Genomic DNA, 57,671 nt, shown 5'->3' with positions numbered 1-57,671 from the left:
TCTTTTCAAAAAGGCCTAATGTATTTGGATTTGTAAGCATCAGCGCTGCAACATTTTCATCGACCACTTCTCTAAGTGCTTTAGGGTCTACAAGTCCGTCGCTGCCCGATTTTAAGCTTATAACTTCAAAACCTGCTTGACTTGCAGAAGCTGGATTTGTGCCATGGGCCGAATCCGGCACAATAATTTTAGTCCGTTTCTGTCCACTGTGTTCAAAGTACTTCTTTATGATAAACATCCCGGTAAGTTCTCCGTGTGCACCTGCTGCAGGCTGGAGTGTAAAATAGTCCATGCCGGTAATTTCAGCAAGGAAATTTTGCATATGATACATAACTTCCAATGTTCCTTGACAAAGTTCCTGAGGTGCGTATGGATGAAGCTGGGTAAATTCAGGCATTAAAGCAATTTCTTCATTGATTTTAGGATTATATTTCATAGTGCAGGAGCCTAAAGGATAGAAACCGCTATCTACTCCAAAATTCATGGTGGAAAGCTTAGTATAGTGCCTTATAACATCTACTTCCGATACTTCCGGCAGGTCTAGGTCGCATCTTATTAGATCCTCATCAAATACTTGAGATATTTCTACTTGAGGAACGTCAGGGGCAGTTAAAACAAATCCTTCTTTTCCTTTTCTTGATTTTTCAAAAATCAACGGCACATCGCTCACTTAATCCACCCCCAGTATTTTCAAGAGCTCATCGATTTCATGTTTCGTCCTTTTTTCTGTAAATGCTACCAAAAGCTTGCCTGCCTGTTCCGGGAAAAATTTATCTAATTTAAGGCCGGGAAGAATCTTGGCATTTAAGGCTTTCTGGTATTTTTCTTCAAGATTATCTACTTCTACCGCAACTTCATTGAACACTTTTGAATTTATAATCCTTATACCCTGATATTTTTTTGCTTCATTAATAAAATACTGTGTATTTGCGATACAGTTATATGCCGCCGACTTTAGTCCTTCTTTTCCCAGATATGCAAGATATATAGTTGCTGCCAGGGCATTTAATGCTTCGTTTGAACAGATATTAGATGTAGCTTTCTCTCTTCGTATATGCTGCTCTCGTGCTTGAAGGGTTAATACAAAAGCCCTGTTTCCTTCTTTATCAATGGTTTCTCCTACAATCCTGCCAGGCATGCTGCGCAAATACTTTGCTTTCGCACTCATAAATCCAAGGTATGGTCCGCCAAAGTTTAAGGAATTCCCCAACGGCTGCCCTTCTCCCACAACAATATCGGCTCCATATTCTGAAGGTGGCTTTAAAAACGCAAGAGCGATTGGATTCGCTGCTACTATCAGCATAATATCTTTCTCTTGAGTAATTTTTTGGACCCTTCTTACATCTTCTATGACTCCGAAAAAGTTTGGTACGCTGACAACCAGCGCTGCCGTCTCACCGTCTATAAGGGTCTCGAGTTTGTCCCAGTCCGTTTCATATAAACAGTTGTATGGCGAGACTACAACCTTGATGCCGCTGCCAAAAGCATAGGTCTGCGCTGTTTCAATGTATTCCGGATGCAGGGTTTGAGAAATTACTACTTTATTTTTCTTTTTTATGCGGCAAGCCATTAATATAGCCTCTGCCAAGCTTGACGCTCCATCATAGACTGAAGCATTCGCAACATCCATTCCGGTAAGTTTTGCTATCATGGTTTGATACTCAAAAATTGCAGCTAAAGTCCCCTGACTGCGCTCCGCCTGATAAGGTGTATATGCAGTATAGAATTCAGAGCGGCTTAGCAAAGCTTTTACCGCTGCCGGCACATAGTGATCATACGCGCCGGCTCCTATGAAGTTTATGTAGTCCGCTGCTTTGTTCTTGCCGCTTAAAACCGCAAACTCTCTTTTAAGCTCAATTTCATTTAAAGGTAGTGGCAAGTCAAGATCTCTGTCTAATTTCACTTTATCGGGGACATCACTGAATAAAGCCGTTACGTCGGAAATTTCCAGCTCTTTGAGCATTTCATCGATTTGATACGGGGCATGGCTTATATACTTCACATTACTCGCCCTCCACTAAACTTTTATATTCTGCCGGTGTCAAAAGGTCGTCCAGCTCGCTTTCATCCTCCACCTCCACAACTATCATCCATCCGTCATCATAGGGGCTTTCGTTTACAAGTTCCGGGGAATCATCCAGGGATTCATTTACCTGAACCACTGTTCCTGACACAGGAGCCATAAGATCAGATGCAGCCTTGACAGATTCTACAGAACCAAAAGGCTCTCCTTTTATTATCTTGTCGCCAACCTCCGGAAGCTCTACATATACAATATCCCCCAGCTCCTCTTGAGCATGATCTGTTATACCGATTTTACCATGGTTCCCTTCAACTGCAATCCACTCATGATCCTGAGTATACTTTAAAGTTAACGGAATATTACTCATTTAACGTCACCTCTTATAATTTTTTAAAAAATTTGTAGATGTTTTTTCTGCTTTATGTTTTTTCTTGTGAATTTCTATTTCAAATAAATCACCGGCTATATCTTTTGATGGAAGTTTTACAAGAGCCATAGCCAGATACTCTTTCACATATGGCGCAAAACCGCCGGATGTTACTTTTCCCACTTCTTTTCCATCATAGTAGACTGCATAGCCATGCCTGGGCACTCCTTTTTCTAGAAGCCTAAGCCCTATAAGACGTCTCCTGTCTTCTTGCCCTTTTTGAGCAAGAAGGGCATCTTTACCTACAAAAGGCTTGTCAAAATCGATAAATTTAGAAAGTCCTGCTTCAACCGGGGTAATATCTGGCCCTAATTCATTGCCATACAGCGGCAGACCAGCCTCAAAGCGCAGCGTGTCTCTGGCCCCAAGTCCACAGGGAATCGCTCCAAAATCAATCGCCTCAAGGAACAGCTTTCTTATAGGTTCAGCCATTCCATATATTTCGTAACCGTCACTGCCAGTATAACCCGTCCGGGATAAGATCAGTCGTTCCCCTTCAAATTCAACAATTTGGAAATAAAATGGTTTAAGCTTTACTTCACCAAAAATATTTTCTATAAAATTGATGCTTTCAGGTCCCTGGATAGCAATTAGGCAACACTCATTACTTATATCTTCAATTTTTATATCAGCTATTGCAAAATTTTTAATATATTCTACGTCCTTATCCTTATTTGCCGCATTTACTACAAGCAGATATTTTGCCGGCGTAAGCTTGTAGACCATCAAATCATCTACTGTTCCGCCATTTTCGTAAGTCAGCAATGTGTACTGCGCCTGACCTTCACTAATTTTATTTATGTTGTTCGTAAGCATACCGTTTAGGAACTCTGCCGCATTCTCGCCTGTAACAAGAACTTCCCCCATATGTGAAATATCAAAAACGCCCATCTTTGTCCTGACAGCCATATGTTCCTCAATAATTGAAGAGTATTGAATCGGCATTTCGTAACCTGCAAAATCTACCATTTTTGCTCCAAGATTCAGATGCTGTTCATACAGTGGTGTTCTTTTAAGCATATAATCCCTCCCTTTCCTTTAATCAATTTTGAATTTTTAGTTATTTTAAGCACAAAAAAATGTTCTAAGTACAAACAAAAAACATTTATACTTAGAACCTCTGTCCTTTTGCCTGAAAGATCTACCTCGTCGGCGCAAGAAGCTCTCCAGAGGGCGGTCCAAAGATGATCCTTTTGCCTGAGAGTTTCACCTGGCTCGGTTTACCCCTTCGGCGCCTTTTTAAAGGTCTCTCTCATCTTTTTCATACCTGTTTTGCATTGTTATCATCATAATAGCAGGTTCTTGGAAAATTTACAAGCCCTGGATAAAAGAAAAGTCTCCCTGTGCCTTTTTTCCTTTTGTTCCTTGCTATAGAAAACTTTCCTTCAATAGTTGATACTCTGCTACCATTGTAATGTTTTTCTAAGTAATGTCTATTAATGACAGCAATATATTCTGAGTGCAAAGAAGAATCTTGCTTGTTCTTACAATGATCTTTCACTACGTCAGGATGACAGATTGCTCCAACCTCTAAAAAACATCTTATCTTAACCTACATGAAATTATCTCGAATATAGATGGCATGCAACCATATGCCCATTAAAATCCTTAAGCTCGGGTTCTTCTATGCTGCATTGTTTCATAGCGTTTGGACATCTTGTATGAAATCTGCACCCTGCCGGTGGATTTACGGGACTTGGCACATCCCCTTGTAAAATAACTCTTTTGCTCTCTCTTAGCCTTGGGTTGACTTTTGGAACAGCTGAGATTAAAAATCTGGTATATGGATGAAGAGGTTCGTCATATATGTCTTTAGCATTGCCCGCCTCTACTATTTTTCCTAAGAACATTACATATACTTTATCTGACACATATTTTACTATTCTAAGATCATGAGATATGAATATATAAGTCAATTGAAACTGCTGCTGAAGATCCTTTAAAAGATTTAGAACTTGAGCTTGAATAGAGACGTCTAAGGCAGAAACCGGCTCATCACATATAATGAGCTCAGGATTTAGGGCAAGCGCTCTGGCGATTCCTATACGTTGGCGCTGTCCGCCGCTGAACTGGTGAGGGTATCGTTTCATATGATAAGATCTTAAACCTACTTCTCTCATAAGTTCATATACCATCTTTTCCTTTTCTTTTCCGAAAGCTACTCCATGAGTTTCAAGGGGTTCGCCGATTATTTCGCTTATGGGCATGCGGGGATTTAGCGAGGCATAAGGGTCTTGAAAAATTATCTGCATCTTTTTACGCAGTTTTCTAAGTTCTTCGCCGTTCATATCATATATGTTTTGACCTTTAAAAAGCACTTTGCCGGAAGTAGGTTCCAAAAGGCGTAAAATCAAACGGCCTAATGTGCTTTTCCCACAGCCGGATTCACCCACAAGGCCTAAGGTTTCGCCTTTTGCCACTTTCAAATTTATGCCGTCCACTGCATGTACCGCTTTCTTTTTCTTGCTAAACAAACCTTCGCCGCCTACTATAAAATGCTTTTTTAGATCTACTGTTTCAACTAAGACTTCATTACTATTCATCACTGCTCACCTCTTTGCAGTACTTCCAGCATTTAACCATATGGCCTTGCTTTGCTTCGCCTATCAAAGGGTCTTTTTTCTTGCAAATATCCATCGCATCAACGCAGCGAGGCCAGAAGCGGCAACCTTTTGGAAGCTTGGTCAAGTTCGGAACAACACCTGGTATATTGAAAAGTTTTTGATTTTTTTCCTGTTCAAATTTTGGTATTGAATTGTAAAGACCGATAGTATATGGGTGAAGGGGTTCTTCAAAAATCGAGTACACATCAGAATATTCCACTACTGTTCCTGCATACATAACACACACTTCGTCTGAGACTTCTGATATTACACCTAAATCGTGTGTTATCATCAAAATCGACATATTATTTTGTTTTTGTATATTTTTCATCAGCTCCAAAATCTGAGCTTGAATAGTAACATCCAAGGCTGTCGTCGGCTCATCGGCAATTAAAAGCTTTGGGTTGCACGCAAGTGCCATTGCAATCATAACTCGCTGCCTTAAGCCGCCTGATAGTTGATGAGGATAGCTAGAAAGTCTTTCCTCCGGGTCAGGTATACCTACAAGGTTAAATAGTTCTACAGTCCTTTTTAAGGCCTCCTGTTGGTCTGCATGCTTATGAATCTTCAATACCTCCATAACTTGGCTTCCCACTGTGTAAACCGGATTCAGCGATGTCATGGGCTCCTGAAAAATCATGGAAATTTCATTTCCGCGAATTTCGCACATCTCATCATAGGTTTTTTTCGAAAGGTCTATGCCTTCAAAAAAGATTTGACCGCCGACAATTTTTCCCGGAGGTGACGGGATTAATTTTAATATAGAAAGAGCCGATACGCTTTTTCCACAGCCGGATTCGCCCACAAGACCCAGTGTCTTGCCTTTTTTTATTGAAAAGCTCACATCATCAACAGCCGGAACCACTCCTTCATCGCTATAGAAATAGGTCTTAAGGCCTTGCACTTTCAGTATTTCATCATTATCCAAACTCCCCACCTCCGATTATTGTTTCATATACGGATCCAGCGCATCTCGAAGGCCGTCTCCTAAAAAGTTGAAAGCTAAAACGACAATTAATATGGCAAAACCGGGAGATATTGCAACCCATGGCGCAGAAAATAAATATTCTTTGCCGTTAGAAATCATAAGGCCCCAGCTGGGCGTTGGAGGCTGTGCGCCAACACCTAGAAAGCTGAGACTTGCCTCAGACATGATAGCTTCAGGTATGCCCATTGTAAGTAATACCAAAAGAGGCGCCATACAGTTTGGAAATATATGTCTTATCATTATAATGCTATTTTTTACTCCAATGGCCTTAGCTGCTTCTATAAATTCCTTTTCCTTTATGGATAGTGTTTGGGCTCTTACCACTCTGGCAGTGCCTGCCCATCCGACGATACTCAGTGCTATAAATATATTGTAAATGCTTGCGCCTAATGTGTACATAACTACCATGGCAAGCAGGAGAGATGGAAATGCCATAACCATATCTGCAATTCTCATTATAACAGTGTCTATTTTGCCGCCATAATATCCTGATACGATTCCTAAAACTGATCCTATTGTCATGGATATCAATGTCGGAATAAGACCTATGATAAGAGAAATACGAGTACCGTAAATAATACGGCTTAGCATATCCCGACCATATATATCAGTCCCTAAAATATGCTGACTGCTTGGCGGCTGAAATTGTTTTAACAAATCTACTGCGTAAGGATCGTACGGAGAAATCCATTTTGCAAAAATAGCTACAAAAACCATTATTATTACAGTCGCGGCGCCGATCATCGCCATTCTATTTTTTCTAAAACGATACCATACTTCTTTTATAAAAGTGGTACCGTAAATTTCCATTTCTTCGTCATACTCTTCTTTTACAAAATCATCTTTTTTATTTTCCATCATGGCCGGCACCTCTCAATCATACCTTATTCTTGGATCAAGGTAAGAATATGCAATATCTGCTACCAGGTTCCCTATTATAACAAGGCCTACCGTAAATATTACAGAGCCTTGCAACAGAGGCATATCTCTGTTTTGTATGGCATTGACACAAACCCTGCCAATGCCCGGGATTCCAAAGACGCTTTCTGTTATCACAGCACCTGAAAGCAAACCTGCGACTTGGATTGCCATTACGGTCACAACCGGCAGCATTGCATTTTTAAGTGCATGATAAAACACGACTTGTCTTTCTTTTAGTCCTTTTGCTCGAGCTGTTCTTATATAATCAGTTCTTATTACTTCCAGCAAACTTGACCTTGTCAGGCGTGCTATAGATGCCGCAGAGCTCCATCCTAATACGATTGCAGGCAAGATTACATATTGCGGTCCGCTAAAACCTGAAATCGGCAGCAAATTTAATTTAAGGCCAAAAATATATTGCATGATAAGTGCTGACCAAAATATTGGCATTGACACTCCTAATAGTGTAAAACCCATAAAAAAATTATCTATAAAAGAGTACTGTTTTATTGCAGAAATTATCCCGGCAGGTATACCGATTCCCCATGCAATTATTATAGCTGCAATAGAAAGAACAACGGTATTGGGAAATGCCTCTAAAAGTAGATCTGTTACGTTTCTATTTAGTTTATATGACCTGCCTAAATTTCCATGCAGCAAATCTCCCATAAATTTAAAATAGCGGATATAGACAGGATCATTTAAATGCATTTCATTTTTAACACGTTCCAACACATCCGGGCTTATGTGTTCTTTCATCATTAATACCACAGGGTCGCCCGGAACTACATTCAATAGGTAGAATGTAATAATGGTTATGCCGATAATTATCGGAATTGAAATCAATATTCTTTTAAATATGTACTTGCCCATTTGATTACCTCCCGTGATATTTGATGTCTTACAGAAATGGGCTCAGAAGTATTGGTTAGAGGAGCCTTATCGGCCCCTCTATATTTTATTCTTCTACTTTTACTTCATAATAAGGCATATCGCTCCAGCCATTCCATGAAACTTTAAAATTCTTAACTCTGGGCTGCACAACGAATAAATGATCTAAATGGAATAATGGAATCCATGCAGCATCATCATAAACTATTATTTTTTCAAGTTCATTGTATAAAGCAATTCTTTCGTTCTGATCAGTCATTGCTCTTGCTTTTTCAAGCCCTTCCTGAACATACTCATTGTTGTAATTGAAAGATCTTACTTTTGAGTTTTGCTTAGAAAAGAATGTATACATAAAGTTGTCCGGATCATTGAAATCTGCAGACCAGTCACTTGTGTACATTGGAAGTTTACCTTCTCGTCTGGTTCCAAACCATGCAGCTTCATCCATTTGCACTATCTCTGCTTTTACGCTTATATCATTGAGCATGGCCTGGACAGCTTCATTTAGCTTTAAGGTATTTGGAGAATCAACAGTTTGCGAAATTTGCATTTGAAAACCATTCGGATAGCCTGCTTCTGTCAACAGCGACTTTGCCGCTTCTATATCATATGGTATGCCCGGCAGATTTGGATTATATCCTATAAGGCCCGGCGGCAGAATGCCTTTAGCAACTGTGCCTGTGCCATTATAAAGCGTATCTAGAAGAAGCTGCTTGTTGATTGCCCGCTGCATAGCTTTTCTAACTTTGACATCATCAAAAGGTTCTATTGCCTGATTGATGTTATAGTAATAGACGCCCACCCTGGGGCCGCTGACTATCTGGTTTTTCCACTTTTCGCTGTTTTTAAAATAGGGAATCTGAGAACGTGCATTGTCGCAGTCAAATACATCAATTTCACCTTTTTCAAACATCATTCTTTGTGTTTCTGCATCCGGAACTATTTTAGCTATAATTTTGTCTAAATCAGCTTTACCTTTAAAATAATTTGGATTAGCTGCTAAAACAATTTGGTCATTATAAGACCAACTACTCAGCACAAAGGGTCCTGTTCCTACTGTAGCTTCGGCTTTTACTCCAAAATCCTGTCCTGCGGCTTCAGTGGCTTTTCGATTATATATTGATCCTGCCGGAGTTGAAAGACAGGCTATAAATGGCGCAAAAGGCTGCGCAAGTGTAATTTGAATTGTATAATCATCTATAACTTTAAGACCTCTTGTAGAATCAGCGGTGCCATCCATTCTTTCCTGAGCGCCATCTATCATATTAAGAAAATCCGTATTTAATGCCTTTGTCTTAGGATCTAACATACGATCAAAAGTGTAGAGGACGTCATCTGCCTTGAGTTCTTCTCCATTGTGAAACTTTACACCCTTTCTTAGATGAAATGTGTAAACAAGGCCGTCTTCTGATACATCCCACTTTTCTGCAAGTCCCGGTTGAAGTTCGGATTTCCCCGGTTCTATCGTAACAGCTTCAACTAAGCGATCATAAATGTTCAAAGGTATGAAGTATTCTTCAGTAGTAAGTTGAACATCGGCTGTTCCGGGATCTGACGTTTTAGCTATAGTTATAACTTTTTCTTTTTGCTGGGCAGGAGGAGCTGAGCTTGAGGAACATCCCGTAAGTTGAGATAATATCAATAATAGTATTACAAAAGATACTAACCATTTTTTTCTTACTGGCATTAGAAAACCCCCTCATATTTTTTAATTTTTTAAACTAATAGCTCCATTTACACTTTACTTATAATTTTTTCCGAATCATCTCCTTCTTTTAAAAACTCTTCTACGCTCTAATAGCGCAGCCAAGGCGTCTGTTTATTATTTTGCCTTGGGCTAAAGCCATTCTGCCGCCTATAAGCACATAATCTATGCCATCAGGTGGCAATGTCGGGTTTTCAAATGTGGCTGTGTCTCTGATTTTTTCAATATCAAAAACAGTAATATCTGCATCGGCGCCTATGGAAAGAGTACCTTTATCTATGCCGAATCTTTCAGCGGGAATATAGGTCATCTTGGCTATTGCTTCATTTAAAGATACAAGTTTCTTGTTTATAACATATTCTCGTATAAATCTTGGAAAAGTTCCGGCGGCTCTTGGGTGTCCGTTGCCATTGTTTAGTATTCCGTCACTTGCAACAATGGTTTTTGGGTGAGATAAGGCTTTATCTACTTCCGAATCCCTCATAACATGGGCTACAACCAAATAGTCTGGGTGATTTTCTCTTTCTTTTTTAAAACTGGCTTCATTTAGTCTTTGCCCTTTATATTCTCCTTGAGTTATCTCTAATGCCGAATAGTCTATGCCATATCTTTCTAGAAAACCATCATCGAAAGTAGTTGAGCCAATAGATGTGCAAAAAGCATTATACGGGTAGCAGTCTATACCTATATTGATACCGGTGCCGCTATGGTAGTCTATAATCTGAAGAGCTTGCTCCATTTGGCCATAAGCCGCCATACTGCCTATGTGGGATACCTGCACTTTTATGCCGGTATCTTTTGCAATATTGATAAGTTCCATAATAGATGGCGCAACTTTATCTGCATCGTCTCTTATATGTGCGGCCACAATTCTGTCATATTTTTTAACTGTTTGGCTCAAAGCCGCCATCTCATCGCTGCTTACTCCTGGAATATAACGTATGCCAAAAGACAAACCTAGCGTTCCGGATTCCAGCTCGAATTCAAGTCTTTCGCTCATTTTATAAATAACATCTTTGCCTACGCCTTTATACTTGTCAAAATTTCCAAAATCACTTCTTAAATTTCCGTGAGCTGAAAGCAAGCCTATATTTATCGGATACCCGAGCCTATCAGCTTCATTTAAGTATTTTTCGGGATGCTTAGGGCCCGATCCGCAATTGCCTCCTACAGCACTTGTAACGCCCATTTTAAGCATGCAGTCGGCTATGTCAAAACTAAAATCTTTTTTCTTTTCATCATATGAATCTTCATGCATATGAATATCAACAAAGCCCGGAGAAATAGTAAGGTCGGAACAATCAATGTTGTTTTCTCCTTCTATTTCGTCGATTGTCAATGCTGCTATTTTTCCATCTTTTATTCCTATATTTAATTTACTTGCAATTTTGTTTTTAGGATCAACCACATATCCGTTAAGAAGTGCATAATCAAACATAAGGTGTACCTTCTTTATATTAAATTTTAAACAAATCGCTTGATAAGGGACATTCTTTCGCCGTAAATGCAATCAATTGGAGGAATTTCAATCAAGGTGTAGCAGCCCGGATTTTGTTTCAAGCTTGCCCTTGCAGCAGAAACCATAACTTGAGCTGTAGCGGCAGGATTCGTAAGGGACATCGTAAAATCCATTTTCTGATTATGAGTAATTCCTGACACGCCTTTTCTTTCTATATGAACTCCGTGGCCCATATCTATGAGGTTTTTCACATTGTCCACGCAAAATACATATGTTTCGTCTTGGTTAAAATAGGAATCATCTTTTATCGCTTTTGAAACCTCGTTAAAATCATAGCCATCTTCAAGTTCAATATAAACTAACCTTTTGTGAAGCCCCATGCCCTTGGGCACCGTCATTGATATGGCATCTTTTACTCCCGGTGTGGCTTTTACTGCTACTGTATGGCCCATGCTCATGCCCGGTCCGAAGTTCACGGTAGTTAGGCCTTTGGGTGCTATCATTTCCAGAACTGCTCTTATAATAGAGTCTGTGCCGGGATCCCATCCGGAGGCCATTATCGAGACTGTGTTCTTTTCTTTTGAGATCTTGTCAAGACTTTCTTTTAATTCTATCATAGAATCTCCATGAATGTCATAGGCATCCACTGTATTTATTCCCATATTGAGATATATAGGCGCAGTGTTTGGTACATGCCTGCTGTCTATGGCAAGTATTGCAACATCCACTTTCCCGAGTTTTTCAATATTGTCTACTACAGGAACGTTTGGAATATTGACTTTTAGTTTTTCTATAAGGTGGGCAAGCTCTACAATACCCGCCGTTTCCATGTCAGGACTTTCTTCTACGGCTTCATATACTTTTTTACCCACATTTCCAAATCCTACTATGGCAATTTTTATCTTTTCCAATTTTGCTACCTCCCATTATCAGCCGGTTCCTATACGATAAATATTTAAAAATAGATAATTTTTTATCGTATCGGACAGTCTTATATATTCAAAGTTGAGCAATAATCGTGCCAATTATTCTATTGCCGCAATGCCTTAAAACAAAAGACTCCTGGGCATTTTATAAAATTAAAAAATCCAGTTTCCCGGAAAATTTTTATCAGTTAATATCAATTCGCACAGCTTAATATATGTATTTGCTGGTATTTCCGAAAAACTGGACTTAAGTTCTGATATATGAACTTATTTGATTAAAGCAGTATGTTAAATCTATTTATAATTATATTATTTTATAGATAGTTACTCAATGACTTTTATTAAAAAATTTTTAAGGTATAAAGGGCTCTAGAAGAGCTCCTCTATACCTTTATATGTTTCCACTTTCCCAAGTTATATCTAATGTATATAAAAACCGAACGAAATATCTGGTCAAGGGCCTGTGCTGTCCATGCGCCGAAAAGGCCAAAACCCATATTAATAAATATCTTTGCAAATAAAACTCGAATTCCCCATATGCCTACAACTGTTGCAAAAAGAGGTCCTCTGGTATCGCCAGCTCCTCTCAGCGCCCCTGCCAAAATAAATTGCGTAGATTGCATTGGCTGCATAAGGGCTATTATTTTAAAGCATCCTGCCGCAAGGGCAATTACTTGGGCATCTCTGTTATAAATAGATGCTATTGGCTTACCGAAAAAGAAAAATGTAGAAGCTATTGCAATGGCGACGTACATGCCTATGCGCCGTGTTTCAAGACCGTATTTTTCAGCAAGATCCGGTCTTCCAGCACCAAGGCTTTGACCTACCAGAGTAGTTGCCGCCATTCCAAAAGCTTGGCTTGGAGAAAAGGAGAGTCCGAAGACATTAAGCGCTATCTGGTGAGCTGCAAATACTGTAGTGCCGAGTCCTGCAACAGTCCTTGCGAATTCTACCTGGCCAAGTCGAAGGACAAACTGTTCTATTCCTGAAGGTATTCCAATCTTTAGTATTCGTTCTATTACGTTAAAATCAAAGTAAATTCCCTTTTTCTCTGAAAGTGTAAGTATAGAATTAGGATGGTATATAGCCATAAGAGCCATAATCATCCCTACAAGGCGCGAAAGCGTCGTAGCTATAGCTGCACCTGCAACACCCATTGCCGGAAAACCTAGTTTTCCATAGATTAACACATAATTCATACCAACATTTAAAAGATTTGAAATCAGATTATATCTCATGGGCGTCACGGTATCTCCTGCGCCTCTTAATGCCGCACCTATTCCCATACTGATAGAAATAAATATGCCCCCTAGTGCAATAATTTGTAAATATGTTACTGCAAGAGGGTACACATCGGGTTCTGCCCCCATAAAGTTTATAACACTTCCGGCAAAAACGTATCCCAGTATACTCACTAAGGTTCCGATAATAAACGTCAAAATAAGCGTTTGTTTTACAATAGAACTTGCAGATTCGGTATCATCTGTGCCAACATAACGCGCTATAAGAGCAGTGCTGCCTACATTAAGAGCTTGAAATACTGAAAGCGCAAGCATTGTAGGTTGATTTGTGATGCCTACGGCTGCAAGCGATTCCTTGTTTACTTGTCCCACCATGACCATATCAACCATACCGAACAATGTACCAAGGAGTAATTCTATAAGGGAAGGCATTGCGAGCTGCATTATGCGCTTGCGAAGTATGCCTCTGTCACTGGCTTCATCAATAATTTCTTCCTCTTGAATTTCTTCGTAAAAATTAGGTTCTTCACTACTTGCCTGATTTTGTTTAATATTTTTTTGTTCATGTTCCATTTATATTTACCACCTCATTAACCTGTTTTATCACAGCCGAAGTCATAAATCACCTCCACTTGTTACGGCCAAAATAGTTATAATAGTTGTATTAATACCTTGCAAACAAATAATAATATTTCTTGATATAAATATTATATCATTTTTTGCAAGCTGTAAGATATTAGCGAACTTCTTAGGTATCGCCAATACTTTTACTAAAAAAAGACCCCTGCTTTCAGGGTCAACCGTGAAAGAAAGGGGGCATAAAAAATAAGGGTAAATCATTTAAGTAAGAAATAGGGTCTATATAAATTATAACATTATACAGTCTAATTTACCATACTTAAATTAAGCTAAATTTCCAATTTTTTATAAGTAATTCAAAACTTATATTAAGCGATGCAAAAGTGATTCCTTATCTCCATAAAGAAAATCAATAATAGGAATTTCAAGAGTGCTGTAGCATCCCGGTTTCTGTTTAAGACTTGCGCGTGCAGCTGCCGCCATAATTTGGCCTGTTGCCGCCGGATTGCATATAGACATACTAAATTCTATTCTTTGATTGCTGGTTACCCCCGAAACTCCCTTCCTTTCCATATGGACTCCGTGCCCCTTGTCGATAAGGCTCTTTACGTCATCTACCTTATAAACATGAGTCTCATCATGAATGAAATAAGGATCGTTTTTAATTGCTTGAGAGATTTTTTCAAAATCATAACCATCTTTTATTTTTACATATACCATTCTTCTATGAATACCTGTGCCTTCAGGTATAGTCATTGATAGGGCATCTTCTACCCCTTCAATCGATTTTGCTACCACTGTATGACCCATGCTCATGCCCGGTCCAAAGTCAGTATATGTTATTCCCCTGGGTGCAATTACCTCCATCAAAGTTCTTACAATTGAATCTGAGCCCGGGTCCCAACCGCACGAAATAATCGAGACTGCATTATTTGCTTTTGCAAGACTATCAAGATTTCTTCTAAGCTCGATTATAGAATCTCCGTGAATATCAAAGCTGTCTATAGTATTAATTCCCTGCTTTAAATACATAGGCGCAACCTCGGGAACCGAACGGCTGGGTATACTCAGTATAGCTGCGTCTACCTTTCCTAATTCAGCAACATCAGTTACAACCGGCACTTCTCCTACAAGCTTTTTTACTGAATCAACTTTTTTAGGATTTCTCAAAACTATGCCCGCTACTTCCATATCCGAGCTTTCTTCTACAGCAGGCAAAACCTCTTTACCTACATTGCCAAAACCTACTATTGCAACTCTTATCTTCTTTGTGCTTACATCTGTTGTCATTTTACTTCCTCCCTCTTGATTTAAAATTAAGAGGTCTTGCAAAAAACAAAAACAACCGGGTATACTTGCCGGTTGTTTCACTCTTGGCAAATACCTCTCTCCTGAAGTAGCTCTCCACCGAATTGCTCCGGTGACAGTCCTATACTTATTCAGCATAGGCCCAGCATGGTCTTTGGGAAAAACCACACTTCGGCAGTGTTCCCTTTCGGCTTGCTTAATCAGCTTCCCCCGCCTCTGCAAGCTTACTCTTGATACACCGCGCCTCTACCTCAACTCTTAGCGAGATGAGGCATATTCAATTCTTTATAACTATATCACAATTTGTTCGTTCTGTCAATTTTTCTCAAAATCAGGGATCGCGAAAATTTCCTTTATTATTGCTGAGGCAGCGCCGGGGGAAAATAAAAAACAACTACTTTATTTTGCACAAAGTAGTTGTTTTTTACTAAAACCAGGTTAAACACCTTTTTCTTTACTTGCGGGTTTGCATAAAATCTGCGAAATCCAAGTGTCAAAAATCGCAGAGGCGTGTGCCGGTCTTATGATAATCGCGGTATCGGCTCCTTCGGAAGTGCCGCCTACAGCTATTATGTCTTCCCCGTAAGGGATAAGTCCTGCGTCAAGAGCCATAACAGCCGTTTCCACACAAACTTTGGTACCCTGTCCTAACATCCGCAAAGTTTGGGCTATGATTTCAACAGGATATGCACCGCCAAATTTGCGGCTAATTCCTCTTTCAGCGCCTGAAAGCGCATGAGTAGTTGTAAGGACTTTCACTCCGGCATCTGTAAGCTCTTTTCTTACATTTTCGCTCATTTCCTGCTGGCCAGGTTTTTCAAAACCTGTTACATGTGTTACGCAAACAAGATTTACTCCAAGATTTGCATCTTTAAAAAGTTTTGCTGTATAGCCTTTGCATGATGCTATTACAACATGTTTTATATCATATTTTTTTATAGCATCCCTTACAACTTCAAGGGTCTTTTCAGTATTTTGTTTCCCAGCTTTTTCAAAATACATTTTCCTTACCTCCAACTTATTTTGCTAACTAATTTGCTGTTCATAATCTTGAATAATGGTGATTCCCGAGCTTGTTCCTATTCGTGTAGCTCCTGCCTCAATCATGGCAAGTGCTGTTTTGGCATCCCTTATACCGCCGGAAGCTTTTACTTCCATTGCATTTCCTACTATTTTTTTCATTAGCTTTACATCATCCACAGTAGCCCCTCCCGCTCCAAAACCTGTAGATGTTTTTACAAAATCCGCTTGGGCTGCTTTAGCCAACTGGCAGGCAGACACCTTTTCATTTTCATCAAGGTATCCTGTCTCAAGAATTACTTTTACTTTCGCCTCTGGTCTAATTGATTTTGCCGCTTTTACCACTTCAGCGATGTCTTCTTGAACACCGTAAAAATCGCCGCTTTTTAGCAGTCCCACATTCATCACCATATCTATTTCTGCGGCTCCTGCTTTTACAGCTTCTGCTGCTTCAAAGGCTTTTGAGGCAGTCAGCATAGCTCCCAGTGGAAAACCTACGGTAGAACCTACTTTAACATCAGAATCCTTTAAAATGCTTGCTGCATGTTTTACATAACATGAATTTACGCATACAGCATAAAACCCGTATTCTTTTGCTTCCAAACACAATAATTCAATATCGGCAAATGTAGCCGTAGGTTTGAGCAGTGTGTGATCTATGTACTTAGCAAGCTCGTTTTTTGTAAGCATAAAAATCACCTAACTTTCTATTTTATTTTAAATAAAAACATTACTGGCTAATATCAATCCACTTTCCCAAGGTTAACTCTTCCAGCTCCTGCACGGACAATTTTACAGCCGCATTAAATTCCCCTGCCGCAGGATATACAGTATCATATTCTTTTAGAGAAATATCAAGATAAATATCAATGGGATTTCTAAGGGCAAAGGGGCAGACCCCGCCTACCGGGTGACCTGTTATTTCCATCACTTCCTCCGGCTCCGGCATTTTAGGCTTGCAAGCAAAAATATTTTTAAATTTACGGTTGCTGATTCGCTTGTCCCCTGCCATCAAAACCATTATGTATTTCTCCTTTACTTTTAAAAGCAAAGACTTTACTATTTCTCCTTCTGTAACATTTAATGCTTTAGCAGCTTTTTCAACTGTGCTGGTATCTTCGAAAACTTTTATGTTTGCATCGATATTCTTCTCTTTAAAGTAATTCTTTACAGCCTCTACCGACAACGACTTCCACCTCGCGAATACATAATGACATAATCTGTCTCAATTATACATGGCACACTTTAAATGTGCAACTTTGCCAAGATAAAGAATGAAAATGCAAAAAGCGCCGAAACTAAATGCTTCGGCGCACCATAAGATCTTACTTTACGCGTAAAGTCCTGATTGAGTTCATTACAGCAAGAAGAGCCACACCAACATCTGCAAAAACCGCTTCCCACATATTAGCAATGCCCAATGCTCCCATAGCTAGGAAAATGAGTTTTACGCCTAGCGCTCCTGTAATATTTTGCATAATTATCTTTTTGGTATATCTTGCCATTTTTACAGCTTGAGGAATTTTAGAGAGGGCATCTTCCATAATAACTATATCAGCGGCTTCAATAGCAGCATCAGAGCCTAAGCCTCCCATTGCAATTCCCACATCTGCGCAAGCAAGTACCGGCGCATCGTTTATTCCGTCTCCAATAAAAGCCGTATTATTTCTTGAACCATTATAGTATTTAAGTTCTTCTAATTTCTCTACTTTTTCTTCAGGCAAAAGCTCTGCATAATATTCATCAATTCCAAGCTCTTTTGCTACATTTTCAGCTGTTTCTTTTGCATCGCCTGTAAGCATTACGACTTTCTTTATTCCCAAATTTTTAAGCTCTTTAATTGTTTTTGCTGCATCTTGCCGGATTTTATCAGTAATTAGGATATATCCCGCATATCTATCGTCAATTGCTATATGAACTACTGTTCCAACTATACCTTTATTATCTAAATTTGCTTCTATTTCCTCGCTTTTTAAAAGCTTTTCATTGCCGGCAAGTATTTGTTTATCCTTAACTTTTGCCATTACACCCCGCCCTGCTATTTCTTTATATTCCTTTATCTCGGAATCATTTATAGGTTTACCGTAAGCCTCTATTATGGATCTTGATATAGGGTGGTTGGAATAAGCTTCGGCATATGCTGCAAATCGCAGCAGCTCTTCTTGTGTAAATCCGTTTACAGGCACTATCCGGCTCACTTTAAAAACACCTTCTGTAAGTGTGCCCGTCTTGTCAAATACCGCTATATCAAGATCGGCTAAAATATCTATGAAGTTTGCGCCTTTAACAAGAATTCCCTTTCGTGAAGCTCCTCCGATTCCTCCGAAATATCCAAGGGGCACCGAAATCACCAGGGCGCAGGGGCAAGAAATTACCAACATCGTCAATGCTCTATATATCCACTTGCTAAAGCTCTCTGCCGGTATAATCACAGGGGGGATAAGAGCAATTGCTGCTGCTGCCAGCACCACTAAAGGCGTATAGTATCTTGCAAATTTTGTAATTATCTGTTCTGTTTTTGCTTTGCGAGAAGATGCATTCTGGACTAACTCAAGTATTTTCGAAACAGAAGAGTCTTCAAAGGTTTTCTCTACTTTTACCTTTAATGTCCCTTCCATATTAATCATTCCGGCCATTATTTTATCTCCGGTTTCCACACTGCGGGGGACTGATTCTCCTGTAAGGGTTGATGTGTCAAGATATGAAGCACCTTCTACGACTTCGCCATCAAGGGGGATCTTTTCTCCCGGTCGAATAAATATCGTGTCACCTATGTTGACAGTTTCAGGCAAAACTCTGATTATGCCTTTGTCTGTCACTAGATTTGCATAATCAGGCCTAATATCCATAAGATCTCCGATAGACTTGCGGCTTCTGTTTACAGCAAGGGACTGAAGGTACTCGCCTATACAGTAAAACAGCATTACGCTTGCAGCTTCAGGCAGCTGGTGTATCGCAAATGCTCCTAAGGTAGCAATAGTCATTAGAAAGTTTTCATCAAATATTTGTCCGCGAAATATATTGGAAAATGCAGACTTTAGAACATTCTTTACGGCTAGTATATAGGATATAACAAATAGACTGTATTCTATAATCTCAAATCTTCCATGAAGCTTAGGGGATAATATTATTCCGGCTATTAAGAAAAGAAATGAAAAAATTATGCGAAAAAGTTTCGTGCGAAATGTATCCCTTTCTTCGTCTTCATCATTAGTATGATGACTAAATGAGGAAGATTTCTTTGAAATTAATTTGATATTGGGATCTACTTTTTTAATAGCTTCCTCAGCTTTTTCTTCAAGGTCTTCATTTATTCGGACGGTCTTACTGGCAAAGTTTACTGTCGCATCAGACAAGCCGTCGATTTTCTTTAATTCGTCTTCGATTTTCGCCGCGCAATGGGGACAATCTAGGTTTTTTAGCTCATATATCATTTTAAGGCCCCCTTATATCATTTTTATACTTGAACAATCATTCAATTGTATTCCTAAAATTATTCTAACACAAGGGAGCTAAAAATACAATATTTAAGATGGTTGAAGGCATAATAAAATCACATAAATATAACTCCGGTTAATGGCATCAGGCAAATGCCGGCAAAAGATGACAAAAGCGCCAGCCTGCTGTAGCCATACTGTCTTGAAGTGGGAATAAGCTCCTCAAAGCTTATATAAATCATAATACCTGCTACTACTGCAAAGGTTGCTCCCAGTAAAAAATCATTAATGAACGGTCTTAATGCAAGAAATGTTAAAATTGCGCCAATAGGTTCGGCAATGCCTGATAAAAAAGTATATTTTAAAGCAGTGGCTTTGCTTTGTGTCGCAAAATAAATGGGCATAGCCACTGAGATACCTTCAGGTATATTGTGAAAAGCAATCGCAATACCTATCGATGCTCCAAGAACCGGATCATTATAGCCAGCCATAAAGGTTGCGACTCCCTCCGGAAAATTATGTAATGTAATAGCCAACATCGAAACAAAGCCTACTCGGTATAGGTTTTTATGTGGCTTATCATTTTTTTCTGTATCAAATTCTTCATGGGGAACGAAGTAATCAATTGATAAAGCAGCCAGCAGACCCAATGCCATAAATATCACCGAAAAAACTACCGCCCGGCTTTCTCCGGTATAGATTCCTATAGCTCGTTGAGCTTGCGGCAGTAAATCGGAAAACGATACCGAAATCATTACTCCTGCTGCAAATCCCAATGAGCACGAAACTATTTTTTCACTTTTTGATTTTGCAAAAAATATTAAAACAGAGCCCAGCATTGTTGACATGCCGGCTAAGATAGAAATTGCCAATGCCGTTAAAGCTCGTTGATCCAAGCATCCCACCTCCAATATTCAAAACTGTAAGAAAATAATTATTGCAAAAAACCCGGAAGAGGCAATTACAGCCCTTCCGGAATCATTTGCTCGTTTTTTGACCTGATTAGTTATTGTTTAATATTTCTCCAATTTCCCGACCGAATTCTATACATTTCTGTTTGCCTTCCTTGTCAGGGTTCCACATTAGCTTAATTCCATCATTTATTATTTCAAAACCGGCTTTTTGGAGTTCTTCTGTAATTATTTTGACTCCTTCTCCGCTCCAACCGTAAGTTCCAAAAGCCGCAGCTTTTTTATTTTTAAGCCCCAGACCTTTCAATACTCCAAGTAAGCCTCCCGTCGAGTGGAGCACAAAGCGGTTTACAGTAGGAGAACCTACTAAAATAGCTTTTGATTTAAAGATTTCGGTAATGATGTCGTTATTGTCAGATCGGGCACTGTTGAACAGTTTTATTGTAATGCCTTGATTTGTCTGTCTTATCCCCTCTGCTATGGCCTCTGCCATTCTTCTTGTCTCATTCCACATAGTATCATAAATTATTGTTATCTGGTTTTCTTGGTAGGCATTGGCCCATTCCTGGTATATCTTTACAATCTGTAAGGGATCTTTTCTCCATATCACACCGTGGCTTGGGCATATCATATCTATTTTAAGATTTAGATTTAAAACTTCGGTAATTTTTTTATCCACAAGTTTGCTAAAAGGGGCTAATATGTTTGCATAATATTTTAAGGCTTCTCCATAAAGTTCGCTTTGGTCTACAAGGTCATTATACATATGCTCTGATGCATAATGCTGGCCAAAAGCGTCATTGCTGAATAAAATATTGTCTTCTGTAAGGTAAGAAAACATGGTGTCCGGCCAGTGAAGCATCGGAGCTTCTATAAAGATAATTTCCTTCTTTCCTAGACTTAATCGATCGCCGGTTTTTACCGGAATAAAATTCCAATCTTCATGGTATTGTCCCTTTAAAGATTTTATACCATTGTTAGTGCAATATATAGGTGTTCCTGGAATTTCCCTCATCAGTGCCGGCAGCGCGCCGCTATGGTCAATTTCGCCATGGTTTGCAATTATATAATCGATTTTTTTCAAATCGACCTCTTTTTTTAGCTGCTCGATAAATTCATCTGCAAAGGGTTCCCATACTGTATCAATAAGCACCGTCTTTTCATCTTGCACAAGGTAAGAATTGTAGCTGGAACCGCGGTGTGTCGACAAATCTTCTCCATGAAACTTCCTAAGTTCCCAATCAATCTTTCCTACCCATTTAACATTATCGTTAATTTTAAAACTCATTTTTATCCCTCCATTCTATTACGTCTACTTATATTTAACAGATTTATATGGTCTTTGTCAAACAACCGCAAGCTCTTTTGTAACAAGTTTGTATTTTTCTTATTAGGGAATATCTGATATAATGTTGTTAAATCAAAAGGATTAGAGGTGGCAGTAAATGAAAAAAATTTTAGCAATACTCATCGCGCTAAGTCTTTTGGTAATAACGCCCGCCTGCTCGATAAACCAGAAAACGGCATCAATTAATTTGTATTATACAAATAATGACAACAGCCAAGTTTTAACCGAAACCAGAGAAATCAAATATACCAAAGATGAAGAAATTCCAAAACTTGCCTTGGAAGAACTTTTAAAAGGACCCAAGACTCAAGGTTTAAAATCCACCATTCCGGAAGGAACAAAGCTTTTAGATCTTAATTTAAAGGATAAAATTGCTACTGTAAATTTGTCAAAGGATTTTACGGGATTTCCGGGCATGATGGCTGAAAGTTTGGCGCTAATTTCTATCGTAAATACATTAACAGATATAGACGGTATCGAAAAAGTTGAAATACTTGTCGATGGTAAAGAGTTTATAGGACCGAGCGGCAACCCTTACGGTCTTTTGACTCGCTATGACATTGATCAAATCAATAATGATTTAAGTGGAAAAAAGGAAACTGTTACGCTTTATTTCCCTGATGAGCAAGCAATGTATGTTGTTCCCGAAAAGCGTGAAATTACAGTAAAGGACGATAAGTCTATAGCACAAATTGTGATTGAAGAATTGATGAAGGGTCCAACTGTGCCGGGCCTTACAGCAACTTCTATTCCAAAAGACGCAAAATTGCTGTCAGCAGAAGTAAAGGATGGCATTGCATATGTAAACTTTTCCAAAGAGCTTATCGAAAACCATGTAGGTGGTTCTACAGGCGAAATGATGACCATCGTCCCTATAGTAAATTCCCTTACGGAACTTCCCGGAATAAATAAAGTTCAGTTTCTTGTAGAAGGTAAAAAAGAACAGACCTTAGCGGGTCATGTTATCTTCGATGAACCTTTTGAAAGAATGGAAGAGTGGATAAAAAAATAGAATACTTACTGTTTGATATAGGTTTTTCAAAAGTGATTATCTAAAGTTCTTTAAAAGTGGGGCGGTTTCTGGCCGCCCTTTTTTGTGTTCAATAAACAATGCAGCTGTTAGAGGTTATGCACAGATAACATTTTCAGCTATTTTTGCTTATTAACTTCCTGGCATATTCACTTTTAGGATTATCAAATACTTTCCGGGCCGGACCTGTTTCCACTATTTCACCCTTATGCATTATATACAGTTTGTCGGCGATTTTTCTTGCAATATCTAGGTCGTGGGTAATATAAATCATGGCAAATCCTAATGCGTTCTGAAGACCCTTTAAAAGCCGCAAGATATTAGCTTGGGTGGAAGGATCCAGCATAGAGCTAATCTCATCGGCGATGAGAAGTCGCGGCTTTAAAACAAGGCTGCGGGCGATAGCAACCCGCTGCCGTTGCCCACCGCTTAACGTAAAGCATCTCCTGTTTAAAAAAGTATTATCACATGCAAGTTCCACATCTGCGAGAGCTTGTTTTACCATTGCTGTTCGTTCATCTGTATTATAGAGCTTTAATATGTCCAGAGGTTCCTTTACAGCTTGCAGTACTGTAAATTGCTCGTTTATGGATGAAAATGGGTCTTGAAACACCATTTGGATACCTCTTAGCTGGCTGGTAAATTCATGCTGTTTTATTGTTTGACCTAAGAATTCAATATTCCCGCTTTCAGGTTCCAAATAACCTGAAAGAATACTTGCCAGAGTAGTTTTACCTGATCCGGATTGTCCTATCAATGCTATAATCTCGCCTGCGCGAATACTCATATGACAATCTTTGCATGCGCAAATCTTGTTGCCTTTAAAAGAGTAGGTTTTATTTATCCCCCGGGCTTTTAAAAGTGTTATAATCCCACCTTGATTGCAGGCAACTTTGCGCTCAAGGGATGCATATTTCAGTTTAGGTTTTTGACTTTTGCATATATCTTCTTTTTGATTGCACCGAGGATAAAAGGAGCAGCCCTCCTCGGTTGCCGCCTCACTTGCCCGGGGAATTCCCCATAGATCCTGATATGGATTTAAAGAAGGCGATGAATTTATGAGCCCGCGCGTATAAGGATGCAATGGGTTTTCAAGTATATCTCTTGTCAGTCCTTCTTCTAAGATATGCCCCCGGTACATCACACACATTTTATCGGTAAGTCGCGTAATTACCGAAAAATCATGGGATATTACAATCATAACAAACCGCTTTTGGTGTTGAAGGTAAGCTAAAAGCTCGATAATTTCTTCTTTGGATACGGCGTCTAAAGAAGATGTCGGCTCATCAACTATAAGCACTTTAGGATCACATGCCAATGCCATAGCAATAAGCACCTTCTGCCGCATACCTCCCGATAGCTGATGAGGTAAGCTATCTGCTACAGAGGTACCCAATCCCACTTGTCCAAGGAGTTCTTTTACTCGAGAATCCGCGTCATGACTTTTTATTTTCGTATGACGTATAATACACTCTTTTATCTGCTCATTTACGGTCATAAGCGGGTTTAATATGTCAAGACCGTTTTGAAATACCATAGCAATGTGTTTCCATCGATACATATCCAGCTGCCTTTGTGAAAGCTCTCTTAAATTGATTTTATTATATTCTATTGTCCCCGTAATCTTTGCAGTCGGTCTAAGTATACCCATTATAGCTAAGCCCAGTGTGGTTTTACCGCTTCCTGATTCTCCGATGATTCCCATGGATTGACCCTGTTCTAGGATAAAAGATACCTCGCTTACGGCATGGGTTTCTTGACCGTCCCCGCTATAGGTTACTGATAGATTTTCAACTTTTAACATGGCAATACCCCTGTTTAAAACATCCGATTTTGGTTTCTAAAATCTAATCAATTTTGGCATCTAATATTTTTTCAAACTCTCTGCCAACAGTGGCTGTAGCAAGAACCAACAATATTATACAAAGCAGCGGATATATAATCCACCATTTCCAATAATCGGTAAAATATATGCCGGGAAAATTTAATGCATAATTTAGTATAAGCCCCCAACTTTTACTTGTGGGGTCCCCTAGGCCTAAAAATGAAAGACTTGCCTCGGATACTATGGCTCTGCTTATAAGTTTTATAAAACTTATAAGCGAAATTGGAAAAATCTGCGGCAGAAAATGTCTGTAAGTTATGTAAAAAAATCCTGCTCCATAGCCCTCGGCTACTTTTATGTAAGTTTCCTGTTTGGCTGAAATAATCTTTGATCGTATAATCCGTGCGGGCACAGCCCAAGATAAAATAGATAATATTAATATAATGTTTTTTATGCTCGGGCCGAAAAAAGCCCCTGCCACAACCATTATGGGCAAACTTGGTATAGATGTAAGTATATCTATTAGAGCTGTAATTACAAGGTCGGCTACCCCTTGATAATATCCGGATACAACGCCCAGTAGTGTGCCAAGAAAACACGCAATTACTGCTGTGCCTATTCCCACTACAATGCTGTTTCGCGCCCCGTGGCATATTTGAGCCCACAAATCTATACCCAGATCATCAGTTCCTAGTATATGGGCTTTGCCGGGGGGCTCCAAAGAAGCGCCCGTCGGCTGATTCCAGGGGTATTTTGTAAGCATCGGGGCAAAAATGGCGATAAAACATACTAAGACTATGAAAACTAAGGAAAATTTACCTGCTATTGAAAACTGTTTCACGATTTTAGGCATTTTTATCACCATTAAGTTATTCTCGGGTCAAGCCTTTTATATAGAATATCAACTGCCGCATTCATGATAATTACAAAAAGCGTTACGGTTAGAAAAATGCCCTGTATCAGCGGGTAATCCCTGACCATTACGGCTTGTCGCATTAATGAACCGAGGCCCGGATATTTAAATACATTTTCTACCAATAATGTCCCTCCCACTGCTTGTCCCAAACTGTAAAAGGCTTGGGTTGCAATAGGCAAGGCAGCATTAGATAAGGCGTGGCGAAAGAGTATACGCCTTGTGCCAAGTCCCTTAGCTTTAGCTGTGATTATATAATCTTTCGACATTATTGTAATCATGCTGTTTCTGGCTATAAGGTAAAATCCGCTCATCTGCACAACAGAGAGTGTCAGGGTAGGTAAAAAACCGTGACGTGCTATATCTAAAAGCACATCAATCCAGGAGGCATAGTCCGCAAAGGGTTTTGCGCCACCTGAAAGAGGAAAAATTCCCTGCCGAGCCGCCAAATAAAACAGGAAAAATATGCCTATTAAAAACGCTGGAATCTCAGAAATTATCACCATGATACTATAGAGGAACTTATCCGAAGCATTTCCTCTGTACCATGCGGACAAGCAGCCCAACAGCGTGCCAACGCCACCCCCGATTATTACTGATAGCAGTACTAAGGAAACAGACCAAGGAATACGGTTCTTAATAATTGTCTTAACATCACTGCCGAAATATATGCTGTACCCCAAATTCCCTTTGATAATACCCTTCAGATAGCTGCTATATTGGGCAAGCATAGACTTATCCAGACCGTAGTATGCTTTAAACCGATCAATTTCTTCTTGAGAATAAGTTACAGCAACTTCTCCCTGTTCGCTTGATAAAAAATAGAAGGGGTCACCCGGCATAATTCGGGGCAAAAAGAAGTTCAATGTGATTATACAGAAAAACGTTGCAAAATATTTCAGGGCTTTTTGATATCTCATTTATCTTGTTCCAAGTATGATAATTTGTTGTGAGTTACTGCGTGATGGTCAAAAACATGAACCCATCCGTCGTACTTTTCCGGTTTAAAGACCGTATAATCAATTGTATTGTAGATGGGCAGTATTGGTATCTCGTCTGATATAAGCTTTTGAAGCTCCATTATCATCGATTTTCTTTTTTGTTCATCAAGTTCAGCAAGCTGCTCTTTGCAAAGTCGGTTTATACCGGGATTGCTGTAACCGCAAATTACATTGGATGTGGGAGCAGCATCGCAAGCTGCGGTTGCCGCATAAACTTCCCTGAGACAATCGGCATCTGCCCCCCAGCCGCCATGTCCGATTATGGCAAGTTCATAATCACAGTTTTTAACACAGCTGTCGCGGGTTTTCATGTCTACCGAACGAACATCGATATTGATTCCGGCTTTTGCGAAATTGATTTTAAGAAGTTCTGCGATTCTGGCTTCTTGTTGGCTGTCCGATATTAGCAGCGCCAGGTTTAATGATTTATTATTTAAAAGTTCTTTAGCTTTTTCTATATCAAAATCATATCGCGTAACATCGGGATTATACCATATATGATCAATCGGTAAATATCCGGGGCTTGCGGGAACCGCCGCGCCTCGTGCTACTTTTTCGATAAGTTCGTCAACATTTACTGCATGGGCAATTGCTTTTCTTACGTTTATATCCGCTAATTCCGGTTTTTTCTCCATATTAAATAAAAGTTTATAACCCCAGAAGGCCGGACTTTTAAGGATTTTAAATTCCTTATTGTTTCTATATCGATCAATTAAATCCGGCGGAACATCCAAAACATCGATTTCTCCGTTTTCGAAAGCCAGCACCGGATCGCTTACCGGGATAAATTCAATAACATCTACCCCAGGCTTCCGTCCCCAGTAATCTTTAAATGCTTGGAATCGGTATTTGCCCTGTTCTTGACTATAATCCGTAAGTATGTACGGTCCGCATCCTACTAATTTATCCAAATCCATTATTTTTTTGGGATCATCTATGTCCTTCCAGATATGCTCCGGAATTATCCTGACAATCCCCACTCTATCCAGTACTGTAGCGTTAGGCTCTTTTACCACTATTTTTACCCGGTCTTCATCAATAACCTCTATTTTTTCTATAAATGGTTTGCCATCAATTAATAAACTGTTTGACACCGGAGGATGTTTTGCGAAATACTCGAAAGAAAACTTCACATCTTGGGCGGTAAGCATCTTCCCATCATGCCATTTGACCTTAGAGTTTAAAAGAAAGGTATACTCCCTACCGTCCGATGAGATAGTCCATTCCTTCGCCAGCCATGGAATAAGACCGTCTTCTCCTTTTTCCAGAAGGCTGTCATAGATAAGACGCATTTTAGATGCTCCAGGTCCCCGAGAATAGTGAGCAAACGGGGAAGGAAGCCCCCAATCCCCGCCTTCCAGGCGTATTACCAATGAGCCGCTTTGACTTCCGGTGCTGCCTGTACTTTTTTCTGTGGTTTTTGCGCCGCAGCCTGCCATATTTAAAATCGCCATTATGAGTATCATTGCAGCAAGCAGTTTGGTTATTTTTGATTTTTTCACATCAAATCCCCTATCCGAATGTTTTGTTTTTTGTCAGTGTTGGCTAATTACTTTAAGGCTTACCAACCTCTAGAATAATCATCAAAACAGTCTAGGCACACAGGATTATTATTTACCATGCGTATTTTATGTTCGGGAGCACCTTCGCCGCATTTTGTACATTTTATTGTATTAAATATCCGAGCCTTTTTTGGCAAATCAAAACCGGGATTTTTAAATTCAAACAGTTCTTCAACGGGGCTTTCCAGGATAGCTTTCTTGTGCTCATCCTTTGAAAGTTTATCATTATCATCCCTGGGTTTTAATACTATACGCAATTTTTGTCCTGTGTCTCGTCGGAAGAAAGTAAAAGCCTGTTTGCCTGTGCCTCGGTATATTAAGTTTCCTTTACCTAATGTACACCCTGTAATAACCTGGACTGCGTCAACGCCGCACGCATCATTTTCTGTAACGCAAACTATTTCTTCATCTTTAGAAAAATTTACACCGAGTTTTTCCCGCGCCGCTTCGCATACTTTAAATCCGATAGCAAGACCCGGGCACTCATGACCGTGAAATTCCACACATTTTTGCCAAAGCTGCTCATCCATAAAAAATCTCTCCTTGTGATTTAGTATAAAGCGATACAAATAATGAGCCAAGACTCATAAATTTTAAGACTTCATGGCTCATTACAGTCTCTGCGACCTAATTACTTATTTTTTACCGATAACTATAAACATCTCTTCGCTGTCTATAGTAAAGAAAGGTTCAAGCCCTGCCTCTTTCATAAATCCCTCTATAACATCTGCTTCAGGCAGGTCATCGTTATTTACCGCATCAGAGCTTTTTGTATGGAGCTCATTTATAGCTTTTCTGCTCTGGGAGTGAGCTATTACAAGCCTACCGCCGGGCTTAAGAAGCCCTGCCATACGAGATACCACTTTTGGTTTATCTTGAAAGTGAGGAAAAACTGAGTAGCACATTATAACATCAAAATGGTTTTTAGGAAGATGCACATCGTAAATATCTCCCAGAACAAAACGAACATTGTTAAAAGGGTGCTTCTGCTTTGCAACCTCAAGCATCTTTTCCGCAAGGTCAATGGCTGTAATTTCTCCCTCATCACCTATCATTTCATGTATATAGGGAATCATAACACCTGTTCCTGTGCCTACATCTAAAACGCAATCACCTTGTGATATCCCTGCCGCTCTAGCTATATATCTAAGTTTTGCTTCATCATGGTTGCACATCTGGTCCCATTTATCCGCTACTTCATTAAAAAATTCTCTATGGTTCAAGGGTATCCCTCCCTGTTGCCCTTATTTGATATTTCTTAAGCAGCAAAACTACTGCAGGAATAAATATTAATTGAATTGCTATTCCTGGCAGCCCTTTTGTAATACTTGCAGCAATAAAGGCGAAGGGTGTGGGGAATTTGGCACCGAAAAATGTCGTGAGCATCCATACGGCAACACCGGATACAATGCGGCCTAAAATCATGCTGCAAACTAAGGATATATAAACATTTTTGTGAAGCTTTCTATACATAAAACTTGTCACATAACCATAAGCGGCAAGTTCAAAAACCATGTAAGGCATTACCGGAAAAGCAGGAGGCATGCCGGTAAAAATAGAACTTAAAATTGGTGTCAAGGCTCCTACCGCCGCTGCAGCAGGCGCATCCAAGAAAAATCCCGAAAGCAAAACCGGTATGTGCATCGGCAAAAAGGTTGAACCAAGTCCTAGCACATGAAACATCATCGGCAGGACAATTCCGAAAGCGGTAAAAACACCTGCAAGAGCTATCTGGTATAAATTATCATTTCTCAAATTTGGCACCCCTATCTGATTATTATTTAAGAGAAAATAAAAAAACCATGAATAAAGCCGTTTCATTCAGCTAAACAGCTTAACCTTCATGGTTTGTCTACTTTATGGCCTTCATGACCATTTGATAAAATTTTAACATTTGCTTCTCTTTTTGTCAACACAAAGTTTGTCGCGAGCAGATAAAACTAAATACAAAAAGGTGGGTTTCTTGAGCTGATCCTTGTCAAGTAGATAATCTAATTTTAATTAATTAGACTGTCCACTTTGAAAGTATCATACATATCTTTCTCCTACCTTTAATATATTGGATCTACTTAAAATATATAGCAATAAAGCCCAATACAACTGTTACTATTAACCCGAAAGCCCACTTTTGCAGTCCGCTAATTTCTTTATGGATATCATTGAATTTTTCATCTACTCTATCAAACCTTGCATCAGTTTCTTTTCTTATGGACTCAAGCCTAATATCTACTCTATCAAATCCAGAATCGGTTTTATCGGATAGGTCTTTGATCTCCTTATGAACTGTGTCAAACCTAGCATCGGTCTTATCTGACAGGTCTTTGATTTCCTTATGAATCGCCTCAAACTTAGTATCAGTTTTATCTGATAGGTCTTTAACTTCCTTACGAACTGCTTCAAACTTGCTCTCGGTCTTATCTGATAAGTCTTTAATTTCCTTATGAACCGCATCAAACCTGGCATCGGTTTTATCTGACAGGTCTTTGATCTCTTTATGAACTGTGTCAAACCTAGCATCGGTCTTATCTGATAGATCTTTGATTCCCTTATGAACTGCTTCAAACTTACTATCGGTCTTATCTGATAGATCTTTAATTTCCTTACGAATCGCCTCAAACTTAGTATCAGTTTTATCGGATAGGTCTTTGATCTCCTTATGAACTGTGTCAAACCTAGCATCGACCCTGTCAAATTTTGCATCCATGCGATCTCTTACATCGTTTATTTGTTGTGATAGATAAAAATATCCTGATTCATAAATCTTGGGTTCATGAGTTTCGTTTTGCCGTTGTTCACCATTACCGCCGGCAATTTCTTTTTCTGCCACGCTCATCACCCCTTCCTCCGCTTAAAACCATTATATCATTAATTACCGTAAGTTTCCATAAAGCCTTCCATTTCTCTGTTCTTTCAAACAGGCTTAAAGCTTATGTAAAAAAATCCGGCATAGCATATCAAAAGGCACCGGGAGTGATAAGGTAATGTTAGAGCTTTCAAATGTGAATGAATTAAAAAGGCGAATAATTCAGGTTCCTAATTATTCGCCAACTCTTTTTTATTTATCTCAGTTCTTCTTCTATCACTTGGGCAACAGATTTTGCTACTTTTTCGATTAAATCTTGCTGTTCACCTTCTACCATTACACGAATAAGGGGTTCTGTGCCTGAGGGGCGAACTAAAATTCTACCTCTGTCCCCTAACAAAGCTTCATTTTCTTTTATGACTTTTTGTATATGCTCATTTGTGTCATAGCCTGTCTTGTCTGCTACTCTTACATTTATCAGAACTTGGGGGTACACCTTCATTACTTGCCTTAGCTCGGAAAGCTTTTTGCCTTCATCTACCATTACATTTAGAAGATTTACGCCGCTTATCATTCCATCTCCTGTAGTATGATAGTTTAAGAAGATTACATGGCCCGATTGCTCTCCACCCAAAGTGTATCCGTTCTTTAGCATCTCTTCTAGAACATAGCGATCGCCGACTTTAGTGCGGACTAAATTTATACCTGCCTTCTTCAGTGCCACCTCAAGACCCATGTTGCTCATTACTGTAGCTACTACAGTATCTTTTTTTAAGAGTCCTTTATTTTTAAGATATATGCCACATATAGCTAAAACATGATCACCGTCGACTATCTCTCCCTTTTCGTCAACTGCAATCAGTCTATCCGCGTCTCCATCAAATGACAGCCCAACATCTGCTCCAATTTTTTTAACATACTCGCAAAGGCTTTCCGGATGGGTGGAACCGCAATTAACATTTATATTAGTGCCATCTGGTTCATTATTTATTATGTAGACATCCGCCCCCAATTCTTGTAAAATCATGGGTGCTACTTGGTAAGATGCTCCATTGGCACAGTCAACTGCTACTTTTAAACCTTTAAATCTGGTGTTGTCTCCTATTACAGATTTCACAAAGTCTATGTAGTGCCTTGCCGCATCATCCTTTGTATAGATTCTGCCAACGTTCGGACCAATCGGTGTGTTAATAGTACCACTTTCATCATCCAGCAATGCTTCGATCTCATCTTCTAAAGCATCAGGCAGCTTATATCCGTCTTTATTGAAAAATTTTATGCCATTGTATTCTACGGGATTATGAGAAGCCGATATTACAGCTCCTGCATCAGCATTAAAGTAACGTGTAAGATAGGCTATTGCAGGTGTTGGCATTACTCCCACTTTTAAAACGTCAGCACCTTGTGAGCATATGCCGGCCGCCAGTGCAGCCTCTAACATATCTCCGGATATTCGCGTATCTTTGCCAACTACAATAATTGGCTTCTCATGAAGTTTTGACAAAACATGTGCTCCGGCGCGGCCCAATTTGAAAGCTAAAAGTGGCGAGAGATCTTTGTTAGCTACTCCTCTGACTCCATCTGTTCCAAAAAGCCTAGGTTTCATTTAATTTCCTCCTTCATTTATTGCGAAATTTCGCTAATGACAACATGAATATCGCTCGGCTCTATTTTAATAATTCTGTAAGGCCTAGAGATATCTCCTTGAACTCTGACTGTATGTTCTCCTGCCGTAAGTCCTGTAAGATCGATTTTGAGCTTTACCATGTTCTCATTTACTTTATCAATAATACTATTGGGACCGCTGACTGTCAATATTAATTGAGTCTGTTCTACACTTGCGCTCAAACCGGAAGCAATACCTTCTATAGTAACATTATCGCTATTTAAATTTAATGTTGTTTCACTGAGTTTTTCAATTTCCACAGTGACTTTAGCTGTCCTTACATCCTCGTCAAAGCTTGTAATGCCATTAGGAAAAATCAGATCTACATCAAATGTTGTCGTAGAAGTTCTGTCTTGGATATTTATAGGCTCAGTTGTAATTGATTGGACATTAGCAAGCTCCTCTTCACTGCCGGTTACGATAATCGACGGTGGATCTATCCTGACATCTCTGATGATATATCCCTCCGGCGGATTGCCTTTTATATTCGGGATAATCTGTGTATTTGCCACAGGCACTATTGGAACTGTAACTTCTACTGTTTGAGGAGTAAATGTAATTCTCTTTTGTTCTTTTCCGTTTTTATCTAAAACTTTAAATGGGAAATTGCCTATTATCGGCTTATCTTTGCCTGATACATCTATATATACAACGACCTTATTTACTGCCTCGACAGCACTGCGCGGGCCCTTAACTGTGACATATTGAGGACTAACTTGTGCTGGCCTTGCGGCAAAGCCTTGAGCAGTGGTGCCTGTAACTTCTACTGTAACAGGCCGCTCTTCTTCGATAACAGCTTCTAGTGTTACCAATATTTCTCTCGGGTAAACATCTATTAGTTCTATATTTGGCGGCACGACCACATCAACGCGAATGAGGTTTTCTCCCTCAATCCGTCCTTTCATGTTCATTTCGGCACTGATATCGTCTGATTTCAGATCGGAAACCAGGCTTCTGCGCCCTCTAACTTTAACATTCACCTTAAATTCTGCTGATTCATCCTTTAGGACCAGCTTTTCTTCATCAAGGTTTACTAGCTTAACGGGAACATCTTTTATAATATAAGTTACTTGAGGATTTTGTTCATTCATCACATATAGCCACATTAAAACTGCCAAAATAATCGAGAGGATTTTAATTGCTGTATCATCATCAAATAGTCTTCTATGCATTATTCTTCCTCCACGACGACCATATGGATGGTCTTTTCTCTTTTATTTCGTAAATATCCCTTAGCATGTTTTTAAGTGTTTCTGCATCTAAATAGCGGGTAAGCTTTCCATCTTTTGCCACTGAAATTACTCCTGTTTCTTCTGAGACAACAACTGCTACCGCATCAGTTTCTTCTGTAATGCCTAAAGCGGCTCTATGCCTTGTTCCAAGTTCCTTGCTTAAATTAGGATTTGCCGTAAGCGGAAGATAGCAACTCGCCGCCATTATCCTGTCATTTCTTATTATTACCGCTCCATCATGCAATGGTGTATTGGGAATAAAAATATTTATAAGAAGTTCTGCAGAAACCCGACCTTCTATTTTAACCCCTGTCTCAATGTGTTCGTTTAATCCAGTCTGTTTTTCAAGGACAACAAGGGCTCCTATTTGCTCTTTTGAAAGTTCTTCTGCAGCTTCTGCTATACAGTCAAAAAGTTGATTCATTTCATCTTCGGCCAATCCAAATAAGGGTGTTGAAAAAAGTTTACCCCTGCCTAATTGTTCAAGAGCTCTTCTAAGCTCAGGCTGAAATACCACAATAAGCGCTATTACTCCTACTGTCATTGCATTGCGCAAAATCCAATTTATTGTGTAAAGTCCCAGCCATTCGCTAAGTTTTGTAGAAACAACAAGAACCACCAAACCTTTTAAGAGTTGCACGGCCCGAGTGCCTCGAATCAGCTGTATAGCTTCATAAGAGACAAAAGCTACTATAGCTATATCCAGTAAATCTCTTAAACGAAAACCTTTGAAAAGCTCAAGAATCTGTAAAGACATGTTTTCACCCCATTGGCACTCTTTTTATTCCTATGAAAATATTATAGCATTTAATTTTGATTTAGTATATTATAGAAGTCTTCTGCTGGCCCTTTTACGTTTATTGTTTAAATGATATAATACTTTATAGTTATTAAAAATCAATGTTAAAAGGAAAAAGGAGGAGATTTTTTGCAGGATACAAAGAGGAATACTCCTTTTGACATATTAAAGCGCGGGCTATTGTCAGGTCTTGGTGTTACATGGGAACTTTCCAAAATCTTGGTTCCTATTTATTTTATAGTAACGTTCCTTAAGCATACTCCTATTATTAATTGGTTTTCAGATATGTTTGCACCTGTGATGGGTTTTTTCGGCTTGCCCGGGGAGGCGGCAATAGTCCTGGTTATGGGCAATGCCGTAAATATGTACGCAGCTGTGGGTGCCATGGCATCACTTAGTCTTTCTCTTAAAGAAATATCGATTTTAGCTATCATGCTGTCATTTTGCCACAGTCTACCCACCGAAACCGCCCTGGCAAAAAAAATAGGCCTTTCGGGCATAAATGTAATATCAGTCCGGGTGATTCTGGCAGTAATTTCGGGTATTATTTTTAATGTATTGCTGTAAAAAGTATGGAAAGGCGAGTGTATTATGCTCAACATATTAACCGAAGCTATTTTAGGCAGTATAAATTCAGTTAAACAAATAGCCCTTATTGTAATTCCGCTTATGGTAGTAATGGAAATTTTAAAGAGTACAGGTATATTTGATAAAATTGCCGAGGCATTTTCTCCTTTAGTCAATATATATGGAATGAAAAAAGAAGCCGGATTTCCTTTAATTATTGGGATAATAATCGGGCTTTCTTATGGAGCCGGTATCATATTTAGATCGGCAAAGGAAGATCATCTGACAAAACGTGATCTTTACTTGCTCACATATTTCTTGGTCGCCGCTCATGCCGTTTTTGAAGACACTGCAATCTTTATGGCCTTTGGAGTAAATGGCCTTCTTCTTTTTACTACGCGGCTTATTGTAGCTGCACTATTTACATTTTTGGCATCAAAATTTATAAAACCAGATATAGAATTATAATACTTAAAGAATAATACTTAAAGATCGAGGTGTTTTTTGTTTATGGAAAATAATAACTATAAGGTAATTAGTTTGCCTAAACTTAACGGGCTTACTCCCACTTTAGAATCAACTGCTTTAAAGCTGATGGAGGAGGCAGGGGAGCTTGCCCAGGCTATAGGAAAGTTCCGCGGAAAAAGTGGTGAAACCGTCTGGATGGATGAAGAAAAAATCGTTGATAAAATGGCTCAAGAACTTTTAGACGTGGCTCAGGTCGCTGTTTCGATGATGTTTGTTTTAGAGGAAAGTTATGATATAGATCTTGATGAAAAAATAAAAGAACACATTGAAAAACTCAAGTCAAAAGGTTATATAAAATAAAATTAATTCTTATGACTTTCCGTTTTGCAATTCATTAACCAGTGTTGCTAAATTTTCGTAGAATTCTCGATTAGTTTTTGTTTTTCTCAAGCCGTTTATTACTATAGACGCAGCTTCAACATTGTCAACTGAGGCAAGAGCTCTCCTTAAAAGCCATACTGCTTCAAGTTCTTCTTTAGATAGCAATAATTCCTCGCGTCTTGTGCCAGACTTCTTTATATCAATAGCAGGATATATTCTACGTTCTGCCAATTTTCTATCAAGGTGTATCTCCATATTTCCTGTCCCTTTAAATTCTTCATATATTACATCATCCATTCTACTGCCGGTTTCGACTAAAGCCGTAGCTATTATGGTTAAGCTGCCGCCCTCTTCGATATTTCTGGCTGCACCAAAAAACCGCTTAGGCTTGTGGAGCGCGCTTGGGTCAAGACCTCCGGACAAAGTACGGCCCGTTGGTGGCACTACAAGGTTGTTGGCTCTTGCCAGTCGGGTGATGCTATCCATTAAAATTACTACATCCTTGCCACTTTCTACTAAACGCTGTGCTCTCTCTAAAACCATATCTGCAACTCTTAAGTGATTTTCCGGCAGTTCATCAAATGTGGAGCTTACTACTTCTCCATCCACTGACCGTCTTATATCAGTTACTTCTTCAGGTCTTTCGTCAATCAATAGCACTATAAGTTGAATTTCAGGGTAGTTTTTTGCTATGCTTTTTGCTATATTTTTAAGCATCATGGTCTTTCCTGCTTTTGGAGGGGATACTATTAGAGCTCTTTGGCCCTTTCCTATTGGAGCAATCATGTCGATAATTCTTGTAGAAAGTTCCTGAGGATCGTGTTCCAACACAATGCGCGAGTTGGGAAAAATTGGTGTAAGAGAATCGAAATGATAACGGCAGACGGCGTGCTCCGGGTCTAAGCCGTTTACTGCTGAAATTTGCAGAACAGCTCGATATTTTTCCCCCTCTTTGGGAGGTCTTACGTTTCCTGAAATCATATCACCGGTTCTTAGATGAAAGCGGCGGATTTGAGATGGAGACAGATAGATATCCTCATCTGAAGGCAGATAATTCTCAATCCTTAAAAAACCATATCCGTCAGGTAGGATTTCTAAAACCCCTTCAGCCATAGCATTGCCATGCTCATCGGCAGCTTCCATTATTTTAATTATAAGCTCGTGCTTCCGATATTTATAGTAACCGGGAATTTTCTTTTCCTTTGCAATTTCATGTAATTGAGCTATTGTCTTTTTTTCAAGTTCTGTAATAATCAAAACTTCACTCCTTAAAATTTAGTAAAAATGCAACAAAAATTTCAATGTTCAGCCTATATAAAATCGGGCTAAAGAGATAAATATAAGTTAAAGTCAATTTTTAATAAGCAAGGATCATTTTTGATATTTGAACTAAAACAGGAAAATAAATGATGAGTGATAAAGCGCTAGGTTGGAAAGAAATTCCAAATGAAAATTAATTATACATAAGTTAAAAAAGAGCCCTCCATGGGGCTCTTTTTTAAGATACACCGAGGAGGATTTGCCTTTGCTTTAATTATAGCATCTTAGGCAAACTACGTCAACATTGGACGTGTCTCGTTTCTTTCTTGACCTGATAAATCCGTTACTATCCACAAGTTCAACTTCTACTATATACCTTTATATAGGGTATCGGTATTTCGACCTAGCCATAGGTAATTCTGAAGGCAGTGAAGGATATCACTTATATGCGCAAAAGTCAACAATGTATTCAGGATGAAAATCGCTGTCAGTTTGAACTAAATAACAGCAGATTCTATCTGTTTATGCCAGTTGCTTTTTTGCCACTAAGTTTTGACTTTATAATTATCATAGGTCTTTCTTTTGCAATATCTAAATCTTTTTGACTTGCTGCCTTTATTATGCGTTTGCCTCCGCAATTTTTGCATATAAGTTCTATTTTGTCAGTTCCAATATTCGCAGTTACAGCATAACTGCCACATTGGCACTGAATTTTTTTGTTTTCTGCCATATCATGAACATGATTTATCATTTCATACATTATGAATGGATTCGTAAAATAATCGTCAAAACCCATCTCGCGCATTAATGCTTCTACATCCCGACGATGCTTTTCGGCAATTGCCTCTATGTCTTCCCTTGGGCCAACATATCCCAGTTCATTGCCGCAACCGGCACAACAGACTCTATACCCTCTGGGCTTATTAAGAGAGGCAAGAGTAAAATTAAATTTACTGTATTCTTTGCACTGGTCACAATACATCTTCACAATGATTTCTTTCTTATTCCGATATACAATTAATGATTTTTGTTCATAGCCTTGAAACAGGCTTACGGGAACAACATTTATATTGCTGCCTTTGAACAAAGCTATGAAAAATCGTGCATCTATCATTTGCACCACCAAATCAGTAAGATTTATTTACACATCATGATGATTTATCCCTTCTACTTAGTTTTATTCTACATGAAATTAAGAACTCCTTCTTTTGTAAGCAGAGTTTTTTAATTTCTAGCTATTTATTCTTACTATAAGCGGTGCATATTTTTCATCATAAATCTCAACGGTTTCTATAATAACGCTCTGGTGAATCAAGGCTTTTCCATCTACCACAAGATATTTTACACCATTTACTAAAATATCAGTATTTACCGGTCTGTTGGTGTCTTTCTCTTTTACATATAAACTCCCATCTTGAGTAATTTCTATTTTAAGCATTTTCTTTCCTACAACGAATCTCAAAGGAATTCGTGAAATGCATGTAGGATTTGAGTTTTCAACGACTATATAGCCTCTAAAATCGGAACCTTCCTGGGGTATGTTCACAAATAAACGGGGTTTCCATTCATACCCTGCAGGCAGATTTCCGTTAATATCTTGTATATAAACGTTCATTTTATCTGTAAGAATTTGAGTTTTGATTTTAATATTTGCCGATTTATCAGGTATGGAAAAGCCATCTACATACACTACATACTCTCCCGCTTGAGGAGTTTTGATATGTATGCTTTCCTCCATAGAATCGGCTTTTCCGGAAAATGCAATTTCCTTATACAACTCATCAGTATCTTTTTTATACAGATATATATCTATATCGCCCTTTGCTGCGTTTTCGGCGGCTGAATCTATGTACAGATCCATGGTATTTTCAGGCACCTTAAATGCAGGTCCTCTGACAAGTTTACCATCTTCAACTTTTATCGTCTCCGAGATAATTCCTTCGTTTTTCTCAGCAAGGCCTGCCCCTTCAAGTCTTCCTTTGAAAACGCCGCTGCCATTTTTCAGTAATATTTCTTTTGAAAGATAATTTTCCCCTTTTTCCGCTGCAAAGGAAAGCTCTTTTACATCCGAAAAAATCCCAAAAGCCTCAGCCGACAGCTGATAGGCTGTTTTTACAGCTCCGAAATCTGATAAATTATAATCAGACACTACAACAGCTTCCCAAATTCCCGGTTTTGGCTCAGTTGCTTTAAACACCGTACTTTGTTTTGGTGAAATATAGTCCGATCCTGCTGTATCTTCATAAACCTTTTGCCCGTCAGGATCATAAACATATAGCATGGCTCTGCCCATATGGGGTAGCGTGTTGTCAATTTTTAAAGTGATATCAAGTTCTGACATTCCGGATGCTGTTTTAAAGAAATAACGCGTCCAATGGCAAGGCGAAAGCTCACCTTTTAATAAAATCTCGCTGGTTTTTCCAAGGTCATATGGTACAACTGCCGTTGTTGTAAAGCTTGCAACGGATTTTCCGCTTAATTTATCGTAACCCGTTATTTTGGTATTATAAAGCCCCGGGTTCTTCGGAAAATCATAAGAAAACATAACTTCTGCTTTATTTGTTGGTGCAAGCGTTACTTCATTTTTATCTGTGCTTGCCCACTGTTGGTCTGATTCTAGTTTTATTGTTTGTAAACTATCAGATAAATTTGCAATTAAAACTTTCAATTGAGCCTGCAGTTCATCGCGGAACATGATACCTTCTATATACTCTTGCGAATCTTTCAAACTCATGGCTACCTTTGATGTATTAAGTAAATTCCCCTCATTTACTAACATATTCCAACTTTTTACAACATCGATAAGCCCACTGCCCTGCTCTATTTCGAGATAACCATCGATTTTCCTTGCGCCGGCCTCCAGTGCTTTTATGACCGATCCTGAAGAAGTGGTCAGCCCTGCGGCTTTTGCCTTTTCAAGTATAAGCGCACAGCTGCCGGAAGCAAAAGGCGCTGCCATACTTGTGCCGTCCATCAAAAAATAACCGCCGCTGTCCCAAATATTTGCAGTTGATATAACGCTGGAGGGAGCAACTACTGTGGGTCTTGATGTGCCATGGCCTACGCCGGTATAATACCATAGTGTTTCAATGGGCACGTTAGCATTGTAGTTAATTTTCCAAAGGTTAGGGGACATATATGCGCCTACCGTAATTACATTGTCAATTCCACTCATGTCGTAAGCTGTCGCGAGACCGGGGCCGCCATTTCCTGCCGCTATAACGATAATGGCATCGCTTTTGGCAGATAAATCTTTCAAAACTTTGGCTTGGGCATCATGGCTTGCTGTAGAAGATATTAGGTTTCCGATACTGACATTTATAATATCTGCTCCTTGGCTTGAGGCGTATTCAATCGCCTTAAAGATGTTGTCCCAATTTCCATCTCCGGAAGATTCAACAGCTTTTAACACCATTATTTCGGCACCCGGAGCCGTTCCTTTAAGGTTTCCGTTTGCTCCTAGAATACCTGCTACATGGGTTCCGTGACCATTGCCGTCAAAACCAAGTTTTATAAAATTACCATTGCTTTCGATATCGGCAACTACAAAGGAGGATTTTTCAATATATTCAGTTAAGGGATTGTCAGTGCCAAAAAAACCAACATCGTGGTTTTTTGCATATATTTTTAAAGGCTCTTCATCAGAAAAGTTGAAATTTTGATTAGTGTCTACATAAACTGTGTCATATATGCCGGAAAGCTCTTCGTCTGCTACTAAAATTCCAAAAATACCGTTGCTTTTTCCGTCTCTGTTTACATCCTGGCATATAGGACTGTTTTCGCTAATTTGGCTTTCTTTAAATGTTCCAAGATGTAAAATGCCTGATTTAGTTTGAACTTCGCCAATAGCGTATTGATTTTTATCAATGCTAATTTGATATCCGTCAGGAGCAGCTGCAACTTTTGTTTCGACTAAGCCTTCCTTTGTAAAATCAATATAATCAATTATTTTTGAATTCCCATCAGGAGTTTTTTGAAGATCGGGGTGGCTGGCATCCACACCTGTGTCGACTATTGCCACCTTGATTCCTCTTCCAATTGCTCCGAATTGTGCTTTAAATTCATCTGCTTTAATGGTCCGTAAAGCCTCCTGCATTCCTATACTTACATCGAAGGTAGGTTCTTGGCCCCTGGCAGGCACGGCAAAGCACAACGTCCCGACTAATATCAGAGCAAGTATTGAAATGTACTTTTTCATAGCAATCATTCCTAAATTCATTTAATGTTTAATCAGATATAGTAAGATCATGTATGGTATCTGCGAAAAACAAGCCATTGTCATAATCGCCTATGCAAATAACTTCATCTCCGACTAAAATTTTACTAATTCTTACTTCCCTGTTGTCTTTGTAGAAAATAGTGTCACTAGTATAATACACATGCTGGTTGCTCTTTGTCCCATCACTGTTTTTTACGCTTACAACAATAACTTTTACATCTTCATTGACGTTAACAACTGTTCCGGTTAAAGTTTCTTTTACATTTTTAACCGTTACATCAATTCTCACTGCCTCGTTATTTTCCACTTCCACATCAACGTAGTAGTTTGGTCGAATTTCCGTAGCATCTATTCGCTCTCTATCTTTAATTATTTCTGTATCCCTGGTTATGGTAATTACATGCTCTTTTCCATCCTCATCCACTACCGTAATGGTATCCTTGCTATCTGTAAATGTTACTGCTTTTACTGTGCCGCTGACATCCTGTTCTGTGCTTTCGGCTACTATTTTTACAACAACATCATATTCTAAAGTCAATTCTACTTCGTCGTCTGTTTTAAGATCACTAATATCAGCGCTTTTGCCATTTTTGCGTATAACCGCATCCTCATCTACTTCATAATCATGTTCCCTGCCATTATCATCTTCAATGGTTATTGTAGGATTTTTGGTGGAAAAATCGATATCAACTATAGTCCCTGTCACTTCTTTGGTGGCAGACTCAGCATTAATTTTTGTTACTTTGCCATCGGTAATCGTTACAGTTGCCGTATCGCCGATTACCAGTTTATATATATCGGTGGTTTCTCCATCGCGAATTATCTTAGCATCTGATGCTATTGGGTAGCTTTCATATTTTTCGGTATCATCATTTTCTATTGTCAAGACCTTAGTAGAAGTATTTATCCCTCTTATAATCCCTTCAATGGTTGCAGTTCCGGTTGTAGTGCCAGAAGTAGAGCCTGGCTCTTCATCGCTGTAAGCTATTTCAATATATAAGGCTGTATTTCCATTTGCTATTATGCTTATGGTATCCCCTTCTTCTACATCAGTTAAGGACGCCTTGCTAAGCGCACCGTCTTCATCTTCTTTATATATCACAGTGCTGTAAGTATTTATAGTATATGTTTTAGTTGCTCCTGTGCTCAATTTTACTTCAACAGAGGGCAGCAATGTTGTATCTACTTCCTCAACCGTTCCTTTAATGATACTGCTTGTGATATTTCCGGCTTTTATCATATTGTTTAGGACTGCAGCTACTTGAGCTCGAGTAACTTTGTCATTTGGCTTAAAGCTTTTATCAGGGTATCCCTGCATTATGCCCCTTTCAACCGCAATCTCAATATAAGGTTTTACCTCAGGCTCTATAAGGTAACCATCTGTAAACGACAAAGAAACAGTTAGGTTAGTACGGTTTTTAGCTTCTGATTCAAGGCCTAGAGCTCTTACCGCAAAAACCGCAATTTCCGATCTTGTTGCAGCATCAGCAGGCCTAAAGTCTTTAAGGTCATCTCCGGAAATAATACCCTTTTCTACAGCTACTGCTACATATCCTCTTGCCCAAGGTGCAACAGAGCTTGCTTTAGCAAAAGTCGACGGAATGCTCTTGCCTGCCGCCTCGCTCTCCCACCCCATTAATCTTACTAACATGGTAATTAGTTGTTCTCTCGTAACAGAATTATCCGGGCCATAACTAGTATCGCTCATCCCTTTTACAATACCTAAAAGATTCATTTTTTCTATGTAGGGACGGGCCCAATCATATTTTGCCGCAGTTATGTCTGTAAATGTGGCAGCCGCGGCCGGTGTTAAGCTTAATGATGAAATAAGTAAGGCAATTGCCAATAAGGCAATAGATATCTTTTTTGTTCTACTTATCTTCATAAAAAATTCTCCTCCATAAAAATATTATCTTAAGATATTCTACAACTGTTGATATTTATCCTCTTTTTTTGAAGTTTTTGTTCTCTAATAAAAAGTATGCTCCCTGATGTAAAAGAATTTTATTGTTTTAAATATCTCTTACAAGGGAGCATACACATTACCGGCCTTTCAGGACAAAACCTTATTTAAATTACTTATACTTCAGCTCTTCACTTGTTTCCACTTCGATTTCTATCGCCACATCATCTTTTGCTTTTATTTCAGCGTAATCTCCTTCTGTAATACCTGACAACTTTTCATCTTCACCGTCAATGATAACTTTAGTGTCATTGTTAATATAAAATGTTTCAATATCTTCAGCTTCTAATAAAGCAAAATCAGTTACTTCAATCATCGGGCCTCTCATATAGATGGAAGCTTCATCTATCATTTTACCAAAAACGACAATTTTTTCGTCTACATAGTCTTCAAGTTCATCAATTTCTCCAATAAGCACGTAATGGCCTCTCTGAGTTTCGAGTTCATAGTGGCGACCTTCTATATCATTTACCCTTAGCACTCCTACAAACCCTTCTTTGTACTGGTCATGCACAAACAAGCTGATAGACTTTTTAGCCTTATTAACATCTACGACTAAACCTTTAACGGTTGTAGTAGCTTCATCAGCTCTTTCTGTCACTTGGATAAATATTACATTTTCATCTTTATCGAGAATAACTTTAACTGTATCTCCGATATTTAAATCCTTTAAGCTGTAATATTTTCCATCAATATAAACAGTGGCATGTTTTAACACATTATAAGTTACGGTTTCGGAATCATTTTCTAATGTTATTGTGAGTTCATCAAGATCAATATCTTCTATGGTGCCTGCAAACATATTCTCCGGAGCAAAAAACACGTCTAATCTGTCCATTAATACAGCCATCTCAGCCCTTGTAATAGGTTCATTCGGTTTAAATGTGCCATTTGTATCGCCTTCCATCAGACCCAGTTTTACGGCAACATATACATACCCAATCGCATCTTCGGGTATTGCCTTGGCATCTTTAAATGGAAGTTCCTCATCCATATGTTCTGTGGCTTCGCTTTCCATGTCTAATGCCCTGACTATATACCGCGCTACTTCATAACGTTTTGCAGGAGCATTTGGATTAAAGCCTTTTAGTTCTTCGGGTTTTATAATATTCTTTTCTACAGCCAAAGCTACATAATAATAGGCATCGTCCCATGGAAGTTTAATTTTTTTAATGTCATCATTGATTGTTACATCTTCTAGTTCTTCTTCGCATCCCATTACCCTTAAAGCCATTATGATGGCTTCTAAATGGGTAACGTTATTTCCCGGCCTAAATACACCTCCGGGATATCCCAAAATAACACCTTGATTGCACATTCTCTCTATGGCATCTTTTGCCCATTCAAAGTTTTCATCTACATCGTTAAATTTTGCCGCTTTTTTTAACTGACCGGGTGAAAGGTTGCCAGCTTCCGCCCCAAAAACCGGTAATGTGAAAACAATAAGCAATGCTGCCGCAAGGAACAGAACACCTACTTTTCTGCAAGTCTTCATTATTAATATCCTCCTTTTCCAAAAATTTTCTCACTTTTGTAAGTTGAGATATCGTATATCTATTTTAATGATATCAAAGGAGGAAATTAAATTAAAGACTATTTGACATTTGTAATCCTTTTTTAACTTTGCTGTAACATATCCTTAATATTTACATTGATGAAGAAGAAGCAGTTCCGGCAGTGGAAAAATACACAGAATTTTCAAGTTTCAGCCGTGCTAGATTATAATTGTATATGGCGCTCAGCCTTTGCAATTGAACTTGCTTTAGGCCATCTTCCGCTGCGGTAACGTCGACACTACGCACAAGTCCTGCTTCATAACTGAGTTTTGCAATACGCAGGCTCTCTTGGGCAACTTCCAGGCTCTTGTCTAGCACAGGTATATTTGTCTTAGCATCTTCAAAGTCCAGCCAAGTATTTCGTATTTCTGCCTCAGCACTGCTTTTTGTATTAGAAAGTTTAAGTTGCGCTTCTTCCATCGCATACTCTTTTTCAGCATAAGTAAATGTATTTGATGGATAGGCCTTGCTGCTAAGTTCAAAGTCCAGTTTAGCGATTTCGAAAGCGCCTTCAGCGCTAACAATGTCTATTCTATTGCTATTTGCCTGCTCTATTAATTCATCTAATGTCACATCCAAATTTTCCGGCGATTCTTTAAAAGAATCAGTAAGATTTATGTTTTTATCAAGGGGTAAACCTAATAGTTTTTTGAGGGTGATATAAGCTTTTTCTTCACTAGACTTTGCTTTAGATAAATCTCCCTCTGCTTTTGTAAGTTGAACTTGTGCATTTAATACCTCTGTTTTTGCAACAGTGCCGGCTTTATATTTAGCTTCGGCAATTCTAAGCATTTCCTGCTGCCTGTCTACTGCAGCTTGAGCAATTGCCACATTTTCTTTAGCTAAAAGAGCTCCATAATATCCAGCCTCGATACCGTATTCAATGCCTTTTATCGCAACTTCAATACCTCTCTGGGCTAAGTCGACTCCAATATCAGCTTGTTTTTTACCCAAGTCCTGGGCGTATTGGTATTCAAAAGTACCAGATATTATTTCTCTTCCCAGCATATCTTCTTCTTCTTTTACTTTCTTTTCTTGATATACTAACTCTTTCCTTGCAAGCTGTGCCTTTTGTAAGGCAAGCTGTGATAATTTTATTTGCTGATTATTTTCTTCTGCAATCTTTACAGCATCTTCCACTGATAAACTAAGTACTTCATTGTCGCTATTTTCCTGTGCAAAGGCTATGCTCGATATCATCAGTGACAATACGAGCACAAAAATTGCCATCTTACTTAGTAAAGCTTTTTGCATTCCACTACCTCCTCTAGTTATATTTTAACCGCTAGCCTATTTTTACACATCCGCTGGTTTTCTTCTGTTTCGCCAATTATTAGTATACCGTGACAAGATATCTTGCCAATCTTCAAAAATTGTATACACCACAGGAATTACTACCAGAGTTAAAACTGTTGAAACAGTTAAGCCTCCGATTATGCTTGTTGCCATAGGAGCAGCCAGCTCAGCACCTTCTCCTATCCCTAAAGCAAGCGGTACAAGTCCTAAGATTGTAGTCAATGTAGTCATTAGTATAGGTCTTAGCCTTGAAGGTCCTGCTTTAATAATCGCTTCTGTTCTTGACATTCCTTTTGCTCTGTATTGATTTACAAAGTCTAAAAGTACTATTGCATTGTTAACAACCACTCCTGCCAGAATAATTACTCCCATTATTGAAGTCATGTTAAAGGTGCGTCTCGTAATAAATAAAGCAAATACTACGCCGATTAGAGCAAGTGGCACGGTAAACATAACTATAAACGGTTGCTTTGAGGACTCAAACTGTGAAGCCATTACCATATAAACCAAAACAACGGCTAGGATAAATACAAGTCCCAAATCCGTAAAGGATTCAGTCATTTGTTGCTGTTCTCCACCCATTTCTATGTTGTAGCCCTCTGGCAGTTTTAAAGTATCGAGCTGTTGCTGTATTTGGCGGTTTACTGAACCTGTAGCAGCGCCTGCAACATCTCCCGTCACTGTAACCTCTCGGGTTTGATTTTCTCTTGATATTGTTACAGGGCCGACACTTCTTTCTACTTGGGCTATATCCGAAAGTGTTATTAAAGCTCCTGAGGTATTTGGAATCAATAGATTTTCTATGCTGTAAATATCGCTTACTAAATCCTTATTTGCCTTTATAACAACGTCTATCTCTTCGCCGCCAATTTTATACTCTGTTGCAGTGCTGCCTGATATTGCGGCATTTACGGCTTGAGCTACCTGAGCAGAAGAAATGCCATACATGCTTGCCTTTTCTCTGTCAACTTTTATTACAAGTTCCGGTTTTCCTTCTTCCAAACTGCTTTTAACATCCCGAGTGCCAGGTACTTTCTTTACTAAATCTACAACTTGATTTGATATTTCATCAAGTTTGTCAAAGTCGTCACCTTTTACTTTTATTGAAATTGGCGTTAATAGATTGCCGCCGGAAAAGCCGATTCCGCTTAGTGCTTGAACTTCAATCTCGGCTCCGGCCATATCTGCCGTCAAGTTTCTTATTTCTTCGGCTACTTCTTCGGAGCTTCGTTCACGTTCAGACAAAGGTACGAGTTTTATAGAAATTCCTGCTTCACTGCTTTCCGAAAATGCTCCACCTATAGACATCGCCATAGTGGATCCGGTAGTTTGGAGTATTCCTTCGACCTCTGGAATTTTTTCAATCTTTTCTATAATTTGAGTTACAAATTCATCTGTTTTATTTAAATTTGTTCCGTAAGGTAATTTAACTGTAATGCTTATAGAACCGGCATCAGACCGCGGAAAAAACTCTGTACCAACAAATGGGACTAATGCTATGCTGACTACAAATAATCCAACCGCTCCAATAACTACCATTTTGCGGTGAGAAAGTGCCCATTTTAGCAAACCGGCATATCTTACTTCTACTCTTCTATAAAATCTTGCAAAGGCACGAAGAGGTGCGCTAAAAATGCTTGTCTTATTTTTAGCATTCTTTTCTACTGGTATCTCGTCTTCAGTGATTTCAACCATAAGTCTGGAAGATAACAGCGGAACCACCGTAAGAGCTACTGCCAACGAACACAACAGTGAAAAAGTGACAGTTAATGCCAATTGGTTAAATAATTGGGCTGTTATTCCTTGGACAAATACCATCGGCAAGAATACTGCAATGTTTGTAAGAGTAGAAGCGGTTACTGCCACCGCAACTTCATTTGTGCCGTCTAAGGCAGCTGTTACAGGGTCTTCGCCTTTTTCTCTGTGGGCAAAAATGTTGTCTAAAACAACAATGGAGTTATCCACTAACATTCCAACGCCTAAAGCAAGTCCTCCCAAGCTCAGCATATTTAAAGTAAACTTACTGAAATAAATAAGCACGAATGTAGCTATAATAGACACCGGAATTGAAATACCAATAATCAGCGTGCTGCGGAAGTGCTGGAGGAAAAGGTATATGACAAATATCGCTATTATTCCTCCCATTACTGCATTGCTTTCAACATTGTTAATCGACATTTGAATATAGTCGGATTGATCTAAGATAGGATCATATCCAATATCTATAGGAAGCTCCGATTTTATTTTTGCAAGCTCTGTTTTTACCTTCTGAGCTACTTGAACCGTGTTATAACCACTTTGTTTTTGGATACTCAGTGACAAACATGGTTTTCCATTGTAGCGTGTTATAGTTGTAACATCTTTGTTTGTATCTTTTACTTCGGCCACATCTCTTAACAATATCGTTCCGCCTTGAGGAAGAGTAATCGGCAAATTTTCAATTTCGGAAACATCTTTAAATTCTGCTTCAGTTCTAAGTATATACTTTTTATTACCCTGATCTACGTTGCCGCTGGGAAGATTGATATTTTCAGCTTGAAGCTTAGCTGATATCTGGCTCATGCTAAGACCGTAATAAGCTAATTGGTCTGGGTCTACCTCTATACTTATTTCTCTTTCAGGAGCCCCCATAATATCTACAGATGCAACGCCTTCTATACGAAGCAGTCTATTTGAGATCGCATCTTCCGCTATATCATTTAGCTGCACAATATTGTCTCCGCCGTATAGAGCTATTTGCATTATAGGCATCATTGTAGGATCGAACTTCATGACCATAGGTTTTTGGGCACCCGAAGGCAGAAAGCCCCTTATCATATCGACTTTCTCTCTCATGTCCTCTGCCGCAACATCCATATTAGTGCCCCAATTAAATTCCACCATGACCATAGAGCTGCCTTCACTGCTGAGTGAAGTTATGTTCTTGACATTACTCAATGTGGCAAGAGTCTGCTCCACGGGCTTTGTTACCATACTTTCAACTTCTTCGGAAGAGGCGCCGCTAAATTGTGTCACAACCACTCCCATAGGAAGGGAAATATCCGGAAGTAAATCTATCCCGAGTCTTGCAAAAGAAATACCGCCCAAGACTATGATAATTAAAATTATCATAAGGGTAGTTACAGGCCTTTTTATTGAGAACTTTGCAAGATTCATTTTGATTCACCCCGGCCCTCTACCTTGACTTTCATACCATCAGTTACGAATTCTTGTCCTTCAACTATTATTTCCGTCCCCGGTTCCAAACCACTTTTAATAATCGCCTTCCCCATGGACACAGGGCCAACTTCTACATTTAGTGCTTTAGCAACATTATTTTCTACAGTATATATTGTCGAGGTGCCGTTGTAATATACAATCGCGTCTTCCGGGACTGTTACAGCATTTTCATGAACTGCCACTGTAAGTTTAACTCTTGCAAACATGCCTGACTTTAAAATATTATTTTCGTTTGGCGCTTGGACTTTCACGGGATATACTTGTGTTCTTGCATCTTTAAAAGGGCTTACGCTTACGACTTTGCCTTTTAAAGTTGCATCGCCAAGGGCATCAGCACTAATTTCCGCTTCTTGTCCTACCTTCAGGCCTGTTACCTTGTCTTCTGTAACATTTATTTGTATTTCAACGGTATTTAAATCGCCCACGGTAGCTACCGAATAGCCTGCAGCCACTAATTGCCCTACCTTAGCAGTAATGGAACCTATTACTCCATTAACCGGCGATGTTATAACGCAGTTATCAAGAGCTGTTTTTGCTGCAGAAAGTGCTGCTTCTGCCTGTTTTACTTGGGCACTTGCCAAATCAATGCTCCCTGGAGCTGTTTTTTCTTTTGTAAGTTCAAGTTGGGTTTTTGCCGATTCGTATTGTTCTTTTGCCACCTTGTATTGAAGTTCCGCAGCCTCAAACTGCTGCTGGGTGATAGCTTCCTCATCAAGGAGCGTTTTCATGCGCTCATAATTTTTCTCCGCATTATTAAAATTAGCTTCCGCTTGGGCTACTGCTGCTTCAAGCTGAGCAATTTGCTGAGGAAGTTGGCCGTTTTTTAAGTTGTTTAATTGAGTCATTGCAGCTTCGTAAGCTGCTTGAGCCTGATTTACCTGTGACAGGACATCTTTTTGCTCAAGCATAATTATGGTTTGACCTGCCTTTACTGAATCGCCTTCTTTCACTAAGATCTGCTCCACTTTACCACCCATCTTAGGTACAATGCTTATTTCGTTAAGTGCTGCTATCTTACCCGGAAAAGTTCGATATTCGGGCAAATTTTCTTGTTGTGCTATTGCCACTTTTACAGGAACAATTTTTTCTTTTTCTGTGCTGACAGCGGCATTTTGTTTATTGCCACAGCCGGATATTATCAAGCTAAATATTAATGTAAATGCAAGTATATATATTGCAAATTTTTTGCTCCTCATTTTATGATACACGCTCCTTTTTTAATAACGTTTATTTAAAGTTATTTTTATATTTTACTGAGAACCCTCTACAACAAGTCCGTTTGCAACTATTTCTATTAAGAGTTGAACCATTTCTTCAAACACATCTGGGTCAAATGCTTTTTTGTGAAGTATGGGGTAGTATAATGTTTGCAAAACAGCAACAATAACTTCGGGACGATAATCGGTTATTATGCTCCCTTCCTGTTGCCACTTCTTAATCAGTGGTAAAAAATCATCTACAAACCGTCTGTTGCATTCTTTGATTTTTTCAACAGGAATTTTTCTGACTAGAAGATCTACCTCCTCTTCTAAAAACATTTGTTTGATTATGGGGTTTGTATTTATTACATGCAAAATCTTTTTAAAAAAAGCTTTAAAATCTTCCCTGGTAAGATGTCCAATATCTTTTTCCTGTTTCAAAAAATTTTCTTTTATGGCTTCTCCTTCGTTATTTATAACCTCAAGATAAAGCTCTTCTTTTGAATCAAAAAAAGTATAAAAAGAGCCTTGGGCTATTCCTGCCGCTTTTGTCAGGTCTTCTATACTTGTCCTTCTTAGGCCGTATTTTCCAAAAAATTCTCGGCCTGCACTTATTAATTTGTTCCGTATAATCTGTTTTTCTTTGTCGCTGAACCCCCTTGCCATTTCTTCACCTCTTGTTCCTTAATCATGAACCAATGAATAAAAAATATTTATATTCATCTCATTCTATCTTCTGATGCTTCTTTTGTCAAGATTGTGTTGTTGTATAGTTTAATTTCGATTTTATCAATTATTCCGATTTAATTTTTTCACTATAAAATAAATTACAGCACAAACAGCCACAAGTACAAAAGAACCCGGTCCTAAAAGCTCGTTTATATAAATCAAGGCTTTTTCTCCCATGCTGTAAATTACTGCTCCTTCAATAAAGAATCGGGCACTTCTGCTGAGAAATGCTGCTATAAAGAATGTAGCAAATCTCATATGAAATACGCCCGATGCAATTGTAAAAACTTTATAAGGAATAGGAGTGAACCCTGCTATAGCAACAGCCCAACCGCCATAACGAGCAAACATATCTTCTATTTTATGAAAATTATTTTGTTTTATAAATCTGTATAAAATCGGCCTACCGGCTTTTGCTCCTATAAAATAGCCAAAAACTCCTCCGAAAGTTGAGGCCAAAGAGGTAATTGCCGCATAATAAATGGCTTTATCAGGTGAAAAAATCGACAGAGGCAGTAATACTGCATCAGGAGGCACAGGGAAAAACGAAGCTTCAAGAAAAGATAAAATAAATAGTCCCCATGCACCGTTTTGTACAAAAAAGTCCTTTGTTCCTTCGATAAAATAAAAGATGTCTTCCATGTCATCACCACTTTTTAAAATTTCTGCAAAATTTTAAATAAGCCAAAATAGAAATTGACTCTAATGCAGAAATCTTTTTTATCCATTCGCTTGCTATTTCAGTATGCGTGTATTTATATGTTAAAACTCGCTTTTTGAAGTGGAATCAAAATTATATACCAAAAAAATAATATCATATTAAATAGTCCTTAACAACAAAAGTCTTGCTATAGCAAAAAGGCATTGATTAAATTATGGCTAAAAAGCCTATTACTTCGACCTAAAATACTATTTTTAAGAATGGTTTCTATGGGAAAATTTTTAATATATAATGATTTATAAGGGAGGGAGTTAAATGAATATGCTGACAATAGGCAAAATGGCGCGACTTAACAATATTTCTGAGCAAGCCCTGCGATTATACGACAAGATAGGGCTTTTAAAACCTGATTATGTAGACGAACAGACAGGGTACAGATATTACAATATAAAGCAATGCGCGCGCCTTGACATGATAGCATATATGAAGGAACTGGGAATGAGCTTAAAGCAAATTAAAGAACATTTAGACAGAGAAGATGTAAATGTAATACTTGAGGTCTTGAGGCTGCAAAAAATATTGATCGACAAAGACATTGAGGAGCTTTTTCGCAAACAGAAAGCCATAATCAGATACATTGAAAACTATAACCGCTATCTAAATTTTCAAAAAGAAAGCTTTAAAGGACCAATTGTAGAGCACATTCCTTCTCGAAAAATCTATTGTTATAAATGCAGTAAAAATGTTTATGAATGCAAAATGGACAGCTATGAATATATCCTAAGGGAACTTAAAAATCATATAATCCTTCACGATTTGCCAAGTATATATTTTTGTAATGTAGGTTCGATAATTCGCAAAAATACATTAGAAAAAGAGGAACTTGCCTCAAATGAGATTTTTGTATTTGTTGACGACGAATTTACTTCAGATACCGGTATAGAAAAAATTCCGGAAGGAGATTTCGCCTGTATATATTTTAATGATTTTAATTTTGAAAAGGAAAAGGAATGCGCCGGAAAGCTTATACGTTATATTAAAGAAAATAGTTTTGAGATTATCGGAGATTATGTATGTGAAGTAATAGCTGAATTGCCTATTTTTCCTCATGACAGCAGGAATATGTCCGTTAAACTGCAAATCCCAATAAAAATTTAACAAAATTCTTGACTCTATAGTTGGTATAAGGTTTATGCTTAAATAAAGATAATATTTCAAATTTTGAAAGGGGATTTGTTGTATGCTGGAAAAAGTAAGGGTAATTCAGTATGGTTGTGGCAAAATGGGAAGGGTATTCTTGCGCTATCTTTATGAAAAAGGAGCAGAAATTGTCGGAGCAATTGATATGAACCCTGATGTAGTAGGCAAGGACGTAGGAGAGGTAGCAGGGCTTGGCTGTAAACTTAATGTGCCCGTTCGCTCCGATGCCGAAAATGTATTTGCGCAGTGTGATGCCCACGCATGTGTAATCGCCACCAGAAGTCTTCTATCTGAAGTTTATGATGCTTTTGAGCTTGCGGCCCGTTATGGTGTAAACGTCATAAGTACTTGTGAAGAATCTTTTTATCCCTGGAACACTTCACCTGCACTGACAAATAAACTAGACAGGCTTGCAAAGGACAATAACTGCACATTGGCCGGTTCGGGTTATCAAGATGTTTTTTGGGGCAATCTTATAACATCTATTGCCGGAGCCACTCATCATATAACAAAAATTGAGGGTTCTTCCAGTTATAATGTTGAGGAATATGGTATTGCACTAGCCGAAGTGCATGGCGCTGGACTTAGCCCAGAAGAATTTGAAGAGAAAATTGCAAAAAATGATTCACTGCCATCTTACATGTGGAACACAAACCAATGGCTTTGTTCGCAACTTGGATGGAGCATAAAGTCTATGAACCAAAAACTTATACCTCTATTTCATGATAAAGACGTCTATTCAGAAACTTTGGGAAAGACCATAAAAGCCGGCAACGCTTTGGGCATGTCTGCAGTAGTTACTACTGTCACTAATCAAGGGCCTATCCTTGAAACCCAATGTATTGGAAAAGTATATCCGGAAGGTGAAGTAGACACCAATTTATGGACTATATATGGAGAACCAAGTACCACATTAAAAATAGAAAAACCTGATACCGTAGAGCTTACCTGTGCAACAATCGTCAACAGAATTCCTCAGCTGATAATGGCTCCAGCAGGGTATTACACAACCGAAAAAATGCCTCCCGCAAGATACCTTACTTATCCGATGAATGTATATGTAGACGATTTTTGGTGCTAATTAAACGGTCACTTACAAACTTATGAGTAAAGCCGGCACTTTTTAGTGCCGGCTGTCATCTTTTTATGTGCTCATCCAGTTCCATACTTTGCTTTCTTCTTCTGCGTACCATTCTTCTGTACCTGTTAGGAAGCGATAAACATTATCTAAGGAGCTCAGATGCACTTTTTCCTCTTCCATTAAAAGTCTGAAAAATTCTCTTTCCCGTTTATCTTCAACTTTTTCGGCAAATTCTTTGTACATATTATAACCTTTTTTCTCCATCTCCATTGCCAGTCTGTATCCCTCAATGTTATCCAGAGGCATGGCTTTTTTATCTTTATCAAGCTCATAAAATATCTTTTTTACCTCAGGCTCTAGAGAAAAAGCCGGCCTGCTTGAAGATTTTACTTCACCACCGCTTTGCAAACTTTCATAGATTTCCTTGATTCTTTTTGCGTGTTCGTTTTCTTGAATTGCCAGTGATTCAAAAAGTCTTTTTGCTAAAGGCTGATTTGTTTCTTTGGAGATTTTTGTATAGAATTGGTAGCCGTCTTCTTCGAATTTTAAAGCAGCTTGTAAATATTCATCCATTCTTTTCATCTCCTTTTATATATTAATGGTTATCATTTATATTATTCTACATCTCTTTCTTATTTCCTTCACCTAATAATATACATATTTCTTTTTCCTTACGAATTTTTTGTATAGTAATGCTCCGGCAATAAAACCGAAAATATGAGCCCACCACGCTACTCCGCCTATTACATTTCCGGAAATTCCGGACATAATGCCGGAATTAACTTGAGTTATAAACCAAATTAGTAGAAAAATAGAGGCGGGCACGCGTATTATAAACGGAAAAAATGGAATAAGTGTTATGATTCTTGCAAAAGGAAACATCATAAAATATGCTCCCATAACGCCTGCAATAGCACCGGATGCACCAACTGTCGGCACAGTCAGCAGTGGGTTAAAGGCAAAATGGGCAATGCCTGCTATAAGACCGGTTAAAACATAAAAAATCAGAAAGCGAATAGGTCCCATATAATCTTCAACATTGTCTCCGAAAAGCCAAAGAGACCACATATTGCTGATTAAGTGTGAAAAATTCCCGTGTAGGAACATACTTGTAAAAAGTGGAATATAGCTCATTGGATCTTTCCAGCCCGCAAGCAGTCTTGCAGGGATGAAAGAATAAGTAAGAACCATCTTTAAAGCTTCATCAGGCGGCATTATAAGTTGATTCAAAAATATTACTGTATTTATTATTATTAATGATAAAGTAGCTATGGGAACTCTTCGGCTTGATGCGGTATCTCTCAGGGGAAACATATCATTAGCCTGCCTTTCTTTGCCGGTTTTCTAAAACTCTTATTAATTACTATTATAACTTAAAAAGAGAAGTTATGCCAAATTAAAAAGACTTCTTTGTAAGAAGTCTTTTTTGATAAATTACTATTTTCTATTGGCTGGTTCGATATTTATTTTTTTACCCTTTATTTGATTGTTCTTCATAGTGTGAAGAACATCGGAAGCGTATTCTGATGGAACATCAACGAAAGTAAATTTATCATAAATGTCTATACTGCCGATAAGTTTACCTGGCATTCCGGTCTCACCGGCAATTGCACCAACTATATCTTTTGCGCGTATCTTTTGGTTTTTTCCGATATTGATAAAAAGTCTTGTCATCTCCGAAGATTCCTCAGTGTTTTCAAATGATGGGCTGAAATTTTCCCCTTCATCTTCTCCACTCTTACCTAACGCCATTTTTAGTAAAGATGCGGCAATATCTAGTGAAGTATACTCATCTTCCATTTGTTTTTCAATCCATTGGGTATATTTCGCAAGTCCTCCATCATCTATTGTCTGTTTTACCTTGTCAAAAATCAGGTTTACCCTGGTTTCTTCAACATCAAAGAGTGAAGGAATTCCTCTGCGCATAATGCGGGTATTGGCATACCTTTGTATGTCTTTTAGTTTATATGCATCTTTTCCGGTGGCCAATGTAAAAGCTTTACCCGACCTTCCGGCCCGCCCTGTTCTGCCTATTCTGTGCACATAGTATTCATCGTTTTGGGGCACATCAAAGTTTACAACCACGTCTACATCATCTACATCAAGTCCTCTTGCAGCAACATCTGTTGCAACGAGTATATCAATTGCGCCGCTTTTAAATTTTGACATAACCCTGTCCCGCTGAGCTTGGGACATGTCGCCATGCAGACCCTCTGCCGAATAACCCCGTGCCTGAAGCTGCTCTAAAAGCTCATCTACACGCTTTTTGGTATTACAAAACACAAGTGCCAAATTTGGATTGTAGAAATCGATTAAGCGGGATAGAGCCTCAATCTTGTCCCGTTCCTTCACTTCAAAATAGTACTGTTCTATACTGGGAACGGTAAGCTCTTTATGGACAACCCTTACAAGTTGTGGATTGTTTAAATATTTGTCGGCAAGTTCCAAAATAGGTTTGGGTATAGTTGCTGAAAACATTAAAGTTTGCCTTGTTTTAGGGGTATCTTCCAGAATCTTTTCTATATCTTCCCTAAAACCCATATCTAACATTTCATCTGCTTCATCCATTACAACTATTTTTGTGCTTTTAAGTTTAATTGTGCGCCGCCTCATATGATCCATGACTCTACCGGGAGTGCCTATAATAACCTGTACGCCGTTTTTTAAGGCGTGAATCTGTCGCTCTATCGGCTGGCCTCCATATACAGGCAGCGTCTTTATTCCTTCTTTATATTTAGAAAGCGCTTTTAACTCTTCCGCTACCTGAATCGCAAGTTCTCTTGTAGGGCATAAAATTATTGCCTGCTGGCTTTTATCATTCGGGTCTATCATGTCTACTATAGGCAACCCAAACGCAGCAGTTTTGCCCGTCCCCGTCTGTGCCTGGCCTATAACATCTCTTCCTTCGTAAATGAAGGGTATGGCCTGGGCCTGAATTGGTGTTGTCTCCTCAAAGCCCATATCATTTATGGCTCTGAGCAGTTCTTTCGATAAATTTAGTTCTTCAAATTTCATTTGTGACATTAAAAAATCCTCTCATATTTTCTTTTGTTGACATTGACTAAAATATATTAAAATGGTCAACGTTACAATTATACCAGCATATCGTTGATTTCACAACTATTATTTTTCATATTGATTTAAATTTAGGAAAAACCTTACTTTCTCACCTAAAAACCAAATATCAAACCATAGAACCCTGTAATTATGAGTAATACAGGGAATATTTTTTGTCAAATTTTAATCTTTTACTT

At 38.7% G+C, this 57,671-nt stretch carries 49 protein-coding genes and 2 riboswitches (1 of these 51 running past the window's edge); of the genes, 6 read left to right on the top strand and 43 right to left on the bottom strand.

Annotated elements, in window-relative coordinates; all coding sequences use genetic code 11:
• From gcvPB to BUE08_RS02720, 19 genes are all read right to left on the bottom strand, one after another.
• Positions 1–670 carry the start of an aminomethyl-transferring glycine dehydrogenase subunit GcvPB gene (gene gcvPB, locus BUE08_RS02810; protein ID WP_281743963.1) on the bottom strand. It extends 779 nt beyond the left edge of the window, so 670 of the gene's 1,449 nt are visible here — the first part of the coding sequence; its start codon is at positions 668–670; its stop codon lies off the left edge, out of view.
• Positions 671–2,002 carry an aminomethyl-transferring glycine dehydrogenase subunit GcvPA gene (gcvPA, locus tag BUE08_RS02805; RefSeq protein ID WP_286680316.1) on the bottom strand — a complete coding sequence of 444 codons (1,332 nt, stop codon included), beginning with the start codon at positions 2,000–2,002 and terminating at the stop codon, positions 671–673. It abuts the gene before it with no gap.
• A gap of 1 nt (position 2,003) precedes the next feature.
• Positions 2,004–2,390, bottom strand: coding sequence for a glycine cleavage system protein GcvH (gene gcvH, locus BUE08_RS02800; protein ID WP_059032808.1), 387 nt, complete (start codon positions 2,388–2,390; stop codon positions 2,004–2,006).
• 6 nt (positions 2,391–2,396) lie between these two features.
• A complete protein-coding gene (gene gcvT, locus BUE08_RS02795) occupies positions 2,397–3,470 on the bottom strand; it encodes a glycine cleavage system aminomethyltransferase GcvT (RefSeq protein ID WP_286680315.1) in 1,074 nt (357 codons plus the stop codon).
• A 155-nt stretch (positions 3,471–3,625) separates the two neighbouring features.
• A riboswitch (glycine riboswitch) is annotated at positions 3,626–3,715 on the bottom strand.
• A 297-nt stretch (positions 3,716–4,012) separates the two neighbouring features.
• Positions 4,013–4,993: an ABC transporter ATP-binding protein gene (locus BUE08_RS02790; RefSeq protein WP_286680314.1), complete on the bottom strand. Its 981-nt coding sequence runs from the start codon at positions 4,991–4,993 to the stop codon at positions 4,013–4,015.
• On the bottom strand, positions 4,986–5,981 hold the full coding sequence (locus BUE08_RS02785; protein ID WP_213950828.1) for an ABC transporter ATP-binding protein: 996 nt from the start codon (positions 5,979–5,981) through the stop codon (positions 4,986–4,988). Before BUE08_RS02785 ends, BUE08_RS02790 begins: the two co-directional genes overlap by 8 nt.
• Positions 5,982–5,996: 15 nt before the next feature.
• Positions 5,997–6,902, bottom strand: a complete 906-nt coding sequence (locus tag BUE08_RS02780) for an ABC transporter permease (RefSeq protein ID WP_286680313.1) — start codon at positions 6,900–6,902, stop codon at positions 5,997–5,999.
• Between the two features lie 12 nt (positions 6,903–6,914).
• A complete protein-coding gene (locus BUE08_RS02775) occupies positions 6,915–7,835 on the bottom strand; it encodes an ABC transporter permease (protein WP_059032812.1) in 921 nt (306 codons plus the stop codon).
• 85 nt (positions 7,836–7,920) lie between these two features.
• Positions 7,921–9,540, bottom strand: coding sequence for an ABC transporter substrate-binding protein (locus BUE08_RS02770; protein WP_286680312.1), 1,620 nt, complete (start codon positions 9,538–9,540; stop codon positions 7,921–7,923).
• 100 nt (positions 9,541–9,640) lie between these two features.
• On the bottom strand, positions 9,641–10,996 hold the full coding sequence (locus BUE08_RS02765) for an amidohydrolase family protein (protein WP_286680311.1): 1,356 nt from the start codon (positions 10,994–10,996) through the stop codon (positions 9,641–9,643).
• 26 nt (positions 10,997–11,022) lie between these two features.
• Complete coding sequence (locus BUE08_RS02760) at positions 11,023–11,928, bottom strand: diaminopimelate dehydrogenase (RefSeq protein ID WP_286680310.1); 906 nt, start codon at positions 11,926–11,928, stop codon at positions 11,023–11,025.
• Between the two features lie 398 nt (positions 11,929–12,326).
• The gene (locus BUE08_RS02755; protein WP_286680309.1) at positions 12,327–13,757 is read right to left on the bottom strand and encodes an MATE family efflux transporter; all 1,431 of its coding nucleotides are present in this window, start codon (positions 13,755–13,757) and stop codon (positions 12,327–12,329) included.
• Positions 13,758–14,126: 369 nt separating this feature from the next.
• Entirely contained in the window at positions 14,127–15,053 is a 927-nt protein-coding gene (locus BUE08_RS02750) for a diaminopimelate dehydrogenase (protein WP_286680308.1), read from the bottom strand.
• A gap of 99 nt (positions 15,054–15,152) precedes the next feature.
• Positions 15,153–15,328, bottom strand: a riboswitch (Lysine riboswitch).
• A 181-nt stretch (positions 15,329–15,509) separates the two neighbouring features.
• Entirely contained in the window at positions 15,510–16,073 is a 564-nt protein-coding gene (locus BUE08_RS02745) for a pyruvate kinase alpha/beta domain-containing protein (protein ID WP_286680307.1), read from the bottom strand.
• 24 nt (positions 16,074–16,097) lie between these two features.
• Positions 16,098–16,781 (bottom strand): deoxyribose-phosphate aldolase, encoded by a 684-nt coding sequence (deoC, locus tag BUE08_RS02740; protein ID WP_213950838.1) that lies wholly within the window; start codon positions 16,779–16,781, stop codon positions 16,098–16,100.
• A 40-nt stretch (positions 16,782–16,821) separates the two neighbouring features.
• Positions 16,822–17,277: a YbaK/EbsC family protein gene (locus BUE08_RS02735; protein WP_274964115.1), complete on the bottom strand. Its 456-nt coding sequence runs from the start codon at positions 17,275–17,277 to the stop codon at positions 16,822–16,824.
• Positions 17,278–17,416: 139 nt separating this feature from the next.
• Positions 17,417–19,525, bottom strand: coding sequence for a heavy metal translocating P-type ATPase (locus BUE08_RS02730; protein ID WP_286680306.1), 2,109 nt, complete (start codon positions 19,523–19,525; stop codon positions 17,417–17,419).
• Between the two features lie 119 nt (positions 19,526–19,644).
• The gene (gene zupT / locus BUE08_RS02725) at positions 19,645–20,424 is read right to left on the bottom strand and encodes a zinc transporter ZupT (RefSeq protein WP_213950840.1); all 780 of its coding nucleotides are present in this window, start codon (positions 20,422–20,424) and stop codon (positions 19,645–19,647) included.
• A 106-nt stretch (positions 20,425–20,530) separates the two neighbouring features.
• On the bottom strand, positions 20,531–21,727 hold the full coding sequence (locus tag BUE08_RS02720) for an anaerobic nitric oxide reductase flavorubredoxin (RefSeq protein WP_059032819.1): 1,197 nt from the start codon (positions 21,725–21,727) through the stop codon (positions 20,531–20,533).
• A 157-nt stretch (positions 21,728–21,884) separates the two neighbouring features.
• Between BUE08_RS02720 and BUE08_RS02715 the strand changes: the two genes are divergently transcribed.
• Entirely contained in the window at positions 21,885–22,799 is a 915-nt protein-coding gene (locus BUE08_RS02715; protein WP_286680305.1) for a GerMN domain-containing protein, read from the top strand.
• Between the two features lie 133 nt (positions 22,800–22,932).
• Here BUE08_RS02715 and BUE08_RS02710 read toward each other — a convergent pair whose 3' ends face one another.
• The 11 genes from BUE08_RS02710 to cdaA all read right to left on the bottom strand — a co-directional run bounded on the left by BUE08_RS02710 (position 22,933) and on the right by cdaA (position 34,576).
• Entirely contained in the window at positions 22,933–24,621 is a 1,689-nt protein-coding gene (locus BUE08_RS02710; protein ID WP_213950843.1) for an ABC transporter ATP-binding protein, read from the bottom strand.
• Between the two features lie 43 nt (positions 24,622–24,664).
• Positions 24,665–25,504 carry an ABC transporter permease gene (locus tag BUE08_RS02705; RefSeq protein WP_353682076.1) on the bottom strand — a complete coding sequence of 280 codons (840 nt, stop codon included), beginning with the start codon at positions 25,502–25,504 and terminating at the stop codon, positions 24,665–24,667.
• Between the two features lie 2 nt (positions 25,505–25,506).
• The gene (locus tag BUE08_RS02700; protein ID WP_286680304.1) at positions 25,507–26,475 is read right to left on the bottom strand and encodes an ABC transporter permease; all 969 of its coding nucleotides are present in this window, start codon (positions 26,473–26,475) and stop codon (positions 25,507–25,509) included.
• The gene (locus BUE08_RS02695) at positions 26,472–28,058 is read right to left on the bottom strand and encodes an ABC transporter substrate-binding protein (RefSeq protein ID WP_286680303.1); all 1,587 of its coding nucleotides are present in this window, start codon (positions 28,056–28,058) and stop codon (positions 26,472–26,474) included. The genes BUE08_RS02700 and BUE08_RS02695 overlap by 4 nt, the downstream gene beginning before the upstream one ends.
• Before the next feature lie 59 nt (positions 28,059–28,117).
• Positions 28,118–28,648 (bottom strand): FmdE family protein, encoded by a 531-nt coding sequence (locus tag BUE08_RS02690; RefSeq protein ID WP_286680302.1) that lies wholly within the window; start codon positions 28,646–28,648, stop codon positions 28,118–28,120.
• A gap of 105 nt (positions 28,649–28,753) precedes the next feature.
• Positions 28,754–29,341: a class I SAM-dependent methyltransferase gene (locus tag BUE08_RS02685; protein ID WP_286680301.1), complete on the bottom strand. Its 588-nt coding sequence runs from the start codon at positions 29,339–29,341 to the stop codon at positions 28,754–28,756.
• Positions 29,331–29,882 (bottom strand): ECF transporter S component, encoded by a 552-nt coding sequence (locus BUE08_RS02680; RefSeq protein WP_286680327.1) that lies wholly within the window; start codon positions 29,880–29,882, stop codon positions 29,331–29,333. Before BUE08_RS02680 ends, BUE08_RS02685 begins: the two co-directional genes overlap by 11 nt.
• A 301-nt stretch (positions 29,883–30,183) precedes the next feature.
• Positions 30,184–30,951, bottom strand: coding sequence for a hypothetical protein (locus tag BUE08_RS02675; RefSeq protein WP_059032826.1), 768 nt, complete (start codon positions 30,949–30,951; stop codon positions 30,184–30,186).
• Positions 30,952–31,177: 226 nt separating this feature from the next.
• Positions 31,178–32,527 (bottom strand): phosphoglucosamine mutase, encoded by a 1,350-nt coding sequence (gene glmM / locus BUE08_RS02670; protein ID WP_286680300.1) that lies wholly within the window; start codon positions 32,525–32,527, stop codon positions 31,178–31,180.
• A 17-nt stretch (positions 32,528–32,544) separates the two neighbouring features.
• Complete coding sequence (locus tag BUE08_RS02665) at positions 32,545–33,759, bottom strand: CdaR family protein (protein ID WP_286680299.1); 1,215 nt, start codon at positions 33,757–33,759, stop codon at positions 32,545–32,547.
• Positions 33,752–34,576: a diadenylate cyclase CdaA gene (cdaA, locus tag BUE08_RS02660; protein WP_286680298.1), complete on the bottom strand. Its 825-nt coding sequence runs from the start codon at positions 34,574–34,576 to the stop codon at positions 33,752–33,754. The genes BUE08_RS02665 and cdaA overlap by 8 nt, the downstream gene beginning before the upstream one ends.
• Before the next feature lie 171 nt (positions 34,577–34,747).
• Here cdaA and BUE08_RS02655 point away from each other — a divergent pair, with 171 nt between their 5' ends.
• Genes BUE08_RS02655 through BUE08_RS02645 form a run of 3 tightly spaced genes read left to right on the top strand, consistent with a single transcriptional unit; the run spans position 34,748 to position 36,013 of the window.
• A complete protein-coding gene (locus BUE08_RS02655; RefSeq protein WP_059032830.1) occupies positions 34,748–35,185 on the top strand; it encodes a nucleoside recognition domain-containing protein in 438 nt (145 codons plus the stop codon).
• 24 nt (positions 35,186–35,209) lie between these two features.
• Positions 35,210–35,653: a nucleoside recognition domain-containing protein gene (locus BUE08_RS02650; protein WP_059032831.1), complete on the top strand. Its 444-nt coding sequence runs from the start codon at positions 35,210–35,212 to the stop codon at positions 35,651–35,653.
• Between the two features lie 42 nt (positions 35,654–35,695).
• The gene (locus BUE08_RS02645) at positions 35,696–36,013 is read left to right on the top strand and encodes a MazG-like family protein (RefSeq protein ID WP_059032832.1); all 318 of its coding nucleotides are present in this window, start codon (positions 35,696–35,698) and stop codon (positions 36,011–36,013) included.
• A gap of 9 nt (positions 36,014–36,022) precedes the next feature.
• On the opposite strand, the gene rho is transcribed toward BUE08_RS02645, so the two are convergent.
• The 10 genes from rho to BUE08_RS02595 all read right to left on the bottom strand — a co-directional run bounded on the left by rho (position 36,023) and on the right by BUE08_RS02595 (position 52,117).
• A complete protein-coding gene (gene rho / locus BUE08_RS02640) occupies positions 36,023–37,291 on the bottom strand; it encodes a transcription termination factor Rho (protein ID WP_059032833.1) in 1,269 nt (422 codons plus the stop codon).
• A gap of 517 nt (positions 37,292–37,808) precedes the next feature.
• Positions 37,809–38,408: a hypothetical protein gene (locus tag BUE08_RS02635; protein WP_286680297.1), complete on the bottom strand. Its 600-nt coding sequence runs from the start codon at positions 38,406–38,408 to the stop codon at positions 37,809–37,811.
• Between the two features lie 117 nt (positions 38,409–38,525).
• On the bottom strand, positions 38,526–41,492 hold the full coding sequence (locus BUE08_RS02630; RefSeq protein ID WP_286680296.1) for a S8 family serine peptidase: 2,967 nt from the start codon (positions 41,490–41,492) through the stop codon (positions 38,526–38,528).
• A gap of 28 nt (positions 41,493–41,520) precedes the next feature.
• Positions 41,521–43,398: an S-layer homology domain-containing protein gene (locus BUE08_RS02625; RefSeq protein WP_286680295.1), complete on the bottom strand. Its 1,878-nt coding sequence runs from the start codon at positions 43,396–43,398 to the stop codon at positions 41,521–41,523.
• 190 nt (positions 43,399–43,588) lie between these two features.
• Positions 43,589–44,971, bottom strand: coding sequence for an S-layer homology domain-containing protein (locus BUE08_RS02620; protein WP_286680294.1), 1,383 nt, complete (start codon positions 44,969–44,971; stop codon positions 43,589–43,591).
• A gap of 151 nt (positions 44,972–45,122) precedes the next feature.
• Positions 45,123–46,286, bottom strand: a complete 1,164-nt coding sequence (locus BUE08_RS02615; RefSeq protein WP_286680293.1) for a TolC family protein — start codon at positions 46,284–46,286, stop codon at positions 45,123–45,125.
• 42 nt (positions 46,287–46,328) lie between these two features.
• A complete protein-coding gene (locus BUE08_RS02610; protein ID WP_286680292.1) occupies positions 46,329–49,484 on the bottom strand; it encodes an efflux RND transporter permease subunit in 3,156 nt (1,051 codons plus the stop codon).
• Positions 49,481–50,743 carry an efflux RND transporter periplasmic adaptor subunit gene (locus tag BUE08_RS02605; RefSeq protein ID WP_213996085.1) on the bottom strand — a complete coding sequence of 421 codons (1,263 nt, stop codon included), beginning with the start codon at positions 50,741–50,743 and terminating at the stop codon, positions 49,481–49,483. The genes BUE08_RS02610 and BUE08_RS02605 overlap by 4 nt, the downstream gene beginning before the upstream one ends.
• Positions 50,744–50,797: 54 nt before the next feature.
• The gene (locus BUE08_RS02600; RefSeq protein ID WP_286680291.1) at positions 50,798–51,412 is read right to left on the bottom strand and encodes a TetR/AcrR family transcriptional regulator; all 615 of its coding nucleotides are present in this window, start codon (positions 51,410–51,412) and stop codon (positions 50,798–50,800) included.
• 123 nt (positions 51,413–51,535) lie between these two features.
• Positions 51,536–52,117: a YqaA family protein gene (locus tag BUE08_RS02595; RefSeq protein ID WP_213950856.1), complete on the bottom strand. Its 582-nt coding sequence runs from the start codon at positions 52,115–52,117 to the stop codon at positions 51,536–51,538.
• Between the two features lie 334 nt (positions 52,118–52,451).
• On the opposite strand from BUE08_RS02595, the gene BUE08_RS02590 reads away from it, so the two are divergent.
• Positions 52,452–53,294: a MerR family transcriptional regulator gene (locus BUE08_RS02590; RefSeq protein WP_286680290.1), complete on the top strand. Its 843-nt coding sequence runs from the start codon at positions 52,452–52,454 to the stop codon at positions 53,292–53,294.
• Between the two features lie 82 nt (positions 53,295–53,376).
• Positions 53,377–54,417, top strand: a complete 1,041-nt coding sequence (locus BUE08_RS02585) for an NAD(P)H-dependent amine dehydrogenase family protein (protein ID WP_286680289.1) — start codon at positions 53,377–53,379, stop codon at positions 54,415–54,417.
• 63 nt (positions 54,418–54,480) lie between these two features.
• Here BUE08_RS02585 and BUE08_RS02580 read toward each other — a convergent pair whose 3' ends face one another.
• From BUE08_RS02580 to BUE08_RS02570, 3 genes are all read right to left on the bottom strand, one after another.
• Positions 54,481–54,990, bottom strand: a complete 510-nt coding sequence (locus tag BUE08_RS02580; protein WP_286680288.1) for a ferritin family protein — start codon at positions 54,988–54,990, stop codon at positions 54,481–54,483.
• A gap of 72 nt (positions 54,991–55,062) precedes the next feature.
• Entirely contained in the window at positions 55,063–55,731 is a 669-nt protein-coding gene (locus BUE08_RS02575) for a rhomboid family intramembrane serine protease (protein WP_213950858.1), read from the bottom strand.
• Positions 55,732–55,854: 123 nt separating this feature from the next.
• Positions 55,855–57,441, bottom strand: a complete 1,587-nt coding sequence (locus BUE08_RS02570) for a DEAD/DEAH box helicase (protein ID WP_213950859.1) — start codon at positions 57,439–57,441, stop codon at positions 55,855–55,857.
• Between the last annotated feature and the right edge of the window lie 230 nt (positions 57,442–57,671).

The sequence above is a fragment of the Tepidanaerobacter sp. EBM-49 genome (assembly GCF_001896645.1).
In the GTDB taxonomy this organism is placed as follows: domain Bacteria; phylum Bacillota; class Thermosediminibacteria; order Thermosediminibacterales; family Tepidanaerobacteraceae; genus Tepidanaerobacter; species Tepidanaerobacter syntrophicus.
This window is presented reverse-complemented; position numbering and strand designations above follow the sequence as displayed.

What these genes read in the sequence shown, in the direction of transcription:
- gcvH (WP_059032808.1), bottom strand. Translation starts at nt 2,390, where the DNA reads ATGAGTAATATTCCGTTAACTTTAAAGTATACTCAGGATCATGAGTGG.
- gcvT (WP_286680315.1), bottom strand. Translation starts at nt 3,470, where the DNA reads ATGCTTAAAAGAACACCACTGTATGAACAGCATCTGAATCTTGGAGCA.
- BUE08_RS02790 (WP_286680314.1), bottom strand. Translation starts at nt 4,993, where the DNA reads ATGAATAGTAATGAAGTCTTAGTTGAAACAGTAGATCTAAAAAAGCAT.
- BUE08_RS02780 (WP_286680313.1), bottom strand. Translation starts at nt 6,902, where the DNA reads ATGATGGAAAATAAAAAAGATGATTTTGTAAAAGAAGAGTATGACGAA.
- BUE08_RS02775 (WP_059032812.1), bottom strand. Translation starts at nt 7,835, where the DNA reads ATGGGCAAGTACATATTTAAAAGAATATTGATTTCAATTCCGATAATT.
- BUE08_RS02770 (WP_286680312.1), bottom strand. Translation starts at nt 9,540, where the DNA reads ATGCCAGTAAGAAAAAAATGGTTAGTATCTTTTGTAATACTATTATTG.
- BUE08_RS02765 (WP_286680311.1), bottom strand. Translation starts at nt 10,996, where the DNA reads ATGTTTGATTATGCACTTCTTAACGGATATGTGGTTGATCCTAAAAAC.
- BUE08_RS02755 (WP_286680309.1), bottom strand. Translation starts at nt 13,757, where the DNA reads ATGGAACATGAACAAAAAAATATTAAACAAAATCAGGCAAGTAGTGAA.
- BUE08_RS02750 (WP_286680308.1), bottom strand. Translation starts at nt 15,053, where the DNA reads ATGACAACAGATGTAAGCACAAAGAAGATAAGAGTTGCAATAGTAGGT.
- BUE08_RS02745 (WP_286680307.1), bottom strand. Translation starts at nt 16,073, where the DNA reads ATGTATTTTGAAAAAGCTGGGAAACAAAATACTGAAAAGACCCTTGAA.
- deoC (WP_213950838.1), bottom strand. Translation starts at nt 16,781, where the DNA reads ATGCTTACAAAAAACGAGCTTGCTAAGTACATAGATCACACACTGCTC.
- BUE08_RS02730 (WP_286680306.1), bottom strand. Translation starts at nt 19,525, where the DNA reads ATGATATATGAGCTAAAAAACCTAGATTGTCCCCATTGCGCGGCGAAA.
- BUE08_RS02720 (WP_059032819.1), bottom strand. Translation starts at nt 21,727, where the DNA reads ATGAGTTTTAAAATTAACGATAATGTTAAATGGGTAGGAAAGATTGAT.
- BUE08_RS02715 (WP_286680305.1), top strand. Translation starts at nt 21,885, where the DNA reads ATGAAAAAAATTTTAGCAATACTCATCGCGCTAAGTCTTTTGGTAATA.
- BUE08_RS02710 (WP_213950843.1), bottom strand. Translation starts at nt 24,621, where the DNA reads ATGTTAAAAGTTGAAAATCTATCAGTAACCTATAGCGGGGACGGTCAA.
- BUE08_RS02700 (WP_286680304.1), bottom strand. Translation starts at nt 26,475, where the DNA reads ATGAGATATCAAAAAGCCCTGAAATATTTTGCAACGTTTTTCTGTATA.
- BUE08_RS02690 (WP_286680302.1), bottom strand. Translation starts at nt 28,648, where the DNA reads ATGGATGAGCAGCTTTGGCAAAAATGTGTGGAATTTCACGGTCATGAG.
- BUE08_RS02675 (WP_059032826.1), bottom strand. Translation starts at nt 30,951, where the DNA reads ATGAGCGTGGCAGAAAAAGAAATTGCCGGCGGTAATGGTGAACAACGG.
- glmM (WP_286680300.1), bottom strand. Translation starts at nt 32,527, where the DNA reads ATGAAACCTAGGCTTTTTGGAACAGATGGAGTCAGAGGAGTAGCTAAC.
- BUE08_RS02665 (WP_286680299.1), bottom strand. Translation starts at nt 33,759, where the DNA reads ATGCATAGAAGACTATTTGATGATGATACAGCAATTAAAATCCTCTCG.
- cdaA (WP_286680298.1), bottom strand. Translation starts at nt 34,576, where the DNA reads ATGTCTTTACAGATTCTTGAGCTTTTCAAAGGTTTTCGTTTAAGAGAT.
- BUE08_RS02650 (WP_059032831.1), top strand. Translation starts at nt 35,210, where the DNA reads ATGCTCAACATATTAACCGAAGCTATTTTAGGCAGTATAAATTCAGTT.
- BUE08_RS02645 (WP_059032832.1), top strand. Translation starts at nt 35,696, where the DNA reads ATGGAAAATAATAACTATAAGGTAATTAGTTTGCCTAAACTTAACGGG.
- BUE08_RS02635 (WP_286680297.1), bottom strand. Translation starts at nt 38,408, where the DNA reads ATGATAGATGCACGATTTTTCATAGCTTTGTTCAAAGGCAGCAATATA.
- BUE08_RS02630 (WP_286680296.1), bottom strand. Translation starts at nt 41,492, where the DNA reads ATGAAAAAGTACATTTCAATACTTGCTCTGATATTAGTCGGGACGTTG.
- BUE08_RS02625 (WP_286680295.1), bottom strand. Translation starts at nt 43,398, where the DNA reads ATGAAGATAAGTAGAACAAAAAAGATATCTATTGCCTTATTGGCAATT.
- BUE08_RS02620 (WP_286680294.1), bottom strand. Translation starts at nt 44,971, where the DNA reads ATGAAGACTTGCAGAAAAGTAGGTGTTCTGTTCCTTGCGGCAGCATTG.
- BUE08_RS02615 (WP_286680293.1), bottom strand. Translation starts at nt 46,286, where the DNA reads ATGCAAAAAGCTTTACTAAGTAAGATGGCAATTTTTGTGCTCGTATTG.
- BUE08_RS02610 (WP_286680292.1), bottom strand. Translation starts at nt 49,484, where the DNA reads ATGAATCTTGCAAAGTTCTCAATAAAAAGGCCTGTAACTACCCTTATG.
- BUE08_RS02605 (WP_213996085.1), bottom strand. Translation starts at nt 50,743, where the DNA reads ATGAGGAGCAAAAAATTTGCAATATATATACTTGCATTTACATTAATA.
- BUE08_RS02600 (WP_286680291.1), bottom strand. Translation starts at nt 51,412, where the DNA reads ATGGCAAGGGGGTTCAGCGACAAAGAAAAACAGATTATACGGAACAAA.
- BUE08_RS02595 (WP_213950856.1), bottom strand. Translation starts at nt 52,117, where the DNA reads ATGGAAGACATCTTTTATTTTATCGAAGGAACAAAGGACTTTTTTGTA.
- BUE08_RS02590 (WP_286680290.1), top strand. Translation starts at nt 52,452, where the DNA reads ATGAATATGCTGACAATAGGCAAAATGGCGCGACTTAACAATATTTCT.
- BUE08_RS02585 (WP_286680289.1), top strand. Translation starts at nt 53,377, where the DNA reads ATGCTGGAAAAAGTAAGGGTAATTCAGTATGGTTGTGGCAAAATGGGA.
- BUE08_RS02580 (WP_286680288.1), bottom strand. Translation starts at nt 54,990, where the DNA reads ATGGATGAATATTTACAAGCTGCTTTAAAATTCGAAGAAGACGGCTAC.
- BUE08_RS02575 (WP_213950858.1), bottom strand. Translation starts at nt 55,731, where the DNA reads ATGTTTCCCCTGAGAGATACCGCATCAAGCCGAAGAGTTCCCATAGCT.
- BUE08_RS02570 (WP_213950859.1), bottom strand. Translation starts at nt 57,441, where the DNA reads ATGTCACAAATGAAATTTGAAGAACTAAATTTATCGAAAGAACTGCTC.